This window comes from Acinetobacter baretiae (assembly GCF_015627105.1).
GTDB classification, from domain to species: Bacteria; Pseudomonadota; Gammaproteobacteria; order Pseudomonadales; family Moraxellaceae; genus Acinetobacter; species Acinetobacter baretiae.
Map to the genome: position 1 here is coordinate 57,672 of NZ_VTDM01000005.1, position 57,671 is coordinate 115,342.

Below are 57,671 nucleotides of genomic sequence, written 5' to 3' on the forward strand. Positions count from 1 at the left end.
AAATTGATCGATATTAACTCGGCACAGACGTATCATCTTGACATTGAGTCTACACATACGCACCTTAAAAATAAAAAACTACATCTAAAAATATTTTCTAATCAAGAAGAAGAAAGTTTACATATTTCAATTGGACAACCACAACAGCAAGATTTAGCAACAACTACAGTGGTTTCTTACCATGAACAAATTAATCAAATTATTAAACACCAAAATAAAGATTTCACTCAAAGAGTGCTTTTGAGTTTTTCTATTAAGCAATCACATACAAAAATAAAATTACTCTCTAGCGAATCTGGTGTTCAGCAATACATCGACAATGTCACTCAAGAAATTACAAAATATTTTTCAATGACTCCGATTAAAGCAGGACCATTTCAATGGATTGGCATCATCGGCATGCCAGAAGAACTCACGTCATCTCAAATAGAAAGTCGATTAATCGAGCTTTTAAAACAGTTTTCGACACCCGTTCAATTAGGGTACTGTGCTTTTCGTGGTAACTTAACTTCTGAAGCACAATTTTATTGGCTTTTTGCACACAGTAAGCAAAAAACTATCTTCAATGAGGTTCAAGAATCAGATACGACTCATGCTCAAATTACAAATACAGTTATCGATACACCAGCACTGAGTGTAGAAAAAACACCTGAACCGACTCAAGTACAAAACACAACCACGAGTGCACCGCCACAACCCAATGTTGCTATGCCTACTCCAGATTTAAGCTCAGAATTGCTCACCAATGGGTCTATTTCATCATCACCGTTGAGCGATGATGTCTCTAGTACAGTCAACCAATATCAAAGTAGCGTCAAATACCAACAAATATATGATAAGCACGATAGTAATCCACATATGTTTGAAGTCACAACTGTGTTCACAGATTCAAATGGTATAAGTTATAATTTAAATTATGCAGATGAATTACCATTGATGGAAAACAGCGCATCTATACAGATGGATCAAGAAACCATCAAAACAGCCTGTCAAACACTCTATCAGTTTTGTCAAACTACACCCGATGCAAACGTCATTATTAATTTACATCACAGTAGTTTGGATAGTCCGTTAACCACCTATTTAGCAACATTACTACAACAGCTGCCGGGTTTAAATGCAGAAAAAATCACTTTACAGTTTAATGCTTTAGATATTATACAGCTCAACTTGCAAATACACCCAACTTGGGCTGCACTTAGACAAATGAATATTGGAGTGGGCTTAAGTCACTTCAATTTTAACAGTAAAGAAATTTCCTTATTAGGGCAAATTCAACCTAAAATTTGTTTTATGGCATTAAATTTAGAGCAAATTTTATCAAATGGTACACAACATCAGTATATTCAAGAACAGTTTAATTACTTTAAAAATACAGATTTTGTGATTCCTCAACTCAACGATATGAATGAGTTTGCCAATGCATGGAATGTTGATTGTCGCTATTTACAAGGCCAGTATTTTCAAGAGAAACTCAGCCAAATGGTCAACATTTAATAGGGAAAAAAAATGGGCACTAAAGGCCCATTTTTTTCAATCTGTATATTAACGCTTAATTGTGCGAGACATACCAGAGAAGCGTTGTTTGAACTTGTCAATACGACCGCCTGTGTCAACACTTTTTTGCTTACCAGTGTAAAACGGGTGGCAAGCTGAGCAAATATCTAAATAAAGAGAATCTTTGTTGCTTGCAGATTTAGTTTCGATGACGTTACCGCAAGAACATGTTGCAACAAGTGCAGTATATTTTGGATGAATATCTTTACGCATATTCAATACTCCTAAAGAAGAAAGGCTTAAGCTGTTTTCGCAATTAACCACTCTTTTTATTATTTCAATAAAAAGGAAAGCCATGTGGCAGGCTAACACGACAACAGACCATTCTTTTGGCTCACCGAAACTCTTAAAGCTAGGGCAAAGCACAACAAGTGGCAAAATTATATAATATTCTGCAAACTATGGCTAATGTTATTTTACTGCTTAATCTTGACTACGTGCATGTTGATCTTGTTGGATCAATTCAATGAGGTAACCATCTGGATCTTTCACAAAAGCAATCACTGTTTTACCGCCTTTCATTGGGCCTGCAGGTCGAACAACTTCTCCACCACGACGTTTAATATCTTCACATGCTTCATAGGCATCATCGACTCCAAGAGCAATATGTCCATATGCTGTACCCAAATCATATTGGCTCGTATCCCAATTATAGGTCAGCTCTAACACTGTATGATCAGACTCATCACCATAGCCAACGAAAGCCAAGGTAAAACGCCCTTCTTCAAAATCATGACGTCGTAATACAGTCATACCAAGAACTTGGGTATAAAAAGCAAGTGACTGCTCTAAGTTGCCTACACGCAACATGGTATGTAACATTCGCATAAATCATATCCTTGTATTAATGTTGAGTCGTTTGATGGTCTTTAAGTAGTCGAGCAACCCACCACACCAAAATTAAAATGGGTATACCCATTAATGTTGTTATCAGAAAAAATTGAGGGTAGCCCACATGGCTCACAATAGTGCCTGAGTAACCGCCCAATATTTTAGGTGTGAGAGTCATTAACGAACTAAAGATGGCATACTGTACAGCCGTAAAAGATACACTGGTCAGACTAGAAAGAAATGCAATAAATGCTGCACCTGCAAGTCCTGACGCTAGATTATCAACGATAATTGCAAAATACAACCACGTTGAACTATAGCTTTTGATGACTTTACCTTGTAAAACCACATGATCTTGTGACATATCAATTGGCGGTAACGGTTGTAAATCTATGGTCAAAGGTGAAGTTTGATCAATCCACTGATATGATGCTTGCGTATGAGCCAAAATGGTTTTTCTTTCATCATAACCAATGGCTATTACTTGACGAGTAGAACTGTTTTTAAGATCGTCTATAGGAATAACTGTAGAGAACACTCCCTCTTTATTTAACTTCGCTATATAGTTTTTTGTATCTAAGCGTAATTCAATATTTTGTATTTTTTGATCAGAAATTTGGCCTTTCACCACAATTTCTTGCCCTTGAGATGGTAAAACCACACCATGACCACCCATTGGAAAAAGACTGATTGTATTACCCTGACCTTGAATTAAATAAGGTAGTTGTGCCACGATTTTACTTGATGCATCGTTTTTGTATTGCGTTGTAAACAATAAATTTTGTGATGAATGAAGTTGTGAGATCGGCACCGTCATTTTCCAATATCCAACATCATCAGGCTGTGCTGTTAGCGTTTGATTTTGAATATTCAATTGTACTGTATCTAACGTTTGACCTGATTTAACCAATCCAATAAACATCAAATTGGTCGAACTTGCTAACACTGCACCAACAAACATCAATTTCATTACATTAAAGCGTTGAGCCAGTAGTCCACCCAAAAAACCACCCGCCAATGAAAATATCACACCATAAATTTTAACTGCTTTTGCAATCTCTTCTTTTGTGAAGTTAAGATCTTGATAAAATACATTTGATATCACCCCTGCGATGATGTCAGAAATCCGATAAAACCCGATCAATAACAATAAAAATAAGGCCAGTCTGACACCATAACGAACAAAGAAATCTTGGATTGGGCTCACCCAAATATCAAGTGCCATTTGTTTTTTAACAAGTCCGAATTTAACCAAACTTGTACCAACAAATAAAGCCATAGCCACGGCCAATAAGAAACGAATGCTTTCCAATACAAATAATAAAATATTATCTTGTACTTGCCATGTTTGCTCTAAAGCATTAAGTATAGGACTAAAACCAATGTAACCAAGTACAAAAGTTGTCACAGCTAGGAAAAACACCACCACCAAGCGTAAATAATCACGACCATGATAGTCTCTTGCAATCCGTTTTACCTGTGGCTCATGAATCATCAAGGTTGTAATAACGCCCACCAACATAACCGCTGACATTGCCATGTATGTCATATGCCATGCACTGTAAATATAATTACCCTTAGACGTACCGAGCCAACCTGCTAAAAATAATGCACCTGCACCTGCAACAATCATTCCTAAACGATATCCTGCGTTATAGGTTGATGCCAATACCGTTTGTATTTGTGGATCACCTAATTCTATACGGTACGCATCTATAACAATATCTTGTGTTGCTGCTGAAAACCCCAATAAAACCGCACCGATGGCCATTTGAATGAGATCATGTTGCCCTTGTGCTGGGTCTGCATTGGCCATGATTAAAATAGATGCGATAATAGATAGTTGTGCTAAAAGCAACCATGCTCGTCTACGCCCCAACTTGGCACTTAACCATGGAATGGGAATTTCATCAACCAAAGGTGCCCAAACAAATTTAAATGAATACCCCAATGCAGCCCAACTGAAAAAAGTCACAGCAGATTTATTAATACCCGCTTCGCCTAGCCATAGCGATAAGCTAGAAAAAATCAGTAAAATGGGAATCCCTGCAGAAAAACCTAAAAACAACATAATCAATGCACGGCGGTCTAAGAAACTACGAAACGCATTGGCCCAACTTTGGTTTTGCATATTCATCTTAATTGCTATTCTAATTTAACGCGAAAACACTATTCAAACGCTTTAAGTCTTATCTTTCAATACACACTAAGTAAATTATTATTTTTAATGCGAATCTGATACTCTAAACAGGCTTTAGATGAAAAAAATATACCTTTTTACATCTAAACCCCGTATTGTATTTTTGACATCACCACGACCTTATAGAATAAAGCAGATGAATTCAGTATTACCTTCAAACACCGCAACAAAAAAGACCACCTCTAAACCAACAATGACGTCTGCTTTTGACCAACCTAGTATTGAAAAAACACTGAAAAAAACAGCACTTAAACCAGAAAAACTTACACATGTCACTAAATTATCAGACATTCCTGCGTCCACACGGCGAATTAAACCGCTTAATAATTTTTTAGGTCAAGACAGAGCACGTGCCTCTGTAGAAGCGGGGATTTCATTACCATATTCAGGCTACAATATTTTTGCTGTAGGTACAGCAGGCCTAGGTAAACGCACAATGATTAAGCGCTTACTTTCACAACATGCCAAATCTATGCCTACACCAAATGATTGGGTTTATGTCAATAATTTTGAAAATGCACGTAAACCACTTGCATTACGTTTTCCAACAGCACAAGCGATTGCCTTTCAAACAAAATTACACGAAAACTGGCATGCAACCCTAAAACAGCTTGAACGACATTTTAGTGCTGAAAAATATCGTGATGCTGTTGAAAAAATACGTCAAAAAACCGGTCAAGAGCAACAAGATGCTTTAATTGAATTGACTCAAGAAGGTGAAACCATTGGTGTAAAACTGGTTTCTAAAAATGAAGAAAACTGTTTTGTGCCTGTACATCACAAAGATGGTCAAATTCAAGAAATGCTACAAAATGACATTGACCTACTGAGCAAAGAAGAACGATCTGAAATTGCAAAAAATGTACGTAGTATGAATAAAAAGCTCGAGCGTCTTGGCTTAGCACTCGGTGACATTGAAGATATTGCACGAGATCAGGTGACCGATCTTAATCGAGAAATTGCACAAAATGTGGTTATTCCTCGTATTGAAAAACTATTAAAATCATTTCAAGATGTTGAAGGATTACAAAATTATCTCGAACGTTATGCAGCAGATATTATTAACAATATTGAATCTGTGCTTGAACAAGCAGAAGACGATTTTATTCCTTCACAGTTTAGCCGTGTACCCTCTCGCTACCAAGCCAATGTGGTCGTCTGTAATGAAAAAGACCAAGGTGCACCTGTCATTTTTGAAGACTTTCCAACCCATTACAACTTACTTGGTCATGTCGAACAACTGACTCAAAATGGCACAATTACAACCGACTTCACCTTGATTCGTGCAGGAGCGCTGCATCGTGCAAATGGTGGTTTTTTAATTTTAGAGGCCGAACATTTACTTGAACAACCGTATGCATGGCAAGGACTTAAACGTGCACTGAAATCTGGACAGCTCAAATTATCATCGTTAGAACATATGCTGACGCTCACGGGCAGTATTTCCATTGAACCTGCATCAATTCCACTTGAGTTAAAAGTCGTGTTACTTGCAGAGCCTGAAGTCTATTATGAAATTTTAGAATTAGAACCTGAACTTGGCAGTGTATTTAAGATAAGAGCAGACTTTACCGATACGCTTGAACGCAATACCAGTAATGAACAAGCATATATGCAATTAATTGCTGATTATGTTCAAGTTGATAAACTCCTACCATTTGACCGATCAGCACTTGTTGCACTGTTAACCGATTCTAGCCGTCAAGCAGAAGATCAAAGTTCTTTGTCACTTCATGCCTCTACACTAGGTGATTTAATTCGTGAATCTCACCATCATGCTCTACAGGCAGGAGATAAAACAGTCACACAAAATCACATCAACACGGCATTACAACATCGTCAATATCGCTTAGGCTATTTGCGTGAATTATACTGGCAAGATTTATCGCGTGGTACACAACTGATTGAAACTCAAGGCCATCGTTTAGGACAAATCAATGCCTTATCTGTCATTCACTACGCAGATGTAGAATTTGGACTACCTTCTCGTTTAACAGCATCTGTTTACCAAGGTGGTGGAGATATTTTAGACATTGAACGAAGTGTAGAGCTAGGTGGTTCATTGCATGCCAAAGGTGTACTTCTCATGTCTAGCTTTTTAAAAGCCCATTTTGGTCGTGAGCAGATTTTACACTTTTCTGCTGCGCTTGCATTTGAGCAAAGCTATGGCCAAGTCGATGGTGACAGTGCAACCGTTGCAGAACTTTCCGCACTCATTTCAGCGATTAGTCAAATTCCTCTTGATCAGTCTTGGGCAATTACGGGTTCAATGAATCAATTGGGTCAAGTACAACCTATCGGGGGCGTAAATGCCAAAATCGAAGGGTTTTATGATGCTTGTAAATTGCAAGGTTTGACTGGCAAACAAGGTGTGATTATTCCGCGTCAAAATATGCAACATTTAATGTTACGCCAAGACGTAATTGATGCTGTCACCACAGGTCAATTTCACGTACATGCCATTGATACCATCGATCAAGCACTAGAGATATTAATGGCATGCCCTGTTGGTTCACTCGATAAAAAAGGCCAATATAGCAAAGGCTCTATTTATGCAGCAGTCATGGATCAATTAAACTATTGGCAATCTATTGAAGATGGCTCTATTGAAGAAGAGGAAAAACCAAAGAAAAAGAAAAAGAAAAGTAAATCGAGTAAAAAATCTGAGAGCGAAAGTAAAGACCCTCAACCTGAAGTGTCACTTCTGAAAAAGAAATAAAGAAAACTTTTCAAGACCTGCTTAAACGCAGGTCTTATTTTATTGTATTGGCATAGATGTATTTTTTAACATTTGCAAATAATCTTTGGCCTGTTCATTGCCTTGTTTTGCTGCTTTTTCGAACCATGCTATGGCTTGAGCATCATTTTTAGCCACGCCGATGCCATAATAATAAAAAACACCTAAATTTAACTGTGCCTGAGAAAACCCTTGCTCAGCCGCTTTTCTTACCCACATTACTGCCTGTCGATGGCTTTGCTTGACCCCTTTTCCATCCTTATACATTAGACCCAAAGCATGTTGTGCATAAGGATGCTTTTGCGCGGCAGCTTTTTTAAACCAATATACTGCTTTATCGTCATCAATATGACCATTAATTCCTGTTTGATACAGAAAACCCAAATTGTATCTTGCATTTTCATCTTTTTGGTATGCTGCCTTTTCAAACCAATATGCAGCTTTTACCTCATCTTTTTGTACACCCGACCCACCACAATACAACAGGGCTAAATTATATTGCGCACTGACATTTCCTTGACGTGCAGATTTCTCAAACAATGCCATCGCTTTTTCAACATCTACCGCTACGCTTCTACCATGAAGGTAAATCACACCAAGATTGTATTGTGCAGATGCACTGCCTTGGCTCACAGCCGCCTCATATAAAGAAATCGCTTTTTGAGTATCCTTCTCTACCCCCCGACCTAAGTCATAAAATACACCCAAATTATATTGGGCATGGGCATTGCCTTGTTTAACGGCCTTTTCAAACCACTCAACGGCTTTCAGATCTTCTCGATTTTCAGCATAAGTCACACCTGTGTCATTTTGCTGTTGTGCATTCAGTATTGGCTCAGACGTATTTTTTTTACCCAAACAAGAAAGTAAAAGACACATTACAAAAAAAAGAAAAATCACTCTTTTATTGATCTTAGTAAAATGATTATTTTTCAAAACTTCCCCAAATAAATATGTAATCGTTTCAAAGGTACGCTACTGATTTAAAACACCACAACCAAACCATCTACACGTCACATCAATATATACTTTCTAAATCAATTAACGCGAATACTCACCTTTTTCTAAATAGCGCACAATTAAATCCTTCGCTTGTTGTAGCTGAATAGACTTTTCAGTCAATTTCTCTTTTTCTTCTACTGTTGCAGTAGGGTGCTTATCTGGGTGACACCGCATCATTTGAATACGATATGCTTTTACCACTTCATCTTTTGTTGCATGTCGACTCACATTTAAATGTGCGTACGCCAATGCCAATACTTGATCAGGGCTTGGCGTTGAATGAGAATAATCACGAAAATCTTGTCGGTCACGATGTTTAAATAAATGAATGATTTTTTCATAATCGTTCGATTTTAAAAAAAGTCTTTTCGCTAAATTGGTGAGTGCCTGCTCCATACTACGCTCATTGAGCATGTTCAGATTAATCGCTTGTGCACACAACTTAAAAACATCTAACTTAGAATCATCCGACCATCGTTGTTGTAAAATCAAATCAACTTGTTCTGATACTTTATGGTTTTTTTGTTTTAATAAATCACGCAAATAGATTAAATCTTCTTCGCTTTTACAGTGTGACGTAAACATCGATTTTACGAAGTGAACTTTTTCAGATGTCCACTGTTGATCTTGATATTTCGCATAATAACTCACCAAGTGAATGATCGGGGTTAACCATTCAATGCTTACCTCAGTATGATGCGTATTTTGCTGATGTTGGGTATATTTCCACGTATCTGATGAGTTTTTTATTTTTGTTTTGCTTCGTTGGGAAACAAGTACACCTAAAATAAAACCAATCACACCACCAACAGGCCCACCAAGACATAAACCAATTGTGGTGAGTACAATAATTTTCCAAAATGAGAACAGTAACCCCAGAAAAAATATTGCGATAAAAATGATTATAATTGCCCACACCATTTTTACGCCCTCAAGTCATGATTGACTACATAAAATATCTTTGATTATATTCACTATTTTAACTTAAAACACATGCTTAAATACACCCTAAAATGTATCAATGACGGTAGATCTCACGGAAGTATAAACTTTCATGAAATCTACCCAAAACTTTAAATTCGATAAAATGTCTCTTGAACACAACCTGTTAAAGTTTGATTAAACAAAGGGGTATTTTTACCTTGCGATACCATATTTTTTGCATCAAGTTGCCATGTACGTGTTGGATTAACGAGAACCCAACCGAATTCTTGTTGCCAACGTGCTTCCATTTTGGCCACTTTGGCAGGGGAAAGCGTTACTTTTTCCACCCATTGCAATGGTGTCAGTACATTCTCTGCCACAAGCTGTACACCAAGTGCCACAAAACTATCAAACGCAGATATACCTGCTTCAGTTTCAGCAAATGGTGCCAATTTTGCAGAATGGCTTAATGGTTCATGATGAGTGCAAATGGCATCAATTACCCCAGATTTTACACCTTCACGGAGTTGTAATTGATCTGCATGGCTACGCAGTGGTGGTCTCACATGCGCCAACGTATTAAATCCATCAATGAGTTGATCAGTTAAATGTAACTGATGCATGGCAACATCGGCAGTAATTTGCAAGCCTTTTTCTTTTGCAGTACGAATCAGTTCAACTGACGCCCCACAAGACAGCAAACTAAAATGTGCTTTTACCCCCGTGGCCTCAATCATCAATAAATACTTTGCAATTGCCACAGTTTCTGCCAAAGGAGAAATCATGGGTAACCCCTGACGAGATGCCACAAAACTCTCATGCACACAACCATCTTTGGCAAGTTGAGCTTCTTCTGCATAAAATACAACGGTCATATCTACACCAGCGGCATACTCCAAAGTACGGAGTAAAACGTCATCATCTAAAAATGATGCATTGGCATTCGACACAAAGGCACAACCACCCTTTTTTAGTCCTGCCATATTTGCAGGTTGTTTGCCTTGTAAACCTTGAGTTTGTGCACCAATAATACTTAAATGAATTTTTCCATCGTGCCACGCTTTTTCAATTAAACCTTGTATGAGTGAACCATTATCTTGCACAATCGGTTTTGAATCTGGAGGCGTCACTACGTGCAAAATGCCTTGTTGACGAGCGGCATTTCCTTCAGATTTTAATGTACCATGTTGTTGTTGGCCGGGCTCTCTAAGTCGAGCACATAAATCGACCATGGTTGGCATTAACCAACAACCTTGACCATCAATCACTTGATCAGGCTGTGCTAGCGCACTCACTCTTTGACCCTGTTTTAAGTAGACTGTTTCAATGGTATCGGTCTGATGAACGGGGTCTAAAACACGTACATTTTCAATTTTAACACTGGTCATATGTCATTCCCCTTAAACAACTGATGTTGAATCAAGTAAGCCTTGTTCTTGTAATTGCCCATCCATCGATAATGCCAATACGGCCATACGTACTGCAATCCCATTGGTCACTTGATTTAAAATAACAGATTGCGAACCGTCAGCAATGCTAGACGTAATTTCCACCCCTCTGTTCATGGGTCCAGGATGCATAACAATACACTCAGGCTTCGCCAACGCCAGTCGTGCATCATTTAGGCCATACATTTTATGAAACTCAAGCTGTGAAGCCAATGCAGGTGACTCAATCCGTTCATTTTGAATACGTAGTGTAATGATGACATCGCAATCTTTGACACCTTCATCCATTTGATTAAATAAACGTACGCCCTCTCCATATTCAGAAAAACCATATGGTAATAGCGTGTTAGGTGCAATAACGCGAATGTCTTTACACCCTAACGTTTGTAACGCAGCCACATCTGAACGGGCAACACGCGAATGTTTAATGTCACCAATAATGGCAATACTCAGCGCATCAAAGGGTTTTTGAGTTTCACGGCGAATGGTCAACATATCTAGCATTGCTTGAGTTGGATGCGCATGCTGACCATCACCTGCATTAATAATGGCAACATTCGGACACACATCTTTTGCAATAAAGTGTGCCGCTCCAGACGATGAATGACGTACCACAAAAATATCAGCAGCCATGGCCTGTAAATTCCACAAAGTGTCTCTAAGCGTTTCACCTTTGGCAGTACTTGAGCGAGCAATGTCAATATTTAAAACATTGGCAGACAAACGTTTGGCTGCTGCCTCAAAAGTTGTTCTAGTTCTTGTTGAGTTTTCAAAAAAAAGGTTCATCACTGTACGCCCCTCTAGTAAAGGCGAAGTAATCAGTTGATTATTATCATTAATAAAGCTTTGAGCGGTATCTAGAATTTTGGTGAGTGTTTCTTTTGACAAACCTTCTATGGTCACGAAGTGTTTTAAGTTCCCATGCTCATTCAGTTGAATCTGACTTGGAGTATGCAATTTTGAAAAATGCATCAATAATTCCTTTGTCCTGCGCTAAGTTGACATATTGTATCGGAAAATAAGAATAATTCGCAGTCATCACAGTGCAAAAAAGCTATAAATAACACAAGCCAAAGCGGGGTAAAATACGGTAAAATCCCTCTTTGCTTGTTTTTGTTTTGGAAGTTTGCATGAATTCACCGCAACGTTTATCTACTTATTGGGTTACCTGTGCCGATGGGCTTGAACCACTACTCGAAGAAGAAATTTCTCATTTGGGTGCAACCAACGTAGAACGTAAAGCTGGTCGCTTAATTTTCAAAGGCACACTTGAAACAGCTTACCGTATTTGTATGTGGTCTCGCTTAGCATCACGAGTGGTCATGCCAATTTATGAACATGAAATTGAACAAAACCACGATGTACGAGATGTTGCAGAAGAGCTTTTTGAAGGGGCTGTCAATTTTGACTGGTCATTAATTTTTGCCCCACAAAGTACCTTTGCTATTCGCTTACACGTAGAACGTGACGTTAAAGTCAATAGTCAATTTGCGACTTTGCGTGTGAAAGATGGCGTGGTAGACAGTTTCATGGACACTGTCGGCCGTCGCCCAAGTATTGATATTAAACAACCTGAAATTACACTATATGTATTGGCAGGGAAAGCGTCACATATTTATTGCTTAGATTTATCGGGTGATTCATTGCACAAACGTGGTTATCGCCACTATATGACCGATGCCCCGATTAAAGAAAATCTTGCAGCAGCCATTTTACATAAAGCTCAATTGCTTGAGCGTAAGCCAACTGTTGTACTCGATCCAATGTGTGGCTCAGGAACATTTATTATTGAATCTTTAATGATCTTAACCGACCGAGCACCGGGACTGGTTCGTCGTTTTGGATTTAATGGTTGGCACGGCCATGACCACGACCTTTGGATGAGCATTAAAACCGAAGCAACCGAACGTCATGCTCACGCACTGCAACAACCTCTGCCACGTTTTTATGCTTTTGATGCCGATTGGGATGCTATTAAAGCCACTAAAAACAATATTATTGCCGCAGGCTTTGAGTCTATACTTCATCAAATTCAAGTGGAAGAACGCACACTTGCAGACTGGCCTGACTTTCATTTAACCGCACAAGATCATGCCTTTATTGTGACCAACCCACCTTATGGTGAACGCCTTGGCGATAAAGCTTCTAACCGTGCTGTATATTTAGGCATCTCTGCGTTATTACAAAAAAGTTTTCCAGATCAATCGGCCGCAGTCATTGCAGCACAAATCGAACAAGCAGATGTTTTAGCATTTAGTGATACACAAACATTGCGTTTAATGAATGGTAAATTGCCAATTTATGTACGTTTTGGATGCATAAAAGCACCGACAAATAACGTCCCATTTTTAGCACAATGGCAAAACCATCCTGTAGAAATTGAAGAAGCACAAGACTTTGCGAATCGCCTACAAAAAAATATGGCAAGCTTAAAAAAATGGGCAGTTAAAGACAATATCTATTGCTTACGCTTATACGATGCAGACTTACCTGATTTTAATGTTGCTGTAGACTTATATGGCGACCGTTTGCATGTGCAAGAATACGCACCACCCAAAACCATTGACCCAGAAAAAGCCAAAAAACGCTTCAACTTAGCTTTGGCCGCAATTCGTGCAGTAACGGGCTTAGGCCGTGAAGCCATCTTCATCAAAACTCGTGCACGCCAATCTGGAAAAACACAGTATGAAAAACAAAGTACTGTGTCAAAACGCTTTGTCGTCAAAGAAGGCAAAGCCAATATTTTAGTCAATTTAACTGACTATTTAGATACAGGTTTATTTTTGGATCATCGACCAATACGCTTACGTATTGCAAACGAAGTCAAAGGAAAACATTTTCTTAACCTCTATAGCTATACATCAACTGCAAGCTTACATGCTGCTTTAGGTGGTGCCGCAAGCACAACGAGTGTCGATTTATCCAATACTTACCTCAACTGGTCAAAAGAAAATTTTGTGCTTAATGGTTTAACTGTAGATCATGCAGATGAACAACACATGTTCTTTGCAGCAGATTGTTTTGAGTGGCTCAAAGAAGGTCATGAACAATATGACATGATTTTTATTGACCCACCTACATTTTCTAACTCGAAAAAATTCTATGGTACGTTTGATATACAGCGAGATCATCTTTCACTATTAAAACGAGCAATGAATCGTTTAAGTTCTGATGGTACTTTGTATTTTTCAAACAACTACCGTGGTTTTGAAATGAGTGAAGAAATTGAAGCCATGTTTGATGTAGAAGATATTACCCAAGATACGATTGGACTTGATTTTAAACGAAATCAGAAAATTCATCGTGCATGGAAAATTAGACATTTTTCTGTCTAAAAATATAAAGTCGTGTCGCTTATCATGCCAATCAGCAAGTGCTCGATTGGCATTGTTATAATGGTCTTTCTTTTACAGTAAAAGATTGAATGAGTTTTTCTGAATCTTGTATAAGTTGTTGCCAATGCGGTAATAGTCCAGCTTGAAAATCAAGCTGTAATGAAGTCATATTAGAACCATCTGGCAAGTCGTTAATTTTTAAATTACAACTCGTACGCCCCATTTTAAAATACAAACAACTAATCACCAAAGTGACTTTTTTATCGGCTGTTTCTTGCCAATACACTTTAGTTTGATGTCCTTCTCCTTCAATAACATCTATTTGGTATAGCCCCAACTCTGAATTAAATCGTTTTTTCTGTTTAAATTCTTGTTCAGACATTTCTTTCGCAGAACCTCTAATATTTTTTTGTAGCGTTGACCTTAGTTCATATGTCATATCTTGCATTTCAAATCTTTTTTTTATATCATTTTTATTAGGACCACTCATTACCCATTGTTTCAATGATATATCAAGATCATCAGGTTTTTCCAAATAATTAAAACTGCCTGTCGGTGACATTGCAGGCCACGATACTATAAAATCTGCACTGCTAATGGGGTCATTACATCCTTTCGCTTCATGTGCCTTGGTGCTATTTCCTCCCCAGTAATCTACCCCTTGATATTCAACTTTAGATAAAAATAAATATCTACGATCAATACGCATCTGCTGATGACCAAACATGCCGCATTCATACGGCTTTTCACGTATGCTTGGACTTGAAGAGCGAGTCATGCCACATATAGAACTGATCAGTAAAAATAAGAAAATAAACCCAATAAAACATACAAAGCACCAAACCAATACTTTTAATACATCTGTAAATATCTTTTTCATAATTACTTTTATGCTCTAGCTGTGAAAGTACATATTTTTGAGAAAAAATAATTTAGTACCTAATTTATAAAGATTTAAACTTAAAGGCTTTATAGGTGATGAATGACAAATGGAACCCTATTTAATATTTTAATTTAAGATTAACTACTTACATGCATTAACAATATAAAATAACTCCACAGCATTTCTTTTTTATGATTTAAACTTATTTTTAGCAAAAGTTTTTTTATTTTTCACACAAAATGGTCGTGAAAAAATAATATATTTTAATAGATTAAATAAAATTGGCATTAGAGTTTAACCTAGTTATTAGTTGATGTAACAGAACAGTATCTGTGACATCAACTCCCATTAAATTATGCTTTAATCCAAATCGTCACAATCATAAGTATTGAAAAAATTATCGTTAATATTGTACCAAGTATTACTTGCTTACCCAATATTTCAATATTTTCTTCATACTTATTTTTAAGATATTTTAGATAATGTGTTGACATCAAAAAGTAAAAAGCACCAACCCACATCCAAGCACCATTATCTTTTATATTAGCTCTGTTAAAACCTAGGGCTCTAAAATCCAAAAAGACTAAATAAACAATTAAAATGATTATAAAAAACCCTAGATAACGTATTAAATTAACTCTACGAGTCAATGTTTTTTTATCCATAAAACCACCTAAATACTAAAAATAAATTACTGTAAAAAACCGAAGTAAATCTATCCTTTTAATGGCTATAATTTTGATTAAAGTACATTTCTTTGTATCTTCCATTTTCATTTGACTGACATCAAAATCTTCCTGTCACTTACGCTACAGAAATAACCCTATGCTGCATACATAAGGACAATATCTATTAAAAAATTTCAATAATGACAATTCCATATATCACCTAAAAACCCCAATTAATTCACTAAAAAAGTTAAAAACGTAACATATTATACTTTAATTACAAATGTAAAAGCTGAAAAAAACAACCATTAAGATGGTGCTAAATATCAATTTTTTATCTCATATTTCCTTTTAAGATATTTTTAAATAATCTGTTAATCTCACAATAGAAAAATTCGAACCATAGCCAAACACTACTCATGTTTAGAGTACAACGTCATTCATACTAAATCAAAAATCAAAAATCAAAAATCAAAAATCAAAAATCAAAAATCAAAAATCAAAAATCAAAAATCAAAAATCAAAAATCAAAAATCAAAAATCAAAAATCAAAAATCAAAAATCAAAAATCAAAAATCAAAAATCAAAAATCAAAAATCAAAAATCAAAAATCAAAAATCAAAAATCAAAAATCAAAAATCAAAAAAAGCATCGCATTCACTCTACTTCATTTCAATTTTTATAGATCAAGACAATATTCTAAAAATACAACTGATTTTAAAGTAAAAAATAACGCCATAATTTTATAGATGTTTTATAAAATTATGGCGTTATTTAATGATAAAAAACAGTCATTACATGGTAATGACTGTTTGCAATATAAATTCCTGTAAAGGATTCGTTTAGTTGAGTTTCACCTTATCAAATACCAATTGTTCATGTTCACCACGTACTATAATTTGATCACCTGCTTGAAAATCTGCCGACAATATTTTCTGTGCAAGCGTATTTTCAATATGTTGTTGAATCGCTCTTTTTAAAGGTCGTGCGCCATATGTTGGATCAAAACCTACATCAATTAAAATATCAAAGGCACTCTCTTCTACAGTTAAACCTATATCACGCTCTTGTAAACGTTGACGTAAACGATTCAACTGAATATCAGCTATGCCACGAATTTGTGATTTCTTCAACGCATGAAATACCACCAATTCATCAATACGGTTAACAAACTCTGGTCGAAAATGCTGATGAACCGCAGCCATCACCACTGTACGAACTTCATCATTTGATGGATTTTCACCTAATTCATGCACATCTTGTGAACCCAAATTAGAGGTCATTACAATAACCGTATTTTTAAAATCAATAGTACGACCTTGCGAATCTGTTAAACGGCCGTCATCGAGTACTTGCAATAAAATATTAAAAACATCTGGATGTGCTTTTTCAATTTCATCGAATAACACCACACTATATGGTTTACGGCGTACAGCTTCTGTGAGCACACCACCTTCTTCATAACCAACATAACCCGGAGGAGCACCCACTAAACGACTCACCGAGTGTTTTTCCATAAACTCACTCATATCTATACGAATCATGGCATCGTCATCGTCAAACAGAAAGTTCGCTAAGGCTTTGGTCAATTCTGTTTTTCCTACACCCGTCGGCCCTAAAAATAAAAATGAACCACTCGGACGATTAGGGTCAGACAATCCAGCTCTTGAACGACGAACTGCATTAGATACTGCAATGACTGCTTCATCTTGACCGACTACACGTTGGTGTAAAAAGTGCTCCATGGCCAATAATTTTTCTCGCTCACCTTGCAGCATTTTTGTGACAGGAATACCTGTTGCAGCACTAACAACTTCAGCAATTTCGTTTTCAGTCACTTTAGTACGAATTAATTGAAGAGATTCATTTTCCTCAACCACATCATCTTGCTCAAGTTGTTTTTCAAGCTCAGGAATTATTCCGTACTGTAGTCGACCTGCTTCTGCAAGATCACCTTCACGTTGGGCTCTTTCAAGTGCAATACGTGCTTGGTCAAGCTTAACTTGGGCTTGTTTTGTGCCTTCAACTAAAATTTTCTCTTTACGCCAAATTTCTTCTAAGCTGTCATACTCTTTTTGCAGTGTGTGAATTTGCTCATCTAAATGTGAAATTTCTGCTTTACTGCCTGAATCTTCATCTTTTTTGACTGCTTCTAACTGCATTTTGAGTTGAATAATCCGACGATCTAAACGGTCAAGAGACTCAGGTTTTGAATCAATTTCCATTTTAATCCGAGATGCAGCTTCATCAATCAGATCTATCGCTTTATCTGGAAGTTGCCGATCGGTGATATAACGTTGTGACATTTTTGCAGCAGCAATAATGGCTGTATCTAAAATTTTAACCCCATGATGTACTTCATAGCGTTCTTTCAAACCACGTAAAATCGCTATAGTGTCTTCAACACTTGGCTGATCAACCAATACCTTTTGAAAGCGACGTTCTAATGCTGCATCTTTTTCAATAAATTGACGATACTCATCTAAAGTTGTAGCACCCACACAGCGCAATTCACCTCGTGCCAATGCAGGTTTGAGCATATTACCCGCATCCATTGCACCATCTGTTTTCCCTGCACCCACCAATGTATGCAGCTCATCTATAAATAAAATGACTTGACCGTCTTGTTTTGCAAGATCTTTAAGTAAAGCTTTCAAACGTTCTTCAAATTCTCCACGATACTTTGCACCTGCAAGCAACGCACCAAGATCTAAAGACAATACTCTTTTTCCTTTCAAGCTCTCAGGTACTTCACCATTCACAATGCGTTGAGCCAACCCTTCTACAATGGCCGTTTTACCCACACCAGGCTCACCAATCAACACAGGATTATTTTTGATACGGCGTGACAAAACTTGTACTGTACGACGAATTTCTTCATCACGACCAATCACAGGGTCAAGCTTTCCAATCAATGCACGTGCTGTTAAATCTATCGTATATTTTCCAAGCGAGTCTCTTTGTTCTTCGTAGTTATTGCTGGTCACTTTCTCACCACCTCTTGTCTTTTCAATCATTTGACGCAGTTGTGTTGCATCTACACCAACCTGCTTCAATATTTTTTGACTTGTACCAGATTCAGCCAAGGCCAACAGCACCCAATCTGTTGATAAAAATGCATCACCTGTTTTTTGTGCATAGCGATCTGCTAAATTGAGTACCTTTACTGCATCGGCACTGAGTCCCACTTCACCTGTAGGCGTCGAAATTGTAGGAGCATCTTGAAGTGCCTGTGCCACATCTATTTTTAACCTAGGTAACTGTGCGCCTGCTTGTTGCAATACACTTAAGTTGGCACTATCTTCTAGTAAAACCGATAAAATATGTATCGTGTCTATATTGGTATGGTCTTTACCTACAGCAAGAGATTGTGCGCTAGAGAGTGCACTGGTTAAACCTGTTGTAAATTTATCAAACTGCATGACGTATTCCTCAAAATTATTATCTATGGCTATATATATTTGGTCTACACTAAAAATTTCAACAAAAATCTTTTTATTTTCATTAAGTTATAAAATATTAATTCGGATAAATTTCTATATTATATGTGAGTCTATTTGATTATTTTTCAAGTATAAATCGATAAATATTTTACATGATTAAATTTATCTTAAAAAAAAATATGAAAAATGTAGAAAATATGAATATAATCGCCACAAATTTAAACATTAAATGATAATACTTTACATTATCTTTAACAATTGGTGATTACATTGTATACACGCTCGCTCCCTGTCTTTAAAATCAGTTTACTGGCTTTACTTATTACCCAAATTAATCAAGTATCTGCACAAGAGATAGATTCCTCAACAACTGCAACACTAGATACGATTAAAATTGAGGCTATGAGCGAGTTAGATCCAATTAAAAGCTATGTTGATTATAAAGAGGCAAACGTAACCCGTAACGGCTTAACAAAAAAAGATATTCCTCAAACTGTAGACACGATTGATGTACAAAAATATAAAGTATATGGCTCTAATGATTTAAGCGTCATGCTACAAGGTACACCTGGGGTGTCAACAAGTTACGATATGCGTGGTGACGGTATTACCATTCGTGGTTTTAATGCAGATACTGGCGATATTTACCGTGATGGTATTCGCGAAGGTGGACAAGTTCGTCGGAGTACTTCTAGCGTAGAGCGTATTGAAATTTTAAAAGGCCCAGCTTCGGTATTGTACGGTCGTAGTGCAGGTGGCGGTGTGGTAAACATGGTCAGTAAATATGCCAATTTCGATTCAAAAAGTACCATTGGCGTTTATGCAGGTTCTTGGAGTAATTTAGGTACAGTCATTGATCTTAATCATGTGATTAATGACCAATGGGCTGTACGATTAAACAGCGAATATGGTGAAGCAGACAGTTTTCGCAGAGGGATAAACAGCCGTCAAGTGATGGCTTCTCCAAGTGTGACCTATCGTAATGATGATCAAACCCTCACATGGACAACCCAATATACTTACGATAATTTACATCGTATTCCAGATCGTGGCCCTTATGCATATAATTTACCTAAAGGCACATCCATCAAACAAAGCTATGCTCAAGACGGTGACTTTGTTGAAGATACACTGCAAGTGGCTCGAACTGATTTAAAATATGAATATGCACCCAATTGGAATTTTCATTGGGCTCTTAGTTACAGAGTTGCTGAACAAAATTTTGATCATTTTTATTTAGGTGCGCTATGCACAAGCAACACCACGGTCAGTAATGGGGAAAGTGACCAAAGATATTTAGCCAATGGTAGAAATAATTCTGCGTATGTTGCTCCTGAAAAACGTCGATGCAACAACAATGTCGGAAAAGTATCTCAAATCTACTATTGGCAAAAAGCAAAAAATACAACCACCAGCAACACATTCGATATTACTGGCGTATTTAACACAGGTGACATTAAACATAATGTGATGTTTGGTGCTGATTGGACTTATGAACAACGTGAACCATTGCTGGCAAATACCAATCAAAATAATTCTTTAATTTACGGCTTCGTAAATCCCTTAACAGGAGAAAAATCAAATTCTCGTGGTAGTGGCAATCTAAAACTCAACACACATAACTATAATCAAGCCACAGGTTTGGGCATTTTTTTACAAGATTTGATCAGTTTCAACGAACAATTTAAATTAATGCTTGGCGGACGTTATGACACCTACGAATCATCTACAAGCAATAAGTTGCTTGCTAAAAACAATTTAAATTACAAGCGAACTGTAAATAATGAAAGTTTTAGTCCAAACGTTGGCTTAATTTACCAACCCAACGAGCATCACAGCATCTATGCATCATACAGTAAAAGCTTTTCACCGTTTGGTGGTTCAGCAGGTGTTAATGCGGTCAGTGCAAGTCAAGATTTAGCATTGTTCAATGCAGAACCACAGTACAATATCCAATATGAAGTTGGCGTAAAAAGTGACTGGCTCAACAATCGCTTAAATACTCAATTGTCAGTTTATGATATTCGTAAAAATAATATTCGTTATCGCCCAGATCCAACCAACAAACCTGATCTTTGGGCAGTTGCAGGACGACATGAGTCAAAAGGCGTGGAATTGAGCTTTATTGGTCGATTAATTGATAATGTCTTTGTTCGTGGGGGTTATGGTTATACTGATGCCAAAGTAACAGCAGACAGTCAAACACCTAGTAATGTCAATAAACGCCTTGCTCTCACATCTAAAAATACCGGGAATTTATTTTTCCGTTATTTACCAAGCGAAAGTGTATATCTTGAAACAGGCGTTACCTATGTTGGTTCATTTTATAACAATCTCAATAACGACTATAAAGTTAAAGGATTTAGTCGTTTAGATGCTGCTGTTGGCTATAGCCAAGCACCTTGGAATGTAACTGTAGCTGTAGGTAATGTCACCAATAAAAAATATTGGCGCTCTGCCGATTTACCAGGTACACCACGTAGTGTACTCATGCGTGTCAATTATCAGTTTTAAGCCCTAAGCTCACATAAAAGCCCTACTCAATGAAAGTATGGCTTTTATGTTGTAAAAAGCGTACATCAAATTGCCCTGACTCTAGATATAATAAACACTTATTTTTTGTGATTTTGTCTGTCTATGTGTTATAAAAAATCAATCTCTTTACTGTTGTTAGTTTGCTGTTCAAGCTCAAGCTTTGCATTTCTACCTCAAACCTCTCTTAGAGCAGGTGGCATTGCAGTCTTACCTATTTCAGAGCAAACTCAGCACGTCAGCTATCAAAATAAACCTATATTACTCACACACGAAGCACAACAAAAATATGCCATTGTTGGCATTCCATTGTCTACTCCTGTAGGAAAAATAGCGATTCAAACCGATCAGGGCTCAATAGACTTAGATATTCAACCCTATGCCTATGCAGAGCAACATATTCAACTAAAAGAACAACGCTATGTAGAACCATCAGCAACCGAACTGGCACGTTACAAAACCGAAGCTGCTGCACAAAATGCAATCTATCAATCATTTACCCCCGCCCAATCTACCACTTTCCCTCAATTCATCGCTCCCACTCAGGGTAAATTTAGCAACTCCTTTGGTCGTAAACGATTTTTTAATCAAGAAGCACGCGCACCTCATTCAGGTTTAGACATTCCTGCCCCGATTGGACAACAAGTCATTGCTCCAGCAGCAGGCACAGTGGTTGGCATAGGTGATTATTTTTTTAATGGTAAAACGATTTTAATTGATCACGGACAAGGCCTAATTAGTATGTTTTGTCACCTTAGTCACATTGATGTCACTGTAGGTCAACAATTGTTACAAGGCGAAAAAATTGGCTTGGTTGGAAAAACAGGACGGGTTACAGGCCCACATTTACATTGGGGTATGAGCCTAAACGATGCACGTGTAGACCCACAATTATTTTTAGCTAAATAAAGCAAGCTTGAGCGTGTATATGTCCACATAAAATGTGGGTTTATACCGCATCTAAATCAATCAACTCGAAGTCATGCGTGATTTCAACACCACCATCGGTCAGCATTTTGCTTGCTGAACAATATTTTTCAGCAGACAGTTCAACAGCTTTGGCCACTTGTTTTTCTTTCACACTTTGACCTGTCACAACAAAATGAAGGTGTATTTTTGTAAACACAGCAGGTACATCTTCTGATCGTTCTGCTTTTAATTGACAAACAACACCACTAATCTCTTGACGAGATTTTTTTAAAATGGTGACAATATCAAAAGATGCACAACCTCCTAAACCCATTAAAATCAGCTCCATAGGGCGAGCACCACGATTTTCACCACCATAAGCAGGAGAGCCATCCATCACGACTGTATGACCACTTTCCGATTTGGCTTCAAATGCAACATTTTCAAGCCATTGAACAGTTGATTGCATTGCAACTACCTTAAAAAAAATATAAATTACTGAGCATATACGGTACACTAACACACTTTATTCAGCGGGCCTATTTTCAGCAATATAGGTTCGTTTCGTTAAATACCTTACACGTATTCAAAACATACTTTTGTCCCTTTAACTACTGCCTCTGGAACAAGGAATCATGCCAGCTAATTTTTTCCCTTTTGCGAATGAGATACTCTCACCTAATCAGCTTCCTGAGTCCGTTAAAGCATTATTAAAACGTGCATATATTAATCGCCACCCAAAACGTACAACACTTATTGAGTCAGGTAAAGAGTCTAAATCCTTATATCTTATTTTAAAAGGCTCAGTGTCAGTCATTTTACGTGAAGATGATGAACGTGAAATCGTAGTTGCCTATTTAAATGCAGGCGAATTTTTTGGTGAAATGGGGCTTTTTGAAACTGAGCCACATCGTACTGCTGAAGTCAGAACACGTGAAACATGTGAAATTGCAGAAATATCATATGAAAACTTTTTAGAGCTTGCGGTACAGTACCCTGATCTTAACTATGCTATTTTTTCACAATTGACCAAGCGTTTAAAAAATACAACACGTAAAATGACCGACCTTGCATTTATCGATGTTACAGGCCGTATCGCACGTTGTTTGATTGACCTTGCCCATCAACCTGCAGCCATGCTTTTATCCAATGGACGTCAAATTCGTATCACTCGCCAAGAAATTGGACGCATTGTAGGATGTTCTCGTGAAATGGTTGGCCGTGTGCTTAAATCTCTTGAAGAGCAAGGTATGATTGAAACCGAAGGAAAAGCCATTTTAATTTATGATGCTGCTTTAGAAAGTTCATCTGAGCAATAAAAGCTCACATTGACGGCTTTTTATTAGCCGTCATGTCACAAAAATCTAGCGTGTCCGATGATAAATAGCCATTGCAGCAGGCAAATTTGCTCTCATTTCTGCAATACGTTGTGTGTTTGAAGGATGCGTAGACAAAAAGCTCATGCCTGAGTCACCTTGTGCTTTATTCATTTTTTCCCATAAGCTTAATGCCGCTTGTGGATTGTAACCTGCCTTTGCCATAAGTAATAACCCACCATAATCAGCGCGCGTTTCTAAATTTCTTGAGTATGGCAAGCCCACACCAACTTGACTGCCTAAATCAATGGCCGCGTTACCAAACTGCCCAATATTTTGACCTGCATAACTTTTTCCAATATTAATGGCTAAATTTGTTAATGCATCAGCACCTATTTTATTTTTTGCATGTTCTTCCAAAGCATGTGTCATTTCATGCCCCATAATGGCCGCAATTTCATCGTCAGACAAATTCAATCGATTCACAATCCCTGTATAAAAAACAACTTTCCCCCCTGGAGCAACATAAGCGTTCAGTGTATCTGATTTAATAACTGCCAATTGCCACTGAAAAGGTTGACCTGTTTGATTCAGTTGATTTGCATAAGGCTCCATACGTTGCAATATCGTATAAATTCTTTGGTAAGTACTTGATGATGTATCTAATATGCCTTTTTGTCTTGCCTCTTGTTGCATTTTAGCGAAGCTCTGTGCAGAGGTGGCATTTAGTGTGGCAGAATCTGCACCTGACATATCTGCAACCGTAGTACACCCTGACACCATCAATAGCATTGAAGCACCCAATGCGAAAAAAACCTTATTTTTCATGACATATTCCTATGTTATTTTGTCACTTACTTTTTTTATTATATACAACAATTAAATCTATTGAACATAGAGGCTATGTAAACCACTTAAGTATCTCGAAAATCAAATCGTGTGACCGTTCAGCTCATTCGTAACACTATAGTGCACTGTATTTTCAACCCAATTCCTACTACTTAATCTTTTATTTTAAAATCATTTGCTTATGGTATTTTAATCAAATACTGAAATGATGTAGCCTATACTTTTAGTCACTCAGAGCTGTTTTTTTAAGGGAAATCAGTCTATTCGTTCTAGTAGACTGTAAAGGAAAACATTTATTAGACTTCTTGCGAAAGTTAAAAATAATCAATCGTAACTTATGGTTTATAAAACATTGCGAAAGAAAATAATAACTGAAATTTCTATTTCACAAGAGGTCTATTCATAAAAAATAGGAGATCAAATTGATCTCCTATTTTAAAACTTAAAATAATTTTTCTTTCTTACGTATCATTTTGTCGTGTCATTCAATAAATCGACAGGTGTGGTGTAGTTTAATCCTAATACTGCACTGGTATATAGACGTGTTTCATCAAGCAATTTTGGATTTTTACGTAAATCTTGTTGGTAAGATCGAATGATTTCATGTAATTTTGCATTCCATTCATCTTTAGTTTTTTCAGGAAATGCCGTTTCTAACAAAGTTAATAACGTATAAGGCGAAGTTGAAGCACCAGGTGATGCACCAAGCAAAGCCGTCATTGATTTATCTTTAGAGACAAAAATTTCGGTTCCGAATTGAAGTTTTGCAGGCTGACCAGGCTCATGCTTAATAATTTGAACACGCTGCCCGCCTTTACTCAAATGCCAATCTTCAGGTTTAGCATTCGGATAATATTTTCTCAGTTCATTAAACCGATCTTCATCCGACATCATGACCTGACTCACTAAATATTTGACGAGATCTAGATTTTCAACACCTATTTTTGTCATTGGTAGTACATTATTTTTATTTGTTGATGCTAAAAGGTCTAATTGAGAACCATTTTTCAAAAATTTATTTGAATATGTCGCAAACGGTCCAAATAACACATATTTTTTCCCATCAATATAACGTGTATCAATATGAGGAACAGACATTGGGGGTGCACCAAGTTCTGCTCGACCATATACTTTGACCGTGTGTTTGGCTGTAATTTCAGAGTGATCTGTAATTAAAAATTCGCCACCCACTGGAAATCCTGCATACTGTTCCGCTTCTGGAAGACCTGTTTTTTGTAGCATTTTAACCGCTGCGCCACCTGCACCAATAAAAACAAATTTCGCTTTTATACGGCTAAGCTCTCCTGTTTTTAAATTTTTTGATTCAATCGACCATGTCTGATCTTCATTTTGACTAATATTGGTCACTTCAGTCGATGTACTCAATTGAAAGTTATTAGATTTTTCTAAATTTTTTATTAATTGTGTCGTAATTGCACCATAATTAACATCTGAACCAATGTCCATACGTGTTGCTGCAACTTTTTGATGAGGATCACGACCATCCATGACTAATGGTGCCCAAGACCGAATGACTGTAGGGTCTTCTGTATAATACATGCCTTTAAACAATGGGTGCGCTGTCATGGCCTCGTAACGTTTTTTTAAGAAGTTTACATTATCTCCCCATACAAAAGCGTCATGTCCTACAGGGTTAATGAAGCTTTTAGGGTCATTTAATACTTTATTGTTAACTTGATGCGCCCAGAATTGTTTAGAAATTTCAAATTGATTTGCAACATTAATTGCTTTAGAAATATCCATTTTACCATTTTTTTCTTCGGTATAATTCATCTCCATAAAACCAGAGTGGCCTGTTCCTGCATTATTAAAACCTTGAGAGCTTTCTTGTCCCACTTGATCTAAACGCTCAAACATGCGAATTTTCCAATTCGGCTCAAGTTCTTTAAGATATGTACCGAGTGTTGCACTCATAATGCCACCACCGATCAACACGGCATCAAGGGTTGTTTCTTTGATATTTACTTGCATTTTTTTAGATGCAACTGGCCTAAATAAAAACAATATCGCAAGTACTACACATACAATTAAAGCGATAATTAGATAAAATCCAATTTTCTTCATTCCGTTTATCCTTAAAACACACAATATCTATCCATAGATTAGAGCCAGCTCTTGCTCATATATCACACTCTCTATGTTCAATAGAAATATGATATAGGCTCTTCAAAAGATCATTCGTTTTATCACTTAAAATCACTTACAGTGATGACCACATCGTCTTTTATCAGACTTTAGTATAACCACAGTCATAAAGGTTTTATACATAAAATATTGAATTATTTTTTAAACAACGGTCAAAATTGCATAAAAAACACTACAAACATCAAGCATTCATTCAACATTTTATAAAAAAAATCAATTGATAATTTATGAATATCTACAACTAGATCACAATAATTAACAAAATTAATTTACAATTAAGAAATTATGTATATAATGCGGACAACTTTTTAAAGTGCGGAGACCCTCAGTGGGAAGTTGTTCGAGGTTTAGTGTAATTTACACTGTTGTATTCATCTTGAAAGCATAACGGCAACTCAGACACTTCGGGTCATGCCATCTTGCAACGAGATGGTATTCAAACAGTCAATCAAATCCTAAATTTGTTATTGTAGAATCTACAGCATCTATATTTGATAGATATAGCTTCTGTGTATTCATCTAATACGCCTGAATAATACTCGCTTGGGTATGTTCCGCCTCAGCCTTGGGGAATGGAAATGTATCACTATTTTTTTACATTATCTTTTTACGCCAGTGTCATTTGTGTTGTACTCATGTCACGCTATACACATGCTTTACCACTTTACAATACTGATGATGCTCAAATTACCAGTAACAATACTTGCCAACTTGAATTTGGCCAAACCAACAGCAAAACACAGCAACAACTCAGCATTAACCCTGCATGTAGTCTGCATAATTACGAACTATCTGTACCCATCAATTATGTAGATCGCGACACCTACACAGGACTACAAATCAAACATCCATTTTACAGCTCTGAACGTTTTGGTATTGCAGTCAGCTCAGGTTATACCCCCAAACAACATCAAAACGACGCAAATTGGCAATTTAACATTCCTGCTTCGCTTTATATTACCCCAGAATTTCAAATCGATGCCAATATTGGCTGGTATCACCAATCAAAAAATGCCAACGATATGACGTGGGCCATTGCAGCAACACACGATCTTCCTCACGCACAAAAAATTGCGCTTGAATATTACAGCCCCGCTTTAGACCCAAGTCAAATTCAACTTATTTGGGGACTAGAAGTCATTAAAGACCAAACCAATATTTATCTAGCATACGGCCAAACCCTGAAATCATCGGTTTCTCGATGGATGGGTCTAGGCTTTAGTTGGAACTTTGGCTAACTTTTAAAACACATATTACATCTTAAATATCCACTTTGGTTTTTTAAAACAATAAACCGAAATGGTTCACTATTGCCTAATTTTAGGAGACCCACATGATACGCAATCTATGGGAACAACTATTTTCACGTTTTTTAAAGAAATTTCATCTTACTCGCTATTTTTCTAAAGCAGCATCACTCAAAGAACTACATCAATCAAGTCATGCTCAGCAGATCGGAAAAGAGCTTACTCAACAGCTAAGTCATGCATCTAGCACACATATCGATCAATTACTGCATGAAAAAAACACCCAACTCCACGGTTTAAATGAAAGTGAAGCTGAAATACGCCAACAACGAGATGGTTTAAATGAACTACAGTCTGAGAAGCCACTTACTTGGTGGCAACATCTGTGGTATTGCTATAAAAACCCATTTAATATTTTACTAACGATTTTGGCAATTATTTGTGCATCGACAGATGATATGAAAGGTACCATAGTCATTTCAACGATGGTCATCATTTCTACCATTTTACGCTTTTGGCAAGAATCGAAGTCAAATAAGTCTGCCGAAACGCTCAAATCTATGGTCAGTAACAATGCCACAGTCCTCAGAAATAAAACGGGCAATAAATTTACTCGTACAATACCTGAAGAAAGCACAAACGTCCAAATCGTAAACAAAAATGCATTTGATATTCCAACTAAATACTTAGTAAGTGGTGACATTATTAAACTTTCTGCAGGTGATTTAATTCCAGCAGATTGCCGTATCATTGAGGCCAAAGATCTATTCGTCTCTCAAGCAGCCATGACTGGAGAGTCAATGCCTGTCGAAAAATTTGCACTGCATCAAAGTACAAATACGAAAAATACCATGGCTTTAGACAATATTGTCTTTATGGGTACTAGTATTGTTTCAGGTACAGCAACAGCCTTGGTGCTAAGTACAGGTAATAAAACCTATTTTGGTGCGTTAGCACATCGTGTCACCACACAAGATCAAGTCGCAACGTCATTTCAAGTGGGCGTAAATCGAGTCAGTTGGTTACTTATTCGTTTTATGATGGTCATGACACCGATTGTTTTATTTATTAACGGCTTTACAAAAGGTGATTGGACAGAAGCTGCTCTATTTGCCTTGTCTGTTGCAGTCGGGCTAACCCCTGAAATGCTTCCGATGATCGTAACTTCGACACTTGCCAAAGGTGCAGTATTTTTATCACGCAAAAAAGTTATTGTAAAACGACTTGATGCCATTCAAAACTTTGGTGCAATGGATGTACTGTGCACAGATAAAACGGGTACCCTCACCCAAGATAAAATCATACTTTCAAAACATACCGATGTAATGGGTAAAGTTTCTGAAAATGTATTATTTTTAGGCTATATCAATAGCTATCATCAAACTGGCTTAAAAAACCTCCTCGATTTAGCCATTTTAGAACATGCGTCACCCGAAATAAAGATGAATAAATTAAGCTATAACAAGCTAGATGAAATTCCTTTCGATTTTAATCGACGTCGTATGTCGGTTGTTGTTAAAACACCGAAAAAGCAAGCACGCATCATTACTAAAGGTGCAGTTGAGGAAATGCTCACCATTTGTACTCATGTAGAAATTAATCATGAACGTACTGAATTAACCGCTGAACTCAAACAAAGTATTTTACAAAATAGTCAAAACTATAATAAAGATGGCTTACGCGTCATTGCGATTGGTTATCGTGACCATGATTTTGAACAAGACAAAACCTATGGCACACAAGACGAGCAAAACCTTATATTATCAGGATTTCTAACCTTTTTAGATCCACCAAAAGACAGCTCTGCAAAAGCCATTCAAGCGCTACATAAATATGGTGTAGAGGTTAAAGTACTCACAGGTGATAACGAATTTGTGACACAAAAAGTGTGCCAAGATATTAATTTACCGCATGAACATATTGTGCTTGGTGAAGAAATTGATCAGATGAGCGATGAGGTATTTAAACAAGCCGTCGAAAAGTACAATATTTTTGCAAAGCTCAATCCGATGCATAAAGAACGCATTGTCATGCAACTAAAAGCAAATAATCATGTGGTGGGTTTTTTAGGTGATGGAATCAATGATGCTGCTGCATTACGCAGTGCCGACATTGGAATTTCAGTCGACAGTGCTGTTGATATTGCTAAAGAGTCAGCAGATTTAATTTTGCTCGAAAAAAGCTTGATGGTATTAGAACAAGGTGTCATTGAAGGCCGTAGAACGTTTGCTAACATTTTAAAATATATCAAAATGACAGCTAGCTCTAACTTTGGCAACGTGTTTTCTGTATTGGTAGCCAGTGCCTTTATTCCATTTCTACCAATGTTACCTATTCACTTACTGATCCAAAACTTAATTTATGATGTTTCACAAACAGCCGTCCCTTTTGACAATGTAGATGAAGAGATTTTACAAAAACCTCAACGCTGGGAACCTGAAAGCATTGGGCGTTTTATGATTTTCTTTGGCCCAATCAGTTCGATTTTTGACATTATTACCTTTGTTTTAATGTGGTTTGTGTTTAAAGCCAATACACCAGAGCATCAAACTCTCTTTCAATCTGGATGGTTTGTGGTCGGACTTTTAACTCAAACACTGATTGTACACATGATTCGTACACCTAAAATCCCATTTATACAAAGTCGTGCTGCTTTACCAGTCATGATTATGACCGTCATTGCTGTTAGCATTGGTATATTCTTACCTATGGGTCCATTGGCAAATTACTTCCAATTGCAAGCCTTGCCTGTCACATACTTTATATATTTACCTGTTATTTTATTGGCCTACATGGGTTTAACACAGCTCATGAAAGTTATTTATGTTAAACGCTACGGCTGGCAATAAATTATATGCACAATTTAAACCCAAGCAACCTCAACAACCTTTTAGATACGATCATCAGTTTAGCCACAGCTTTTGTTTTGGGTGGACTGATTGGTTTTGAAAGACAATATCGTCAACGCACCGCAGGCTTACGTACCAATGTATTGGTTGCCATTGGAGCTGCTGCCTTTGTAGATACTGCTATGCTTTTGCATGGCAGTGACGGTGCTGTACGTGTCATTGCTTATGTCGTTTCGGGTATTGGTTTTTTAGGTGCAGGTGTGATCATGCGTGATGGCGGCACCATTCATGGCTTAAATACAGCAGCAACACTGTGGTGTTCTGCTGCAATTGGCGCTGCAGCTGGTGCTGACTTAATTATGGAGGCCTTTGCCATTACCATTTTCATCTTGGCGGCCAATACATTGCTGCGCCCAATCGTGCGCTTTATGGACCGACGCCCATTAGATGGAGACACTGAACTGGTTAATGTGATTTATGTGGTCTGTGATCGATTACAAAGCAAACAGGTGATTGAGCAAATTAACATTGTACTCAAACAATATCACTACCCTGCGAAAGATATTGAAATTGAACCATTCGGAGAACATGATGTTGAAATTGAAACAACATTATTATCTACATCTATCGAACAAACAGACATGTTTAAAATTCTAGACATTTTAAACCAAATGCCTCAAGTGCATTACGCCTATTGGGACAAAAACACCATGAATTAAAAAAAAGCCGCAACATGAGTTGCGGCTTTTTTTAATCTTTAAATCTTATACAGCTTCAAATGGATGACGTAAAATAATCGTTTCTGCACGGTCTGGGCCTGTAGAAATGATATCCACTGGGCAATCTACTAATTCTTCAATACGCTTAACATACGCTAATGCATTTTCAGGCAATTGGTCAACATGCGTTAAACCAACTGTAGAGCCTTCCCAACCTGGTAAAGTTTCGTAGATCGGCTTAAGTTGTGAAAAAGCAATCGCATCTGACGAGCCAACACAAGCACTTTCAACAGCTTCGTAACCCACACAGATTTTAATTTCTTTCAAGCCATCTAATACATCAAGCTTTGTTAAACAAATACCTGTAAGTGAATTTACATCTACCGAGCGACGAAGAATTTGAGCATCAAACCAACCACAACGGCGCTGACGGCCTGTAGATGCACCAAACTCATGACCAACAACACCTAAATGCTTACCAATTTCATCACCTTGGTCGGCCGCCGCATCATACACAAGCTCTGTCGGAAAAGGACCACTTCCTACACGAGTCGTATAAGCTTTAGTAATACCAAGTACATAATCTAAATGCAAAGGCCCCATACCAGAACCTGAGCTTACACCACCTGCCGTTGTATTAGAACTTGTTACATACGGATAAGTACCATGGTCAATATCAAGCAATGAACCTTGTGCACCTTCAAACATGATCGGCTTACCTGCTTTACGATATTGATGCAATGTATCTGTAACATCAATCAGCAATGGCTCAAGCACCGTTCTCCATACATTACAAAGTGCCAGCACATCTTCAAATTTCACAGCCTCTACACCATAGTACTGTGTCAATTGGAAGTTATGTAAATCTAACATTTCTTTGAGCAATTGTTCGAGCTCATCACCACCACGAATCACATCTGCCACACGTACCGAACGACGTGCAACTTTATCTTCGTATGCAGGGCCAATACCACGACCTGTTGTGCCAATTTTAGCATCACCACGTTTAAGTTCACGTGCTTGATCAAGTGCAATATGGTTTGGCAAAATTAAAGGGCAGTTTGGCGAAATGCGTAGGCGATCTTTTACAGGCACACCTTCTTTTTCCAAAATTGCCATTTCTTCAATTAATGCAGCAGGTGAAAGTACAACACCATTACCAATAAGGCACAGTACGTTTTCACGTAAAATACCCGACGGAATGAGGTGTAATACAGTTTTTTTACCACCTACGACCAATGTATGCCCTGCATTATGACCACCTTGATAGCGAACAACCGCAGCTGCCTGATCCGTGAGCAGGTCGACAATTTTACCTTTACCTTCGTCGCCCCATTGGGTACCAAGTACCACAACATTTTTGCCCATATTTTGCCTCATTACATCATGCTGTTAACATTACAAACCAAGTTTAGTCACTAAACTGATTCAATTTTTCTCATCACCCACTGCCCTTGTTGCAACACCAACTCATGGGTTGCACATGGTACTGAGCTTAAATCATCACTGCCTAGCAACTGCACAACGGCATGGCCTTTTTGGCGTGCGTGTGCAATTGCATTCATTAAATCTGCATCTAAACCTGCAGGTGCAACCACTGTTTCAATTTGTTTAAATTGACGTGCGCATAACGCATATAAATCACAACTAAACCCTGTTGCAGGACGAGCACGACCAAAATGCTGACCAATGCCGTCATAACGACCACCTTGAGCCAAAGGTTCTGCACGATTAGGCACATATATTGCGTACATGAGTCCCGTATGGTAGTGGTAACTTCGAAGCTCAACGACATCTAAGCCAATAGATAAGCGTGGCCAACGTTGTTGAATTTCAATCACGGTTGTTTTTAGAACTTGCAAGGCATCATTAAATGCAACATCAGCCAAAATGCCTTGGCTTAAATGTGCTTCTAACGCATTTAAATCACTCGAGTAACGCCCAAGTATATAAAAATCTTGCCCACACGGGAGTGTCTTGGTAATTTCTTCTAATTCTGGCAATGCTTTACGCTGATACAAGTCATGTAAAAGACGTTCATTGTCTTGATCAAGCTGTGCATATTGCACTAAGCTTTTAAACAAACCCACATGGCCCAAATCTAAATGCGTATGCTGGATCTGAAACGTACCATGTAAAAGCCCTAGCATCACATCAATCATTTCGACATCAGCTGCAATGCTTTGGTGACCATACAGTTCAGCGCCCAATTGCAATGGTGTACGAGAAGGACTTGAATTTTGTGGTTTTGTGTGTAAAACCGTGCCCGAATAACAATAACGAGCAACGCCCTCTACTGGGTGCACATGAGCATCTATTCGTGCCACTTGTGGTGTCATATCGGCACGAATGCCCAACAAACGCCCTGACATTTGGTCAATGACTTTAAAGCTCACCAAGTCTAAGTCTTGATTTGCTTCAGATAATGAAGACAGTGATTCGATATACTCGATAAATGGCGTATAAACCAACTGATAGCCTCGGTGTGCGAGGAAATCGAGTGATTGTCGGCGCAGCGACTCAATAACTTGTGCTTGTTCTGGTAATACATCTGCTACCCCATCAGGTAACAGCCATGTCTCTGAAATCGGCATGTTTCGAACCTAAAATCTGATCAACGTAGAAAAATGATCCACATAAAAAAATCGGGGCGCACCCGACATACTTAAGTGTAGCATGATAGTTTTGGCCGTGCACCTGTGATTTTTATAAATCCGCCAAATAGCGCACACCTTTTATGCGTTAAATAGGTAACGCTGTACTTTGCTTAATATTTTGCAAAGGAATTTCTGTTTTAATATTCTGTATTGCGGGAATTTTATTTAAATGCTGAATTTGAAACTTACGATACGCTTCTAAATCAGCAGTCACAATACGCATAAAAAAATCACAATCGCCAGACATTAACTGACACTCTAAAACTTCTGGTAAATTTTTTACCGCATCAATAAATTGATTGACCGTATACGCACTTTGCTCTTTTAACCAAATTCGAGCAAACACAGTTAAGCTCAGATCCACTTTTATTGGATCTAATAAAGCCACATAATGTTGAATAATCCCTTGATCTTCAAGTTGTTTTACACGGCGTAAGCATGGCGATGCAGACAAACCCACTTTTTGTGCTAACTCGTTATTTGCAAGTCTTCCTTGCGTTTGTAACTCACGCAGAATTTTTCGATCGATCTGATCCACTTAGCCACCATTTAGCATAAAAAATCAATATATGTATTATTATTAATTTTAAATACCAATATCAAGTATAAATAAGCTAAATTTAGCGACTAATAGCCCATAACAACGCATAAAATACACAAACTTTCAAATAACCTATCATGACGTGATATGCTAACGCTCAGAAACACTCAACAGCACGCCCAAGAAACCTCTGAAGCGATTGAATTTAAAAGAGGTTTTAAAGCCTCCATTCCTGTTTTAATCGGTTTAATTCCTTGTGCTTTAGTTTTAGGAAATCAAGCATCCCACAAAGGATTAAGTTTACTTGAAATTCCTTTATTAACAGGGTTAAATTTTGCAGGTGGTTCTGAATTTGCCATTTTGGAAGTATGGACAAGTCCTCCTCAAATTTTACTTTTAATGTTTATTACTTTACTTGTGAATAGCCGACACCTTTTAATGGGTGCCAACCTCGTGCCTTATTTAAAACACTTACCCAATAAAAAAGCCTTACCCGCTTTATTTTTTATGTGTGATGAAGTTTGGGCGCTTAGTGTTGCAGATGCAAACAAAAGAAATTATTTACCACCTAAAGATGCATTTAGTTTACCTTTTTATGTCGGAATTAGCTTTGCGTTGTATGTGATGTGGGTTGTTTTCACAACACTAGGAGGTGCTATTGGTTCCACACTCGGTGACATCAGCAAATGGGGCTTTGATATGGCCTTTCCTGCCATTTTCTTAGTACTTTTACGTAGCATGTTACCTTCTGTAAAAGCTGCTCTACCATGGGTTGTCAGCCTAGGTACAGCCATTTTAGCCTACCTCTATTTACCTTCAGGTTGGCATGTGCCTGTAGGTGCAATATGTGGGGTGGTGACTGCCATGCTTACCATTCAAGAGAAAACGGAGCCTAACACATGATTTACCTCCCTACACTAATGGCTATTCTTTGCGTAGCAATGACTACATACGCTACCCGTGTTATGGGGTATCTCTTACTCAAAAATCGTAGACTCTCTACACAGCAAAAAAAACTATTACAAATTACGCCCGGCTGTGTACTCATTTCCGTCATTGCACCTTATTTTGCGACACAGCATATGGCAGACTTTATTGCAATTATTTTAACCACGTTCGTTGCAATGCGCTTTGCATTACTGCCTACGGTTATTATCAGTATTGTATCTACAGCCCTGTTGCGTATGGTATTAACCGGTTCTTAAACTAAAACTGTTAAAGTCATTGCTTAAGGTAGATGAGCACTTGACTTAAATCGAGTAACCGATTTGCATAGCCCCATTCGTTGTCATACCATGCATATACCTTCGCCTGACGCCCAACCACCATGGTTTGTGTCAGATCAACAATCAAAGATTGCGGTAAATGATTAAAATCGCTCGAGACTAAATAATCTGAAGTACAGGCCATAATTTCAGAATAGGTATGTGTTGATGCGTACTCAAAGGCTTGATTTAATCGCTCAACAGATATATCTGACTGTGCAACAAACGTTAAATCAATGGCAGCCACATTTAGTGTAGGCACCCGAATCGAATACCCATGTATACGATTTTCCATTTTGGGCATGACCCGTTTTAAAGCCCCTAATGCACTAGATGTCGTGGGAATAATGTTATGCCCCGATGCACGTGCCCGTCTTAAATCACGATGGGCATGGTCAAGTACAGCCTGATCTGTAGTTACCGCATGAACTTCTGTCATCAGAGCACTTTCAATCCCAAAATGATCATCCAACACCTTAACCAACGGAACTAAAGCCTGTGTTGTGCAAGATACACTGGAAATAACCCGATCACTGGTTTTTATTTCTTCGTGGTTAACACCATACACAATCGCTGCATCGACATAATCAAAAGGTGCTGCACCCACAATTACTCGGTTTGCACCTGCGTGTAAATGCTTTGATGCATCAGCATAAGAACGAAACAATCCCGTACACTCAAGTGCTACATCTATATTAAGCGACTGCCATGGCAGTTGAGCAGGATCGTATTGTTGAAAAAACTGTATCTTCAAATGACGACTTAAATAAATAACCTCTAAATATACCCCACCATCCGTTCGCACAACCTGTACTGTGCCCTTAAAAGTACCATGTGTTGAATCATATTTGAACAAATGCGCCAAAGTTTCAATGTCAGCCACATCATTAACAGCAGCAATGACAAAATCACATGGTTCTTCTCTTTCAAACCATGCACGAACGACATTACGACCAATACGGCCAAAACCATTGAGCCCAATACGTTGCATGGCTTTTCCCTTTTTATCATCTATCCAAAACAACGCTTATATTACTCAAAGTTTGAATATGTAGATACATCAATGCATCTTATTGGTACATTTGTCAGGCTTTCTCTGTAAAATCATTGGTCATACAGCTATTTTTAGTTATACTTTTAACCTTTAAAATTTAACAGTTATGTTGTTCTCTAAGCCAATAAATGCCGAAGATTACAGCTATACGATAAAACCAAATGGAGTGACTTGTTGTGAGTACACGTTTTATGACGTCCGCTGAAATTCGTGAAGCCTTCTTACATTTCTTTGAAACTAAAGGTCATACACGTGTCGCTTCGAGCTCTCTTGTTCCAAGCAACGACCCAACCTTGTTATTTACCAATGCAGGGATGAACCAGTTTAAAGATAGCCTACTCGGTTTAGAAGATCGTGGTTATGTTCGTGCCACATCATCACAAAAATGTGTTCGTGCAGGTGGTAAACATAACGATTTAGATAATGTCGGTTACACAGCTCGCCACCACACTTTTTTTGAAATGCTTGGTAACTTTTCATTTGGCGATTATTTCAAAAAACAAGCCATTGAATTTGCATGGGAATTTTTAACAACAACATTGCAATTACCAAAAGATCGTCTTTATGTAACCATCTATCATACAGATGACGAAGCATTTGACATTTGGCATAAAGAAATTGGGCTTGCAGCTGAACGTATTATTCGTATTGGCGATAATAAAGGTGGTCCATACGCATCAGATAATTTTTGGGCCATGGGTGATACAGGCCCTTGTGGCCCTTGTTCTGAGATTTTTTATGACCATGGCGACCACATTTGGGGTGGCCTACCGGGCACAGCAGAAGAAGATGGCGACCGTTTTATTGAAATTTGGAACAACGTCTTTATGCAGTTCAATCGTACTGCTGATGGTTCACTAGAACCGCTTCCTGCTCCATCTGTCGATACAGGCATGGGCTTAGAACGTATTTCAGCCGTGCTACAGCATGTCAACTCAAACTATGACATTGATTTATTCCAACACCTACTACAAGCTGCGGCTAAAATTGTAGGCATTGATGATCAAGGGCAACCTTCTTTACGTGTACTTGCAGATCATGCACGTTCATGTTGTTTCTTAATTGCAGATGGTGTCAATCCAAGCAATGAAGGTCGTGGTTATGTACTGCGCCGTATTATTCGCCGTGCAATTCGTCATGGTCACAAATTAGGTGCAACAGGTACTTTTTTCTATCAAATGTTACAGCCTTTAATTGATGTAATGGGTGATGCTTACCCACAGCTGATTGAACAACGTCAACGTATAGAAGCGGCTTTAATTAAAGAAGAAGAACAATTTGCCAAAACCCTTGAACAAGGCTTAAAAGTCCTAGAAACAGAACTTGCACACATCAAAGGCACAGTTATTCCAGGTGCAATTGTGTTTAAACTTTACGACACCTATGGCTTTCCTGCAGACTTAACAGCAGATATTGCTCGTGAACGTGAACTCACCATTGATGAAGCAGGTTTTGAAGTTGAAATGACTGCTCAACGCCAACGTGCGCGTGATGCAGGTAAATTCAAACTTGACTACAACAGCATTGTAAAAGTAGATACTCCAACACAATTTGATGGCTATACAGCCACTCAAGGCCAAGGACAAATTGTTGCTATTTACAAAGATGGGCAATCAGTTGACGAAGTCCATGAAGGAGATGAAGCTCTCATCATACTTGATCACACTCCATTTTATGCAGAAAGTGGTGGCCAAGTCGGTGACACGGGTGTGTTTAAAAACGATACAGGCATCTTTGAAGTGATTGATACTCAAAAGTCAGGAAATGCCTTTATTCATCAAGGTGTTGTTACCGTAGGTCGCTTAACGACAACACAAAATGTTGATGCAACGGTACAACCAGAACTTCGTAAAGCCATTTCAAAACACCATTCTGCAACGCATTTACTGCATGCTGCATTACGTGAAATCTTAGGCACACATGTTGCACAAAAGGGTTCTTTGGTTGCCTCAGATGTACTTCGTTTTGACTTTTCTCATGAACAAGCGATTGATCTTGCACAGCTTCAAGAGATTGAACGTCGTGTCAATCAAGAAATTATCGCAAACACTGCAGTAGTGACTGAAGTACTTGACATTGAAACCGCCAAAACCAAAGGTGCAATGATGCTATTTGGTGAAAAATATGGTGAAACTGTACGTGTACTTACCATGGGTACAGTCAAAGATGATCAAGCATTTTCGGTAGAACTCTGTGGCGGTATTCATGTAAGTTACACAGGTGAGATTGGTTTATTTAAAATCATCTCAGAAAGTGGCGTTGCCGCAGGTGTTCGTCGTATAGAAGCTGTGACAGGATTACACGCACTTTCTCACGTACAAAAAGCAGATAGCACCATTCATCAAGTAAATGCTCTACTTAAAGCACAAAAAGATCAAACTGTTGATAAAGTACAAGCTCAGATTGAGCACAGTACTTCACTACAAAAACAGCTCGATCAACTGAATCAAAAATTTGCCCATGTACATGCTGCCGAATTAATTCAACATGTAAAAAACATTCAAGAACGTCCAACTTTAGTCGCAACTGTACAAAATACAGATGCAAAATCACTACGTCACTTACATGACAGTGTAAAATCAAAACTCGATGATGCAGTGATTGTGTTAATTGCAGTAGATGCAGACAAAGTGAGCTTACTTGCTTCAGTTGCAAAACAATACACTGCAACATTAAAAGCAGGTGACATTATCAAGCATCTTGCAACAGAGCTTGGTGGTAAAGGTGGTGGTAAGCCTGACCTCGCACAAGGTGGCGCTCCACTTAACGAGAAGTTTGACCAAGTGGTTGCAGCATTGCCTGCATGGCTTGAATGTCGCTAAAACTTCACTTTTGTGTAATTGACAGACCCTAAATGCCTCTTAGGGTCATGGTTTATATGGAATAACTATGGCATTAATCGTTCAAAAATACGGTGGTACTTCAATGGGCACGCCTGAGCGCATTTTAAATGTTGCTCGACGTGTAAAGCGTTGGCATGATCACGGTCACAAAGTCGTGATTGTTGTATCTGCAATGAGTGGTGAAACCAACCGCTTACTTGCTCTCGCTAAAGCCATTACCACAACACCAGAACCACGTGAACTCGATCAAATGGTCTCTACAGGTGAACAAGTGACGATTTCCATGTTGGCAATGGCACTCAACTCAATTGGTGTACATGCAAAATCTTACACAGGACGTCAAGTTGCGATTAAAACCGACAATGCATTCACTAAGGCACGCATTGAATCAATTGATACCGACCTAATCAACGCTGACCTTGAACAAGGAAAAGTCATTGTTGTGGCAGGCTTTCAAGGCATTGATGCGTTGGGCAATACAACAACTTTGGGGCGTGGTGGCTCAGACACGACAGGGGTTGCATTAGCTGCTGCACTCAAAGCAGATGAATGTCAAATTTATACCGATGTAGATGGCGTATATACAACTGACCCACGTGTGGTGCCAAAAGCCAAAAAAATTGATCGCATTTCATTTGAAGAAATGCTTGAAATGGCATCTTTAGGCTCTAAAGTCCTTCAAATTCGCTCTGTTGAATTTGCAGGAAAATATCAAGTACCACTACGTGTATTGTCTAGCTTCGACAATGACAACGATGGTGCATTTGATGAAGAATTTAAACAAAACGTAGGTACACTCATTACAACCGAGGCAGAAGACAACATGGAACAACCTATCATTTCAGGTATTGCATTTAACCGTGACGAAGCCAAGTTAACGATTTTAGGCGTTCCTGACGAACCTGGTATTGCTTCAAAAATCCTTTCACCCATCAGTGCTGCCAATATTGAAGTCGATATGATCGTACAAAATATTGAAGAAGATGGAACGACTGATTTTACGTTTACACTCAACCGCAGTGATTATGCAAAAGCAAAAAGTATTTTAGAAGACATCGCTAAAAATATTAAAGCACGTGAAATTGCTGGTCGTGAAGATATTGTTAAAGTATCTATTGTGGGTGTAGGTATGCGTTCACATGCTGGTGTTGCAAGTAAAATGTTTACTGCACTTGCCGATGAAGGGATCAATATTTTAATGATTTCGACATCTGAAATTAAAGTTTCAGTACTTATTGAAGAAAACTATTTAGAGTTAGCAGTTCGTTGTCTACATACAGCCTTTGGTTTAGACCGTGAACATGGCGAAAGTAGTGCTCGTGCATAACTAATCATTTAAAAGTTCGATACCAAATATCGGATTTTCATATTTTTTTAAGGGCCACTCTATTTTATATAAAGTGGCTCTGTTATATTAAGTATCAGATTTTTTGAAAAAGTGTGTATATTTTACACCATTGTCTTTTCAAAATTGTGGTTAAATTTTTGCATATGCTTTATAGGTAAAAAAAACCGCAGGTTTAGTACATAGCAAGGAGATAAACATGCTTATTCTGACTAGACGTGTCGGAGAAACTTTAATGATTGGGGACCAAGTCAGCGTAACCGTACTTGGGGTAAAAGGAAATCAAGTACGCATTGGCGTAAACGCTCCCAAAGAAGTATCTGTACACCGTGAAGAAATTTACCAACGTATCCAACATGAGCGTGCTATGCACGAGCATTTGCAACAAATTGATCAAGCGTATCAGCCTGCTTTTTATGATGAATTACATCAAGATAAGTAAGACCTATCACTTGGCCAATCAGTATGATGGTAATACCCAAGAATCTTTACCGCTTGGGTTTACCTACCAATCACCTAACTGATGCGATACGCTTCTTAATCGGCCCATAACTAGTTCGATGTTCTCTCAAAACACCATATTCTTCTATCGCCAAAAGATGTGCTTTCGTCGGATAACCTTTATGTTTTGCAAAACCATACATCGGATACGCTTGATCTAAAACGACCATTTGCCGATCTCTGTACACTTTTGCTAAAATGCTAGCAGCACTAATTTCTGCATGTAAAGCATCTCCACCAATGACTGCCTCACAATCTATATCCAAATTTTTAATCTTTTGATTTCCATCTACGCGTACCTTATTCGGCACAACAGATAAATGATTAACCGCTCTGCACATTGCTAAGAATGTCGCCTGTAAAATATTTAACTGATCAATTTCTTCATGTGTCGCTTCAGCAATAGACCACGCCAATGCTTTTTCTTGTATTTCTACAAATAATTGCTCACGTTTTTTTTCACTGAGTTTTTTTGAATCATTTAAACCCATAATCGGACGATCAGGATCTAAAATAACTGCTGCTGCAACCACTGAACCAACAAGAGGTCCTCGCCCTGCTTCATCTACACCAGCAATCATCATGATTTTAATACTTCTGCAACACAAGCATGTACAGTATTATTAATCGCTTTTGTTGCAATACTAGTACGAGCTGTAGGATCAAATGCTGCATTGGCAAGATCAACCACAGTTACACTTTGAATTGCTTTATCACTCACACAACCACATACTTCATTCTGTGCGTTTTGCTGTTGTTGCACAGTCATTACTTGACTGGCAACTTTCCATGCGGCTGTATTATTAAGCTCTGTTGTACACTTGGCATTTACTGCAATTTTTAATGCAGTCATTCCAATTTGCTGAGTCGTGCCTTGTGAGTTTGACGTATCTGCATTAGATGGGCTTCCTGTACCTGTCACACAAGCACTCAATATTAACGCGATTGGTGCTACATACAATAATTTCTTACTCATTATGTCTATCCTTTTATCAGATCATCTATTTTGAAGAAATCTACACAAATAAAATATAGCTATCAATGCAGTTCGAGCATATTTAAGCCAAACTGAATCACTTTATCGTTACACATTCTGCAACACACCGTTGTATATTTGTATATTGTGATTAAATAGCACTCTTTATATGGTGTATAGACCATTATTTCTATTCTTATTAGAGAATTTCAAATGTCTGCCAGACCGCAATATTACACACGTACGGCTCAAATTTTACATTGGCTGATGGCCGCAATTTTTATTACTGCATGGTTTATTGGTTTTTACAGTGGTAACTTCTTAAGCTACAATGCAGATGGTGCTTTTAAAGGAAATGTGATTACACTACATAAAAATATTGCAACACCTATTCTTTTTTTAATTGTTATACGTATTTTTTGGCGATACACACATCCTTCCCCGAAATTACCTAAAAATATGTCTATACCAATGAAAAAAATTGCACACCTCATTCATTGGATTTTATATTTTATTTTACTAGCACTTCCAATTACAGGATGTTTATTTAGTTGGTCTGCAGGCCATCCTGCACCTGTTCTTTACTTATTTAATTTACCAACACTCATTGAACCTAACCCAAACTTGACTGCAATTGTCAAACCTATCCATGTTTACTTGTCTTGGTTTGCAGGATTACTTATTGTCGGTCACATTTTCGCTGCTTTAAAACACCATTTTATAGACCGTGATAATGTACTTAAAAGTATGACATCACAAGGCAAAAGTTAAAAAAAAGGCACTCTCATGAGTGCCTTTTTTTAGTCAATCGACTTGATCATGTTGATCCAATATTCTTTTTTCGCTTCAGGTAAAAACGATGCTTCAAAAGAATTTATGGCTAATGTTTTCAAGTCATCATGACTCAGTTGTAATGCGTTCGTAATTGCAATGAAATTGTCATTCATATATCCGCCAAAATAAGCAGGATCGTCTGAATTAACAGTCACACATACACCCTGCTCCAATAAACGCTTTATATTATGCTGCTTCATATCATCAACAACACATAGCTTTAAATTACTCAAAGGGCACACTGTTAATGGCATACGCTCTGTAATTAAACGCTGTAGTAAAGCATCATCTTCTTCAGAACGCACACCATGATCAATTCGATTTACTTTTAATAAATCTAATGCTTCCCATACATAAGATGCCGGACCTTCTTCACCTGCATGTGCTACAATTAAAAAACCTTCCGCACGAGCTTGAGCAAAAACACGTTCAAATTTTGAAGGTGGATGACCCAATTCACTCGAATCCAAACCAATCCCTACAATATGCTGTTTAAATGGTAAGGCCTGTTCCAGTGTTTTAAATGCATCTTCTTCTGTTAAATGACGTAAAAAACACAAAATTAACTGTGAAGAGATGTCTAATTTTTTTTCAGCATCTTGGCAAGCACGTAAAATACCATTGAGTACCGTTTCAAATGCAATGCCTCTTGCTGTATGTGTTTGAGGATCGAAAAATATTTCTGTATGAACAACGTAATCAGCCTTACATTTTTCAAAGTATGCCCATGTAAGATCATAGAAATCTTGTTCATAAATCAACGCATTGGCACCAGCATAATAAATATCCAAAAATGATTGTAAATTATGAAAATTATATGCTTGTTTCACTTCCTCAATGCTTTTAAATGGAATATCAACAGCATTTCTTTGAGCAATTTCAAACATCAGTTCTGGTTCAAAAGTCCCTTCAATATGAACATGCAGTTCTGTTTTAGGAAGTTTTTTAATAAAATCAATTGGGTGCATTGCAATACCTCATAATAAAAAAGGGTGTAAATACTTACACCCCAAAAAACGATCTATATCTTGCCCATTTAGCCACCGTAAATTGCAAATTTCAAGACCCAAAGTCCAGCAATCACCCATGCCATCCAATGCACACTACTTGCCTTACCTGTAATAAGTTTAACAACAGCATAACTAATAAATCCAAATGCAATACCATCAGCAATAGAGTAAGAAAATGGCATAAATACAATGGTTAAAAATGCAGGAACGGCCTCTGTAATATCACTCCAATCAATTTTGGTAATGCCTTGAATCATTAATACAGCTACAAACAAAAGTGCAGGTGCAGTTGCAAAACCAGGTACAGATTGTGCTAATGGAAAAAAGAATAAACAAATCAAAAATAAAACGGCAACCACAACCGCTGTCAAACCAGTACGACCACCTGCAGCAACGCCAGATGCAGATTCAATATATGGTGTTGTTGAAGATGTTCCCATACCCGCACCAACAACAATTGCAGTAGAGTCCGCCAAAAGCACTTTCTTTAAACGAGGAATCTTACCATCATCTTTAATAATACCTGCGCGATGTGCTACACCCACTAAAGTTCCTGTAGAATCGAATAAATCTACTAAGAAAAATACAAAAATAACGCCCACTAAAGTTGCACTAAATAGATTCGAGAAATCCATTTGTAAAAAAGTTGGTGCAACTGAAGGCACTGCACCTACTACACCTTTAAACTCATTTAAACCCATGAAGGTTGCAATAATGGTAATTACTAAAATACCAATAATAATCGCACCACGGACACGGAAATAATGCAAAGCAACTGTAATAAACAACCCTAAAATCGCCAATAAAGCTTTAGGATCTTTAATATTACCTAAACCCACTGTAGTTGCAGGATTTGCAACAATAATACCTGCATTTTTAAGTGCAACCAATGCAAGAAAAAGTCCGATTCCACCACCAATGGCAAATTTTAGTGATAACGGAATGGCGTTAATAATCATTTCACGCACACGAACCAAACTAATCAAAATAAAAATAATACCTGACATAAATACAGCAGCCAGTGCTGTTTGCCATGGAATATGCATACCCAAACATACAGAGTAAGCAAAGTAGGCATTTAGCCCCATTCCAGGTGCTAAAGCAATTGGGTAATTTGCAAGTAGCCCCATCACTAAACAACCTGTTGCTGCTGCAATACATGTTGCTACAAATACGGCACCATGATCCATACCTGTGACAGAAAGAATGAGAGGGTTAACAATAATAATGTAACACATGGTTAAAAACGTCGTTAAACCTGCAACAGCTTCTGTTTTTACAGAAGTTTCATTTTCGCTGAGTTTAAAAAGACGTTCTAGTAGACCAGAAGAGGATTGAGGATTCGCCATAAATAGCCCCTATTAAATGTCGTTGTCCAATATGATGTAAACACTGGAGCATAAAGATAAGAATGTATATATTTGTTTCACAAGCAAGCAAAATTAGTGCCATTGTTGTGATTGAGTCTTTACAAACCAGTAAAATGATTACATAGCTGAATTCAGATACAGCGAAATACACATTGAAAAAAGCGGTGATTAACACTGCTTTTTTTTATGACGAAATGCCTTGTGCCCCTTCATCGGCAAATGTATTACTTTTGTGAGTATAACATAATTCTTGTATTGAAAACTATGTTCAAGCCGAACCCATATAAATATAAAACCATAAATATCAGTTACTTATACTAAAAAATTCACAGTATTATCCGTTTAGATATTGTGCAATGGTTACACGATCATGACCTGCATAATCTTTTATAGTTCGAATGTGACTAAATTTTGCACGTTCAAAGAGTACGTGTACTGCATGTTTTTGATCAAATCCATGCTCTAGCACTAACCATCCTGCAGGATTTAGATGCTTGGTTGCACCTTGTATAATTTGCATGAGATCTGCTAATCCATTTTCTGCACTCGCTAATGCCCTTAATGGTTCGGTGGTTAAATTTTGAAGATGTAGATCATCAGGTGCAATATATGGTGGGTTTGAAACAATTAAATCAAAAACACGACCAACTAGATTTTGATACCAATGGCTTTTTAAAAATGCAACTCGTGTTAAATCATGTTTTTGAGCATTGTATTTTGCCACATCTAAAGTGGGTTCATAAATATCTGTGGCACACACTGTCCAATGTGGCCTCTCACTTGCCAATGCTAAAGCAATAGCACCCGTTCCTGTGCCTAAATCCAACATGCAAGTATGGCGAGGAAGATCTAAAGTTAACGCCGTTTCAACCAAAATTTCTGTATCGGGTCTAGGCACTAAAGTATCTTTAGTTACTTTTAAATCTAGTGTCCAAAATGGTTGAGACCCTAAAATATATGCCAAAGGTTCTTGGTTCTTCAAACGTTCAATGCCAGCGACATACTCTTGGTACTGCAAATCAGTCAATGGTTGAGATAAAATCAATTTCAAAGACAGACTATCTATATTTAAAATATGTGCAAGTAACCACACCGCCTCTTGACGTTCATAGCTGTCTACATCGCCATACACATTTAACGCCTCAAACACTTGCACCTTAGCCACCATTTTGTTGTGCAATCATTGCTAACTGATCTGCTTGATACTCACGATGTAAGCTATCGAGCAACTCCGTTAAATCACCTTCAACAATAGCATCTAACTTATACAGCGTTAAATTGATACGGTGGTCTGTCATACGCCCTTGTGGATAGTTATAAGTACGAATACGCTCAGAACGATCTCCTGAACCGACTAAATCACGGCGCATTTCTGAAGTTGCATTTTCTTGCTCTTGACGTTTAGCATTTTCCAAACGTGATGCAAGTAAAGCCAATGCTTTTGCTTTATTTTTATGTTGTGAACGTTCTTCTTGACATTCAACCACAACACCCGATGGAATATGAGTAATACGTACCGCAGAATCTGTTTTGTTAATGTGCTGACCACCTGCACCAGATGCTCTATATGTATCTATACGTAAATCAGAAGGATTAATGTCTACTGTTGTATCTACATCTACTTCAGGTAAAATCGCTACAGTACATGCAGACGTATGCACACGCCCCTGAGATTCCGTAGCAGGTACACGCTGTACACGATGAGCACCGCTTTCAAACTTTAAGCGACCGTATACACCTTCACCATTAATACGGCAAATAATCTCTTTGTACCCCCCATGCTCACCTTCATTTTCAGATAAGATTTCAATACGCCAACCTTGTGATTCAGCAAACTTACTATACATGCGAAATAAGTCGCCAGAAAATATAGCAGCTTCATCTCCACCTGTACCAGCACGCACCTCCAAATATGCCGCATTGGCATCATTGGGATCTTTTGGAATCATTAAAATATTTAGCTGATCTTCAAGCGTTTTAAGTAAGTTTTGATTTTCACGAATCTCTTCTTGCGCCATATCTTTAAAATCAGGGTCAGCTAACATGTCTTCTGCAGTGACAATATCTTCTTCTGCTTGACGATATTTTTGCCAAAATTCAGTCAGTTCAGCTAAATCATTATGTTCACGTGACAATGTGCGAAAACGCTTATTATCTGAAATCACCTCTATATCTGCTAGCAGTGCTGTCAGTTCTTCATGGCGATCTGCCAATTGCTCTAAACGTAAACGTAACGACTCTTTCATTTTTCACTATTCTCAAATAAAGATACCCAGATAACATATGATTATGTCAGTAGGTGAAATACAATTGCGCCATAGTCTAACCATGATTACAAGAAAATCCTAGAGTTATCAAAACAACCACAACCATTTTTTTCCTAGCGCCGTTCAACACAGATCATTAAAGTAAAAAACCGAGCTAACACAGTTAACTCGGTTTTTGTGATCCATAGATGGCCATTAAAATGACATCATGGCATATCAGTTATGCATATACAGGAAACTTAGCACAAACTTTAGCCACTTTATCTTTAACTTCTGCAATCACGGCATCATCGCCTTTACTATCTAAAATATCAGCAATCCAATGCGCCAAATCAGATACTTCTGCTCCGCCAAAGCCACGTGTAGTCACAGCAGGTGTACCAATACGGATACCAGAAGTTACAAATGGTGAACGTGGATCATTCGGTACAGAGTTTTTATTCACTGTGATATGGGCATGACCTAGCCAAGCATCTGCTTCTTTACCTGTGATATCTTGTTTAATCAACGACAATAAAAACAAATGGTTGTCTGTACCACCAGAAACAATATCGTAACCACGTGCTACAAGCACATTCGACATTGCTTGTGCATTTTTAACCACTTGTTGTTGATATTCTTTAAATTCAGGTGTCATTGCTTCTTTAAAGCAAATTGCTTTACCTGCAATTGCATGCATTAATGGGCCACCTTGGTTACCCGGAAATACAGCAGATTGTAGTTTTTTCTCTATTTCTTCGTTTGCTTTTGCTAAAATTAGCCCTGAACGTGGACCACGTAATGTTTTATGAGTAGTAGTTGCGGTTACATCTGCAATTTGTACAGGGTTTGGATAAATACCAGCTGCAACTAATCCTGCAACATGCGCCATGTCTACAAACAAGTAAGCACCGACTTGGTCAGCAATATCACGGAAACGTTGCCAATCAACAACACGGCTATATGCAGAAAAACCTGCAACAATCATGCGTGGTTTGTGTTCTATTGCTAAACGCTCAACTTCTTCGTAATCAATTTCACCTGTTTCTGGGTTTAAACCATATTGCACAGCATGATACGTTTTACCTGAAAAGTTCACTTTAGAACCGTGTGTTAAATGTCCGCCGTGTGCAAGGCTCATACCAAGTACGGTGTCACCTGCACTTAATAAAGCCAAGTAAACAGCTGCATTTGCTTGAGAACCTGCATGGGGTTGTACATTTGCATAGTCAGCACCAAATAATGCTTTTGCACGATCAATCGCCAATTGTTCGACCACATCAACATTTTCACAGCCACCATAGTAACGTTTACCAGGATAGCCTTCTGCATATTTATTAGTTAACTTACTACCTTGTGCTTCCATAACAGCAGGAGAACAATAGTTTTCAGATGCAATTAACTCAATATGCGCTTCTTGACGTGCGTCTTCAGCAGTGATTTGTTGTGCTAGTTCTGGATCAAACTCAGAGATAGAAATGTTGGCAAACATTTTCGAGGTCCTATTTATTAGGGGCTATTCAGCCGTGCTAAAACTAGTCATTATTGTAACATGAACTGAATTCTTTTTCGGCATGAACTTTCGCCAAAACCCTACAAAATATTTCATGTGCAAATATACAACACATCAAAACAATCTTCATCAATAACAAGATAATATCTAGATTGTGACAACATATACAAAATGCTACAGTAGCCTTTTCATCTGAGATCACTTCACGCTCATGCAAAGTATTATTTTAGATACAGAAACGCATACGCTCAATGGGTTGCCCATCGAAATTGCATATGCACCGATTTGCTTAGAGCAAGGTCAATTAACCCTAACGAAAGAAAAGATTTTCGATCAACTCTATTCTATAGATCAACCCATCTCTTTTGCATCTATGGCTGTACATCATATTTTAGAGTCTGATTTAGTCAATCAACCGCACTATACAACCTTTAATCTTCCCCATTCCGTTGAATATATCATTGGTCACAATATTGATTATGATATACAAGCCATTTCTCGCTGTGGTGTAGACACTTCAAAACTTAAACCAATTTGCACACTTGCATTAGCAAGATCTGTATGGCCAGATGCAGAAGCCCATAATATTTCTGCGTTGATTTATCAAATTAGTCAAGGCAGTTTAAGAGCCAGAGAGTTACTAAAAGGAGCGCACCGTGCAGATGCCGATATTATTTTAACAGCGAACATTTTGATGCATATTATTGCGCTTACTGGTGTAAAAAACATACATGATTTATATTTGGCATCTGAAGATGCACGTATTCCAAAAAAATTAAGTTTTGGAAAACATAAAGGAACGCCTATTCAAGAACTCCCCAAAGATTATGTACAATGGTTACTTAAGCAAAATGAATTAGATCCTTACTTAAAACAGGCTTTGGAGAAAACAATGCTATAAAAGGTGCGTCTAGTAGAAAATATGCCCTAAAATTACAACAAAACATATTTTCTTAGCAAAACGCATACAATATAAGTATCGCACACAACTAAATTGTACAAATAAAAAACAGACAAATCGGGCTGAGCTTGTTATCATCTAATACATAAATCATGTGAAGACTCCTAAAAGGTTTTTCCAATATCTAAAAGGTTTTTTAAATATGAAATTAAGTTCGATTGTCTTATCAGCTTTGCCATTGTTAACTTGCATGACTGCTGTACATGCAAATAACTTTAATGACAGCAATGAAAATAGATCAGTAAATGGGCAGCAACAAAACAACGCACGTCAGCAAAATTCTGCAAGCAATGTAAATAGTTCAAACAGAGCAAATCAAAACACAAACTCGACAAACAGAGACAATGTGTCTAGATCATCTGACATGAATAATAGCAGCAGAAATACTGACAGTAACGATGTAAGAAGAACTGCTCAAAATCAAGGCCAGAACACGCGTAACAATAGCCAAGATATTTCTATTAGCAGAAATCAAAATTCGCCTCAAGCGAAAGAGATTGCGCTACCTGCTCAATTATCAAATAACTCAAATCAAAATTCACGTGGTAACGTAAACCAAGAAGGTTCACGTACGAACATGAATCAACAAGAAATATCTCGCGGTAACACCAACCAAGAGAGCTCACGCAACAGCATGAGTCAAGACAATTCACGTGGTAACGTAAACCAAGAGAGTTCACGTACGAACATGAATCAACAAGAAGTATCTCGCGGTAACACCAACCAAGAGAGCTCACGCAACAGCATGAATCAACAAGAGATGTCTCGCGGTAATATCAACCAAGACAACTCGCGTACAAGTAGCGTTAGCCAAGAAAGTTCACGTAATAGTCAACAAAACTCACGTAGCAACATGAGCCAAGACAATTCTCGTGGAACAAATCAAACATCTCAACAAACAAATAGAGATGTACAAGCACCAGCATCATCTACAGCGGCACGGTCGAACAATAACTCAGGTTCAACCAACAACAATACAACGCTTGATCAGTTAAGACAGTCTGCAAATAGAGGCGATACTACTGCGCAAACCAACTTAGGTTTACTTTATATTGCAGGGCAAGATGTTCCTAGAGATTACGATGTAGCGACACAATGGTTTAGAAAAGCGGCTCAACAAGGTAACAGTACTGCACAAACTAACTTAGGCCTTGCTTATAAAGCAGGTCAGGGTGTACCAAAAAACCAAAATCTAGCAATAGATTGGTTTAAAAAAGCAGCTGAGCAAGGCAATGCAATTGCTCAGTATAACTTAGGTGTAATGTTGTTAGACGGTATTGGTGCTAGCCAAAATCGTAGTCAAGGCATTAAATGGCTACGCCAAGCTGCCGATCAAGGCCATGCTCGTGCAAAAAGTGCGCTTGAAGGCTTAACTTACTAATTTATTCCTCGACAGCTGAGTCTATATAAAGAGTTTCACCTCTTTGCATAGACTCAGTGCGTATCATAATGATACTTAATATTTCTCATACCCCTCACTTACAATCAATTCATGTGATGAAAAAACAGCACTTACCTGAAAAAATTTGTATTTTTTGTGACCGTCCGTTTAGTTGGCGTAAAAAATGGGCAAGATGTTGGGATGAAATCAAATACTGCTCTGAACGCTGCAAACGAGAAGGTAAAAAGCATCAATCACTCGATGATGAGCAATAATTTTTTTGGTCAAATCCTGTCCATAAGGTGCAATTTATAATATCAATGCTTTACCTTATGCATTTTTTTGTTATGATGTGCGCCATGCGCCTATAGCTTAACTGGATAGAGTACAGGTTTCCGAAGCCTGTGGAGTGGGTTCGAGTCCCGCTAGGCGTACCAATTAACCTCTGAATTAATCCATTCAAATAAAAACATACCTACTCATATTTTGTATTTTAATCTATTTCTATCATACAATGCGCGAAATGTCAGATTTCGATGGTCATATTGCCCTAGTGGTTTAATATTTCCTACAACGTGAGTTTATTTTATATAATACCCACACCATCACCTATTCCTTTAGCTGTGAGATATTTATGACTTCTGCCTTGGTACTTCAAGAACTCTCAAAAACATATAAAAATGGGTTCCAAGCACTTAAAAATATCAACCTCACCGTGCCAGAAGGTGAGTTTTATGCACTCTTAGGGCCAAACGGAGCTGGAAAATCTACAACCATTGGCATTATCAGTTCATTGACCAAAAAAACAGCAGGACAAGTGCATATTTTCGGTCATAATTTAGAAACTCATCCATCTAATGCCAAACAATGTTTAGGTGTCGTACCACAAGAGTTTAACTTTGGTCATTTTGAAAAAACCTTTGATATTTTGGTTACTCAAGCAGGTTACTATGGTATTCCTAAAAAAATTGCCGAACAACGTGCAGAACATTATCTAGAAAAATTGGGATTATGGTCTAAAAAAGATGTACAAGCACGCATGCTTTCTGGGGGAATGAAACGACGCCTCATGATTGCCCGTGCCATGATGCATAACCCTAAACTGCTCATTTTAGATGAACCTACAGCCGGTGTAGACATTGAACTACGGCGTTCAATGTGGGGCTTTTTACAAGAAATGAATGAACAAGGTACAGCTATTATTTTAACGACACACTATTTAGAAGAAGCTGAAATGCTGTGTCGTCGTATTGCAATCATTGATCATGGTGTGATTAAAGAAGATACCGCCATGAAAGACTTTTTAGGACAACTCAATGAAGAGTCTTTCATTTTCGATTTAGAACAAGCCATTGAACCATTAAATGTTCAATTGATTGGTATTGAGTTTAATTTAATTGATCCAATGACACTTGAAGTCACCATGAACAAAGCACATTCACTCAATGAAATTTTTCAACTTTTTAATACTCTCGATATTAAAGTGCGTAGCATGCGTAATAAAACCAATCGTCTAGAAGAAATTTTTGTCAAAATGGTAGAGAAAAATCTACAAGAGGCAACATCATGAATTTATCACAACTACGTGTTGCTCTGTGGACACTCATCTACAAAGAAGTCAGACGCTTTATGCGAATTTGGCCACAAACACTACTCCCACCTGCCATTACCATGAGCTTATATTTTGTCATTTTTGGCAACCTTGTTGGCTCACGGATCGGTGAAATGGCAGGCTTTAGCTACATGCAGTTTATCGTACCTGGTTTAATTATGATGTCTGTTATTACTAACAGTTACTCTAATGTCTGCTCTAGCTTTTTTAGTGCGAAGTTTCAACACAGTATCGAAGAATTAATTACTAGCCCAACACCTATGTATCTTGTACTTTGGGGGTATGTGATTGGTGGTATTTGTCGTGGCGTATGCGTTGGTTTTATCGTCACACTTGTGAGCCTTTTTTTCACACATCTAGGTATTTATAACTTTTTTGTGACTATTTATACTGTTGTCGTGACAAGTTTATTATTTTCTCTTGCTGGCTTTATTAATGCATTTTATGCAAAATCTTTCGATGATATTTCCATCGTACCAACATTTATATTAACTCCCCTGACCTATTTAGGCGGTGTATTTTATTCTATGAGCAGTTTAAGTGCCTTTTGGCAAAACTTATCACTGATCAATCCAATTGTATATATGGTCAATGCCTTTCGCTACGGTATTTTAGGACACAGTGATGTTAATGTCATTGTATCATTAGTTATAATGACGATCTTCTGTGCTGTATTTTATGCCATTGCTTACTATTTATTATCTAGAGGTTCAGGAATACGTGAATGAGTGTTGAAAAATCATTACTCGGCAAAGAAACCGACTATCCAACGACATATCAACCAAATATATTGTTTCCAATTTTGCGTGCAACAGCACGCCAAAACTACCAACATGTTCCACATATTGAACACGGTGTCGATTGGTGGCATGTTTTTGAATTATCTTGGTTAAACACAAATAACTTCCCACAAGTCGCCATTGGCCGCTTAACCATTCCTGCCACCTCAACTTACTTAATCGAATCAAAATCACTAAAGCTGTATTTTAACAGTTTAAACTTTACGTCATTTGATTCACAAGATCACTTGATTCAAACTGTACAAGATGACCTCTCAAAAGTTGCTCAAGCGCAAATCCACTTAGACCTCATTGATGTCAATGGCTTACACGTAGACCAACCATCTGGGCAATGTATTGACCACTTAACCCCCTCTAAACATGCGCTCTCTCCTGATCCATCTTTACTGTCTTTAGCATCAGATGAACAAGAGATTGTTGAAGAACAATTGCATTGTAACTTACTCAGAAGTAATTGTCCTGTCACGGGTCAACCGGATTGGGGAACTTTATTTATTCGCTATCGTGGTCAAAAAATAAATCACGCATCACTTTTGGCATATATCATTTCGTTTAGAGAGCATAATGGTTTTCATGAACAATGTGTTGAACAAATTTTTGCTGAAGTTTGGCAGGTGTTAAAACCTGAGCAACTGATGGTTTACGCCGCATATACACGACGTGGTGGCCTAGATATTAACCCTTGTAGAAGTTCTCATTGGGCATGGATACCCACAATTCCTCTACGATTGGCGAGACAATAAATTAATCAGGGGTGATGTGTGTAAATTCACCCCTGATCATTGTAATTTTCACAATATTATTCTATTTCATCATATAATAAAGAATAATATTAATGAGATATTCACATGGCATACTTTGGATTTTCTCCCTCAAACCAACTTTTAGAAAGAACACAACAATTTATTTCAAAAAGAAATAACGTCGATTTACATCAACTGAGAAATGACATTGCACTTGCAATCAATCAAGAAATCATTGATACATTGGTTACTCAAGTGATTACTAACTTTCCAGCCAGTGAAAAAAAAGAAACTGCAGCAAAATTAGCTCATTTCATTCAATCTAGTGTAGCGGTCTTACTTAAACAACTACTTGGAAAATCAGATACAGAAAGCCTAAAACAGTCTATTGCCTTTTCCAAGCAAAGCTTATTTAAAACCACACAAAACGAAGATAAAATTGGTCACCAACTTCCACAAGACATCGTAATTAATTTAAAACAACATTTTGATGATCTAAAATTAGGAAAAAGAGTCAATACAGATCTCTTAACAGCAGACTACAAACTTTTTGCAGATGAAGTTATTCGTCATTTTATGCATAAATTTTATCAGACCTTAAACTTAGGCATGATTAAAAGAAAAACCGCAGATATTGGCTGTATCACTACCACAAAAGCCATTCATGTGGCCATCGACAAAATTATACCTCAACTCAACAAAGCCGAGTTAAAAGTACTCGCAGAACAACATGACGCTTTATTTTTCATTGAATAAATAAAGCCCCTATCAGCATCTGTAGTGATACGTTTGCTCACACATGATTTCATTTATTGTGATAGCATTTGTCTTGCAAATTATTGTAGATTGTAATTTTTATGCCGCCATCTTCACCAAATACACAATATAAGTTTTTACGTCAATCACCGCGTGATGGCTTAAGCACCGCAATGAAACCATCTGTGTGGCAACGTATTCACATTGACCCTTGGTTATTTTCATTTTTACTCATGAATGCAGGCCTCGGTTTATTTGTACTCTACAGCGCTTCAGCACAAGATGTCGGACTCGTAACTAAACAAGCGATGAGCTTTGGTATTGGCTTTGTTGCACTTATTATTATTGCACAAATTCCACCTAAAATATTTCAGGCTTTTTCACCTTATCTTTACGTGTGTGCCGTACTTTCATTGGCAGCAGTCAAAATATTTGGTGAAATTCGTATGGGGGCACAGCGTTGGTTAGATATTCCCGGTGTAGGAAGTGTCCAACCTAGTGAATTCATGAAAATTGGAATGCCAATGATGGCCGCTTGGTTTTTAACTCGCTACCCTCTCCCACCAAACTTTAAAAATGTGTGCATTACCTTAGTCTTGATTTTTATTCCTTTTATTTTAATTGCAGAACAACCTGACCTTGGCACATCACTTTTAGTTCTCGGCAGTGGTATTTTTGTTTTGTTTTTAAGTGGCTTGTCTTGGAAACTTATCGCAGCTGCATGTGCTGCCGCAGGTGTTATTATTCCTGTTGCATGGGAATTTTTACTTCACGACTACCAAAGACAACGCGTTATGACTTTGTTAAACCCAGAGGCAGATGCTCTTGGTACAGGCTGGAATATCATACAATCTAAAACGGCAATTGGATCTGGTGGATTTTCAGGAAAAGGCTTTTTAAATGGTACACAATCACATCTTCATTTCTTGCCTGAGGGGCATACTGATTTTGTGATCGCAGCCTATTCAGAAGAGTTTGGTTTAATCGGTGTCTGTATACTCATTTTCTTATACTTTGCAATTATTTGTCGCACATTTCAAATTGGGATGCAATCTTTTCATAACTATGGTCGTTTAGTTGCAAGTGCATACGGCTTAGCATTTTTTGTTTATGTTTTTGTTAATGCAGGAATGGTCAGCGGTATTTTACCTGTTGTAGGTGTTCCACTTCCCTTTATGAGTTATGGTGGAACCGCTATTATTACCTTAATGACCACCTTCGGCATTGTTATGTCTATACACACACATCGCTAATTGGATTACAGATGACTTCCACCTTTATTCAAAAGTTTTTTAAGCACATTACGTTATGCACAATGGCTTTATGTATAAGCACTGTAGGCCATGCCAATGATTTTGCCAACGACCCAAATTACAACGATTTTAAATACCAGACCATGCAAAAGTATGGGCTAAGTAGTGAACAAATAGACCAAGCTATGTTGGGTGCTCAAAACCGCCCTAATATTTTAAAAATCATGGAAAAACCCGGTGAAAGTAAGCCTTGGTATCAATACCAAAGTATGTTTTTGGTAGATAGTACCATTCAGCGTGGTGTACGTTTTGAAGACCAATATGCAGATGCCCTCAATCGTGCAGAACAACAGTTTGGAGTACCTAAGGCCATTATATTAGGCATACTCGGTGTT

At 37.8% G+C, this 57,671-nt stretch carries 48 protein-coding genes and 1 tRNA gene (2 of these 49 cut by a window edge); 25 read left to right on the forward strand and 24 right to left on the reverse strand.

What is annotated here, in order from left to right:
• Positions 1-1,497, forward strand: partial view of an EAL domain-containing protein gene (locus I2F17_RS02560; RefSeq protein WP_211139019.1) — the 3' portion only. The gene continues 609 nt to the left of window position 1, outside the view; only the last 1,497 of its 2,106 coding nucleotides appear in the window; its start codon lies off the left edge, out of view; its stop codon occupies positions 1,495-1,497.
• Between the two features lie 48 nt (positions 1,498-1,545).
• Here I2F17_RS02560 and rpmE read toward each other — a convergent pair whose 3' ends face one another.
• The 3 genes from rpmE to I2F17_RS02575 all read right to left on the reverse strand — a co-directional run bounded on the left by rpmE (position 1,546) and on the right by I2F17_RS02575 (position 4,525).
• Positions 1,546-1,770 (reverse strand): 50S ribosomal protein L31, encoded by a 225-nt coding sequence (rpmE, locus tag I2F17_RS02565; RefSeq protein WP_196422017.1) that lies wholly within the window; start codon positions 1,768-1,770, stop codon positions 1,546-1,548.
• Positions 1,771-1,980: 210 nt separating this feature from the next.
• A complete protein-coding gene (gene gloA, locus I2F17_RS02570) occupies positions 1,981-2,385 on the reverse strand; it encodes a lactoylglutathione lyase (RefSeq protein WP_211139020.1) in 405 nt (134 codons plus the stop codon).
• Between the two features lie 16 nt (positions 2,386-2,401).
• Positions 2,402-4,525 (reverse strand): AmpG family muropeptide MFS transporter, encoded by a 2,124-nt coding sequence (locus tag I2F17_RS02575; protein WP_211139021.1) that lies wholly within the window; start codon positions 4,523-4,525, stop codon positions 2,402-2,404.
• A gap of 199 nt (positions 4,526-4,724) precedes the next feature.
• Between I2F17_RS02575 and I2F17_RS02580 the strand changes: the two genes are divergently transcribed.
• Positions 4,725-7,307, forward strand: coding sequence for a Lon protease family protein (locus I2F17_RS02580; RefSeq protein WP_196421988.1), 2,583 nt, complete (start codon positions 4,725-4,727; stop codon positions 7,305-7,307).
• A gap of 39 nt (positions 7,308-7,346) precedes the next feature.
• On the opposite strand, the gene I2F17_RS02585 is transcribed toward I2F17_RS02580, so the two are convergent.
• The 4 genes from I2F17_RS02585 to I2F17_RS02600 all read right to left on the reverse strand — a co-directional run bounded on the left by I2F17_RS02585 (position 7,347) and on the right by I2F17_RS02600 (position 11,671).
• A complete protein-coding gene (locus I2F17_RS02585; protein WP_211139022.1) occupies positions 7,347-8,183 on the reverse strand; it encodes a tetratricopeptide repeat protein in 837 nt (278 codons plus the stop codon).
• A gap of 183 nt (positions 8,184-8,366) precedes the next feature.
• Positions 8,367-9,248: a DnaJ domain-containing protein gene (locus tag I2F17_RS02590; protein ID WP_211139023.1), complete on the reverse strand. Its 882-nt coding sequence runs from the start codon at positions 9,246-9,248 to the stop codon at positions 8,367-8,369.
• Positions 9,249-9,400: 152 nt separating this feature from the next.
• Positions 9,401-10,639, reverse strand: coding sequence for a dihydroorotase (locus I2F17_RS02595; RefSeq protein ID WP_211139024.1), 1,239 nt, complete (start codon positions 10,637-10,639; stop codon positions 9,401-9,403).
• Between the two features lie 12 nt (positions 10,640-10,651).
• Complete coding sequence (locus I2F17_RS02600; protein ID WP_196421984.1) at positions 10,652-11,671, reverse strand: aspartate carbamoyltransferase catalytic subunit; 1,020 nt, start codon at positions 11,669-11,671, stop codon at positions 10,652-10,654.
• A gap of 158 nt (positions 11,672-11,829) precedes the next feature.
• Here I2F17_RS02600 and rlmKL point away from each other — a divergent pair, with 158 nt between their 5' ends.
• The gene (rlmKL, locus tag I2F17_RS02605) at positions 11,830-14,034 is read left to right on the forward strand and encodes a bifunctional 23S rRNA (guanine(2069)-N(7))-methyltransferase RlmK/23S rRNA (guanine(2445)-N(2))-methyltransferase RlmL (RefSeq protein WP_196421983.1); all 2,205 of its coding nucleotides are present in this window, start codon (positions 11,830-11,832) and stop codon (positions 14,032-14,034) included.
• Between the two features lie 55 nt (positions 14,035-14,089).
• Here rlmKL and I2F17_RS02610 read toward each other — a convergent pair whose 3' ends face one another.
• The 3 genes from I2F17_RS02610 to clpB all read right to left on the reverse strand — a co-directional run bounded on the left by I2F17_RS02610 (position 14,090) and on the right by clpB (position 19,007).
• The gene (locus I2F17_RS02610) at positions 14,090-14,914 is read right to left on the reverse strand and encodes a hypothetical protein (protein ID WP_211139025.1); all 825 of its coding nucleotides are present in this window, start codon (positions 14,912-14,914) and stop codon (positions 14,090-14,092) included.
• Positions 14,915-15,270: 356 nt separating this feature from the next.
• Positions 15,271-15,582, reverse strand: a complete 312-nt coding sequence (locus I2F17_RS02615; RefSeq protein ID WP_211139026.1) for a hypothetical protein — start codon at positions 15,580-15,582, stop codon at positions 15,271-15,273.
• 845 nt (positions 15,583-16,427) lie between these two features.
• A complete protein-coding gene (clpB, locus tag I2F17_RS02620) occupies positions 16,428-19,007 on the reverse strand; it encodes an ATP-dependent chaperone ClpB (protein WP_211139027.1) in 2,580 nt (859 codons plus the stop codon).
• Positions 19,008-19,298: 291 nt separating this feature from the next.
• On the opposite strand from clpB, the gene I2F17_RS02625 reads away from it, so the two are divergent.
• Positions 19,299-21,542: a TonB-dependent receptor gene (locus tag I2F17_RS02625; RefSeq protein ID WP_235985905.1), complete on the forward strand. Its 2,244-nt coding sequence runs from the start codon at positions 19,299-19,301 to the stop codon at positions 21,540-21,542.
• 123 nt (positions 21,543-21,665) lie between these two features.
• A complete protein-coding gene (locus tag I2F17_RS02630) occupies positions 21,666-22,469 on the forward strand; it encodes a M23 family metallopeptidase (protein WP_196421975.1) in 804 nt (267 codons plus the stop codon).
• Positions 22,470-22,509: 40 nt separating this feature from the next.
• On the opposite strand, the gene I2F17_RS02635 is transcribed toward I2F17_RS02630, so the two are convergent.
• Complete coding sequence (locus I2F17_RS02635) at positions 22,510-22,938, reverse strand: OsmC family protein (protein ID WP_211139029.1); 429 nt, start codon at positions 22,936-22,938, stop codon at positions 22,510-22,512.
• Between the two features lie 166 nt (positions 22,939-23,104).
• Here I2F17_RS02635 and crp point away from each other — a divergent pair, with 166 nt between their 5' ends.
• Positions 23,105-23,788: a cAMP-activated global transcriptional regulator CRP gene (gene crp / locus I2F17_RS02640; protein WP_195768296.1), complete on the forward strand. Its 684-nt coding sequence runs from the start codon at positions 23,105-23,107 to the stop codon at positions 23,786-23,788.
• A gap of 45 nt (positions 23,789-23,833) precedes the next feature.
• Here the strand turns inward: crp and I2F17_RS02645 are convergent, their stop codons facing one another.
• On the reverse strand, positions 23,834-24,613 hold the full coding sequence (locus I2F17_RS02645; protein ID WP_211139030.1) for a M48 family metallopeptidase: 780 nt from the start codon (positions 24,611-24,613) through the stop codon (positions 23,834-23,836).
• A 489-nt stretch (positions 24,614-25,102) separates the two neighbouring features.
• Complete coding sequence (gene mqo / locus I2F17_RS02650; protein ID WP_211139031.1) at positions 25,103-26,719, reverse strand: malate dehydrogenase (quinone); 1,617 nt, start codon at positions 26,717-26,719, stop codon at positions 25,103-25,105.
• A gap of 716 nt (positions 26,720-27,435) precedes the next feature.
• Between mqo and I2F17_RS02655 the strand changes: the two genes are divergently transcribed.
• The 3 genes from I2F17_RS02655 to I2F17_RS02665 all read left to right on the forward strand — a co-directional run bounded on the left by I2F17_RS02655 (position 27,436) and on the right by I2F17_RS02665 (position 31,615).
• The gene (locus I2F17_RS02655; RefSeq protein WP_211139032.1) at positions 27,436-28,038 is read left to right on the forward strand and encodes a hypothetical protein; all 603 of its coding nucleotides are present in this window, start codon (positions 27,436-27,438) and stop codon (positions 28,036-28,038) included.
• A 95-nt stretch (positions 28,039-28,133) separates the two neighbouring features.
• On the forward strand, positions 28,134-30,896 hold the full coding sequence (gene mgtA, locus I2F17_RS02660) for a magnesium-translocating P-type ATPase (protein WP_211139033.1): 2,763 nt from the start codon (positions 28,134-28,136) through the stop codon (positions 30,894-30,896).
• Positions 30,897-30,901: 5 nt separating this feature from the next.
• Positions 30,902-31,615 carry an MgtC/SapB family protein gene (locus tag I2F17_RS02665; protein WP_211139034.1) on the forward strand — a complete coding sequence of 238 codons (714 nt, stop codon included), beginning with the start codon at positions 30,902-30,904 and terminating at the stop codon, positions 31,613-31,615.
• Between the two features lie 45 nt (positions 31,616-31,660).
• On the opposite strand, the gene I2F17_RS02670 is transcribed toward I2F17_RS02665, so the two are convergent.
• The 3 genes from I2F17_RS02670 to I2F17_RS02680 form a co-directional block, all read right to left on the reverse strand.
• On the reverse strand, positions 31,661-32,983 hold the full coding sequence (locus I2F17_RS02670) for an adenylosuccinate synthase (RefSeq protein WP_196421968.1): 1,323 nt from the start codon (positions 32,981-32,983) through the stop codon (positions 31,661-31,663).
• A 50-nt stretch (positions 32,984-33,033) separates the two neighbouring features.
• Entirely contained in the window at positions 33,034-34,209 is a 1,176-nt protein-coding gene (locus I2F17_RS02675) for an ATP phosphoribosyltransferase regulatory subunit (protein WP_211139035.1), read from the reverse strand.
• 148 nt (positions 34,210-34,357) lie between these two features.
• Complete coding sequence (locus I2F17_RS02680; protein WP_211139036.1) at positions 34,358-34,810, reverse strand: Lrp/AsnC family transcriptional regulator; 453 nt, start codon at positions 34,808-34,810, stop codon at positions 34,358-34,360.
• Positions 34,811-34,960: 150 nt separating this feature from the next.
• Between I2F17_RS02680 and I2F17_RS02685 the strand changes: the two genes are divergently transcribed.
• Both I2F17_RS02685 and I2F17_RS02690 read left to right on the forward strand, forming a co-directional pair.
• The gene (locus I2F17_RS02685; RefSeq protein WP_211139037.1) at positions 34,961-35,716 is read left to right on the forward strand and encodes an AzlC family ABC transporter permease; all 756 of its coding nucleotides are present in this window, start codon (positions 34,961-34,963) and stop codon (positions 35,714-35,716) included.
• The gene (locus tag I2F17_RS02690; RefSeq protein WP_196421964.1) at positions 35,713-36,018 is read left to right on the forward strand and encodes an AzlD family protein; all 306 of its coding nucleotides are present in this window, start codon (positions 35,713-35,715) and stop codon (positions 36,016-36,018) included. The genes I2F17_RS02685 and I2F17_RS02690 overlap by 4 nt, the downstream gene beginning before the upstream one ends.
• Positions 36,019-36,034: 16 nt before the next feature.
• Here I2F17_RS02690 and I2F17_RS02695 read toward each other — a convergent pair whose 3' ends face one another.
• Positions 36,035-37,069, reverse strand: coding sequence for a type I glyceraldehyde-3-phosphate dehydrogenase (locus tag I2F17_RS02695; RefSeq protein WP_211139038.1), 1,035 nt, complete (start codon positions 37,067-37,069; stop codon positions 36,035-36,037).
• 239 nt (positions 37,070-37,308) lie between these two features.
• On the opposite strand from I2F17_RS02695, the gene alaS reads away from it, so the two are divergent.
• The 3 genes from alaS to csrA all read left to right on the forward strand — a co-directional run bounded on the left by alaS (position 37,309) and on the right by csrA (position 41,762).
• A complete protein-coding gene (gene alaS / locus I2F17_RS02700; protein ID WP_211139039.1) occupies positions 37,309-39,954 on the forward strand; it encodes an alanine--tRNA ligase in 2,646 nt (881 codons plus the stop codon).
• Between the two features lie 67 nt (positions 39,955-40,021).
• Entirely contained in the window at positions 40,022-41,302 is a 1,281-nt protein-coding gene (locus tag I2F17_RS02705) for an aspartate kinase (protein WP_196421961.1), read from the forward strand.
• Between the two features lie 217 nt (positions 41,303-41,519).
• Positions 41,520-41,762, forward strand: a complete 243-nt coding sequence (csrA, locus tag I2F17_RS02710; protein WP_196421960.1) for a carbon storage regulator CsrA — start codon at positions 41,520-41,522, stop codon at positions 41,760-41,762.
• Positions 41,763-41,832: 70 nt separating this feature from the next.
• On the opposite strand, the gene rnhB is transcribed toward csrA, so the two are convergent.
• Together rnhB and I2F17_RS02720 are read right to left on the reverse strand one after the other, a co-directional pair.
• Positions 41,833-42,405, reverse strand: a complete 573-nt coding sequence (rnhB, locus tag I2F17_RS02715; RefSeq protein ID WP_196421959.1) for a ribonuclease HII — start codon at positions 42,403-42,405, stop codon at positions 41,833-41,835.
• Complete coding sequence (locus I2F17_RS02720; protein ID WP_211139040.1) at positions 42,402-42,797, reverse strand: hypothetical protein; 396 nt, start codon at positions 42,795-42,797, stop codon at positions 42,402-42,404. Before I2F17_RS02720 ends, rnhB begins: the two co-directional genes overlap by 4 nt.
• A gap of 213 nt (positions 42,798-43,010) precedes the next feature.
• On the opposite strand from I2F17_RS02720, the gene I2F17_RS02725 reads away from it, so the two are divergent.
• Positions 43,011-43,568 carry a cytochrome b gene (locus I2F17_RS02725; protein ID WP_196421957.1) on the forward strand — a complete coding sequence of 186 codons (558 nt, stop codon included), beginning with the start codon at positions 43,011-43,013 and terminating at the stop codon, positions 43,566-43,568.
• 29 nt (positions 43,569-43,597) lie between these two features.
• Here the strand turns inward: I2F17_RS02725 and I2F17_RS02730 are convergent, their stop codons facing one another.
• The 5 genes from I2F17_RS02730 to glyA all read right to left on the reverse strand — a co-directional run bounded on the left by I2F17_RS02730 (position 43,598) and on the right by glyA (position 49,749).
• Positions 43,598-44,599 (reverse strand): adenosine deaminase, encoded by a 1,002-nt coding sequence (locus I2F17_RS02730; protein WP_211139041.1) that lies wholly within the window; start codon positions 44,597-44,599, stop codon positions 43,598-43,600.
• A 68-nt stretch (positions 44,600-44,667) separates the two neighbouring features.
• Positions 44,668-45,990, reverse strand: coding sequence for an NCS2 family permease (locus I2F17_RS02735; RefSeq protein WP_211139042.1), 1,323 nt, complete (start codon positions 45,988-45,990; stop codon positions 44,668-44,670).
• Between the two features lie 355 nt (positions 45,991-46,345).
• Complete coding sequence (prmC, locus tag I2F17_RS02740) at positions 46,346-47,167, reverse strand: peptide chain release factor N(5)-glutamine methyltransferase (protein ID WP_196421954.1); 822 nt, start codon at positions 47,165-47,167, stop codon at positions 46,346-46,348.
• Position 47,168: 1 nt separating this feature from the next.
• On the reverse strand, positions 47,169-48,257 hold the full coding sequence (prfA, locus tag I2F17_RS02745) for a peptide chain release factor 1 (protein ID WP_196421953.1): 1,089 nt from the start codon (positions 48,255-48,257) through the stop codon (positions 47,169-47,171).
• A gap of 241 nt (positions 48,258-48,498) precedes the next feature.
• On the reverse strand, positions 48,499-49,749 hold the full coding sequence (gene glyA, locus I2F17_RS02750; protein ID WP_211139043.1) for a serine hydroxymethyltransferase: 1,251 nt from the start codon (positions 49,747-49,749) through the stop codon (positions 48,499-48,501).
• 232 nt (positions 49,750-49,981) lie between these two features.
• Here glyA and I2F17_RS02755 point away from each other — a divergent pair, with 232 nt between their 5' ends.
• From I2F17_RS02755 to mltB, 10 genes are all read left to right on the forward strand, one after another.
• A complete protein-coding gene (locus tag I2F17_RS02755) occupies positions 49,982-50,671 on the forward strand; it encodes a DUF3820 family protein (RefSeq protein WP_196421951.1) in 690 nt (229 codons plus the stop codon).
• Between the two features lie 202 nt (positions 50,672-50,873).
• Entirely contained in the window at positions 50,874-52,112 is a 1,239-nt protein-coding gene (locus tag I2F17_RS02760) for an SEL1-like repeat protein (protein ID WP_196421950.1), read from the forward strand.
• A 68-nt stretch (positions 52,113-52,180) separates the two neighbouring features.
• A complete protein-coding gene (locus I2F17_RS02765) occupies positions 52,181-52,387 on the forward strand; it encodes a DUF2256 domain-containing protein (RefSeq protein WP_235985906.1) in 207 nt (68 codons plus the stop codon).
• An 86-nt stretch (positions 52,388-52,473) separates the two neighbouring features.
• A tRNA-Arg gene (locus I2F17_RS02770) sits at positions 52,474-52,549 on the forward strand.
• Positions 52,550-52,746: 197 nt separating this feature from the next.
• On the forward strand, positions 52,747-53,682 hold the full coding sequence (locus I2F17_RS02775) for an ABC transporter ATP-binding protein (protein WP_196421948.1): 936 nt from the start codon (positions 52,747-52,749) through the stop codon (positions 53,680-53,682).
• Positions 53,679-54,452 carry an ABC transporter permease gene (locus I2F17_RS02780; RefSeq protein ID WP_196421947.1) on the forward strand — a complete coding sequence of 258 codons (774 nt, stop codon included), beginning with the start codon at positions 53,679-53,681 and terminating at the stop codon, positions 54,450-54,452. Before I2F17_RS02775 ends, I2F17_RS02780 begins: the two co-directional genes overlap by 4 nt.
• Entirely contained in the window at positions 54,449-55,267 is an 819-nt protein-coding gene (gene queF, locus I2F17_RS02785; protein WP_211139044.1) for an NADPH-dependent 7-cyano-7-deazaguanine reductase QueF, read from the forward strand. Before I2F17_RS02780 ends, queF begins: the two co-directional genes overlap by 4 nt.
• 105 nt (positions 55,268-55,372) lie before the next feature.
• On the forward strand, positions 55,373-56,023 hold the full coding sequence (locus tag I2F17_RS02790; protein WP_211139045.1) for a hypothetical protein: 651 nt from the start codon (positions 55,373-55,375) through the stop codon (positions 56,021-56,023).
• Between the two features lie 101 nt (positions 56,024-56,124).
• Positions 56,125-57,276 (forward strand): rod shape-determining protein RodA, encoded by a 1,152-nt coding sequence (gene rodA, locus I2F17_RS02795; protein WP_211139046.1) that lies wholly within the window; start codon positions 56,125-56,127, stop codon positions 57,274-57,276.
• A gap of 11 nt (positions 57,277-57,287) precedes the next feature.
• Positions 57,288-57,671, forward strand: partial view of a lytic murein transglycosylase B gene (gene mltB, locus I2F17_RS02800; RefSeq protein ID WP_211139047.1) — the 5' portion only. 624 nt of this gene lie beyond the right edge of the window; 384 of the gene's 1,008 nt are visible here — the first part of the coding sequence; its start codon is at positions 57,288-57,290; its stop codon lies off the right edge, out of view.

Bases quoted from the DNA above. Each gene is read 5' to 3' on its own strand.
- I2F17_RS02725 (WP_196421957.1), top strand. From the start codon at position 43,011: ATGTCTGCCAGACCGCAATATTACACACGTACGGCTCAAATTTTACAT.
- I2F17_RS02580 (WP_196421988.1), top strand. From the start codon at position 4,725: ATGAATTCAGTATTACCTTCAAACACCGCAACAAAAAAGACCACCTCT.
- gloA (WP_211139020.1), bottom strand. From the start codon at position 2,385: ATGCGAATGTTACATACCATGTTGCGTGTAGGCAACTTAGAGCAGTCA.
- I2F17_RS02645 (WP_211139030.1), bottom strand. From the start codon at position 24,613: ATGAAAAATAAGGTTTTTTTCGCATTGGGTGCTTCAATGCTATTGATG.
- I2F17_RS02735 (WP_211139042.1), bottom strand. From the start codon at position 45,990: ATGGCGAATCCTCAATCCTCTTCTGGTCTACTAGAACGTCTTTTTAAA.
- I2F17_RS02595 (WP_211139024.1), bottom strand. From the start codon at position 10,639: ATGACCAGTGTTAAAATTGAAAATGTACGTGTTTTAGACCCCGTTCAT.
- I2F17_RS02610 (WP_211139025.1), bottom strand. From the start codon at position 14,914: ATGAAAAAGATATTTACAGATGTATTAAAAGTATTGGTTTGGTGCTTT.
- mqo (WP_211139031.1), bottom strand. From the start codon at position 26,719: ATGAAGAAAATTGGATTTTATCTAATTATCGCTTTAATTGTATGTGTA.
- I2F17_RS02635 (WP_211139029.1), bottom strand. From the start codon at position 22,938: ATGCAATCAACTGTTCAATGGCTTGAAAATGTTGCATTTGAAGCCAAA.
- mgtA (WP_211139033.1), top strand. From the start codon at position 28,134: ATGATACGCAATCTATGGGAACAACTATTTTCACGTTTTTTAAAGAAA.
- csrA (WP_196421960.1), top strand. From the start codon at position 41,520: ATGCTTATTCTGACTAGACGTGTCGGAGAAACTTTAATGATTGGGGAC.
- I2F17_RS02695 (WP_211139038.1), bottom strand. From the start codon at position 37,069: ATGCAACGTATTGGGCTCAATGGTTTTGGCCGTATTGGTCGTAATGTC.
- queF (WP_211139044.1), top strand. From the start codon at position 54,449: ATGAGTGTTGAAAAATCATTACTCGGCAAAGAAACCGACTATCCAACG.
- I2F17_RS02675 (WP_211139035.1), bottom strand. From the start codon at position 34,209: ATGCCGATTTCAGAGACATGGCTGTTACCTGATGGGGTAGCAGATGTA.
- I2F17_RS02575 (WP_211139021.1), bottom strand. From the start codon at position 4,525: ATGAATATGCAAAACCAAAGTTGGGCCAATGCGTTTCGTAGTTTCTTA.
- I2F17_RS02755 (WP_196421951.1), top strand. From the start codon at position 49,982: ATGCAAAGTATTATTTTAGATACAGAAACGCATACGCTCAATGGGTTG.
- I2F17_RS02730 (WP_211139041.1), bottom strand. From the start codon at position 44,599: ATGCACCCAATTGATTTTATTAAAAAACTTCCTAAAACAGAACTGCAT.
- I2F17_RS02775 (WP_196421948.1), top strand. From the start codon at position 52,747: ATGACTTCTGCCTTGGTACTTCAAGAACTCTCAAAAACATATAAAAAT.
- I2F17_RS02765 (WP_235985906.1), top strand. From the start codon at position 52,181: ATGATACTTAATATTTCTCATACCCCTCACTTACAATCAATTCATGTG.
- I2F17_RS02600 (WP_196421984.1), bottom strand. From the start codon at position 11,671: ATGCATTTTTCAAAATTGCATACTCCAAGTCAGATTCAACTGAATGAG.
- I2F17_RS02665 (WP_211139034.1), top strand. From the start codon at position 30,902: ATGCACAATTTAAACCCAAGCAACCTCAACAACCTTTTAGATACGATC.
- I2F17_RS02690 (WP_196421964.1), top strand. From the start codon at position 35,713: ATGATTTACCTCCCTACACTAATGGCTATTCTTTGCGTAGCAATGACT.
- clpB (WP_211139027.1), bottom strand. From the start codon at position 19,007: ATGCAGTTTGATAAATTTACAACAGGTTTAACCAGTGCACTCTCTAGC.
- prfA (WP_196421953.1), bottom strand. From the start codon at position 48,257: ATGAAAGAGTCGTTACGTTTACGTTTAGAGCAATTGGCAGATCGCCAT.
- I2F17_RS02790 (WP_211139045.1), top strand. From the start codon at position 55,373: ATGGCATACTTTGGATTTTCTCCCTCAAACCAACTTTTAGAAAGAACA.
- rodA (WP_211139046.1), top strand. From the start codon at position 56,125: ATGCCGCCATCTTCACCAAATACACAATATAAGTTTTTACGTCAATCA.
- rnhB (WP_196421959.1), bottom strand. From the start codon at position 42,405: ATGATGATTGCTGGTGTAGATGAAGCAGGGCGAGGACCTCTTGTTGGT.
- I2F17_RS02760 (WP_196421950.1), top strand. From the start codon at position 50,874: ATGAAATTAAGTTCGATTGTCTTATCAGCTTTGCCATTGTTAACTTGC.
- rlmKL (WP_196421983.1), top strand. From the start codon at position 11,830: ATGAATTCACCGCAACGTTTATCTACTTATTGGGTTACCTGTGCCGAT.
- I2F17_RS02720 (WP_211139040.1), bottom strand. From the start codon at position 42,797: ATGAGTAAGAAATTATTGTATGTAGCACCAATCGCGTTAATATTGAGT.
- I2F17_RS02590 (WP_211139023.1), bottom strand. From the start codon at position 9,248: ATGGTGTGGGCAATTATAATCATTTTTATCGCAATATTTTTTCTGGGG.
- I2F17_RS02670 (WP_196421968.1), bottom strand. From the start codon at position 32,983: ATGGGCAAAAATGTTGTGGTACTTGGTACCCAATGGGGCGACGAAGGT.
- I2F17_RS02685 (WP_211139037.1), top strand. From the start codon at position 34,961: ATGCTAACGCTCAGAAACACTCAACAGCACGCCCAAGAAACCTCTGAA.
- I2F17_RS02655 (WP_211139032.1), top strand. From the start codon at position 27,436: ATGTCACGCTATACACATGCTTTACCACTTTACAATACTGATGATGCT.
- crp (WP_195768296.1), top strand. From the start codon at position 23,105: ATGCCAGCTAATTTTTTCCCTTTTGCGAATGAGATACTCTCACCTAAT.
- glyA (WP_211139043.1), bottom strand. From the start codon at position 49,749: ATGTTTGCCAACATTTCTATCTCTGAGTTTGATCCAGAACTAGCACAA.
- I2F17_RS02630 (WP_196421975.1), top strand. From the start codon at position 21,666: ATGTGTTATAAAAAATCAATCTCTTTACTGTTGTTAGTTTGCTGTTCA.
- rpmE (WP_196422017.1), bottom strand. From the start codon at position 1,770: ATGCGTAAAGATATTCATCCAAAATATACTGCACTTGTTGCAACATGT.
- I2F17_RS02705 (WP_196421961.1), top strand. From the start codon at position 40,022: ATGGCATTAATCGTTCAAAAATACGGTGGTACTTCAATGGGCACGCCT.
- I2F17_RS02780 (WP_196421947.1), top strand. From the start codon at position 53,679: ATGAATTTATCACAACTACGTGTTGCTCTGTGGACACTCATCTACAAA.
- I2F17_RS02615 (WP_211139026.1), bottom strand. From the start codon at position 15,582: ATGGATAAAAAAACATTGACTCGTAGAGTTAATTTAATACGTTATCTA.